Annotated in this window: 40 protein-coding genes and 4 tRNA genes; 32 read left to right on the top strand and 12 right to left on the bottom strand. The window is 60.1% G+C overall.

Annotated features, from left to right (window positions below; all coding sequences use genetic code 11):
* The first annotated feature begins 326 nt into the window (after positions 1-326).
* The 11 genes from KGB20_RS11955 (at position 327) to KGB20_RS11905 (ending at position 10,865) form a co-directional block, all read left to right on the top strand.
* Positions 327-1,223, top strand: coding sequence for a VOC family protein (locus KGB20_RS11955; RefSeq protein WP_223532327.1), 897 nt, complete (start codon positions 327-329; stop codon positions 1,221-1,223).
* 11 nt (positions 1,224-1,234) lie between these two features.
* Entirely contained in the window at positions 1,235-2,116 is an 882-nt protein-coding gene (locus KGB20_RS11950; RefSeq protein WP_223532325.1) for a CoA transferase subunit A, read from the top strand.
* 11 nt (positions 2,117-2,127) lie between these two features.
* The gene (locus KGB20_RS11945; RefSeq protein ID WP_223532323.1) at positions 2,128-2,916 is read left to right on the top strand and encodes a CoA-transferase subunit beta; all 789 of its coding nucleotides are present in this window, start codon (positions 2,128-2,130) and stop codon (positions 2,914-2,916) included.
* Between the two features lie 23 nt (positions 2,917-2,939).
* Positions 2,940-3,812 carry an enoyl-CoA hydratase gene (locus KGB20_RS11940; RefSeq protein WP_046043072.1) on the top strand — a complete coding sequence of 291 codons (873 nt, stop codon included), beginning with the start codon at positions 2,940-2,942 and terminating at the stop codon, positions 3,810-3,812.
* 2 nt (positions 3,813-3,814) lie between these two features.
* Positions 3,815-4,882 (top strand): NAD(P)H-dependent flavin oxidoreductase, encoded by a 1,068-nt coding sequence (locus tag KGB20_RS11935; RefSeq protein WP_057714076.1) that lies wholly within the window; start codon positions 3,815-3,817, stop codon positions 4,880-4,882.
* A gap of 9 nt (positions 4,883-4,891) precedes the next feature.
* Positions 4,892-5,647 carry an enoyl-CoA hydratase family protein gene (locus KGB20_RS11930; protein WP_090456721.1) on the top strand — a complete coding sequence of 252 codons (756 nt, stop codon included), beginning with the start codon at positions 4,892-4,894 and terminating at the stop codon, positions 5,645-5,647.
* A 10-nt stretch (positions 5,648-5,657) separates the two neighbouring features.
* Entirely contained in the window at positions 5,658-6,824 is a 1,167-nt protein-coding gene (locus tag KGB20_RS11925) for an acyl-CoA dehydrogenase family protein (protein ID WP_057714078.1), read from the top strand.
* Between the two features lie 10 nt (positions 6,825-6,834).
* Positions 6,835-7,890 carry an acyl-CoA dehydrogenase family protein gene (locus KGB20_RS11920; RefSeq protein ID WP_223532321.1) on the top strand — a complete coding sequence of 352 codons (1,056 nt, stop codon included), beginning with the start codon at positions 6,835-6,837 and terminating at the stop codon, positions 7,888-7,890.
* 79 nt (positions 7,891-7,969) lie between these two features.
* The gene (locus KGB20_RS11915) at positions 7,970-9,118 is read left to right on the top strand and encodes an acetyl-CoA C-acetyltransferase (RefSeq protein WP_223532319.1); all 1,149 of its coding nucleotides are present in this window, start codon (positions 7,970-7,972) and stop codon (positions 9,116-9,118) included.
* Positions 9,119-9,280: 162 nt separating this feature from the next.
* Positions 9,281-10,156 carry an SDR family oxidoreductase gene (locus KGB20_RS11910; RefSeq protein WP_223532317.1) on the top strand — a complete coding sequence of 292 codons (876 nt, stop codon included), beginning with the start codon at positions 9,281-9,283 and terminating at the stop codon, positions 10,154-10,156.
* A 199-nt stretch (positions 10,157-10,355) separates the two neighbouring features.
* Positions 10,356-10,865, top strand: a complete 510-nt coding sequence (locus KGB20_RS11905) for a DUF1993 family protein (protein ID WP_057714082.1) — start codon at positions 10,356-10,358, stop codon at positions 10,863-10,865.
* Positions 10,866-11,029: 164 nt separating this feature from the next.
* Here the strand turns inward: KGB20_RS11905 and sstT are convergent, their stop codons facing one another.
* Positions 11,030-12,262, bottom strand: coding sequence for a serine/threonine transporter SstT (sstT, locus tag KGB20_RS11900; RefSeq protein ID WP_223532315.1), 1,233 nt, complete (start codon positions 12,260-12,262; stop codon positions 11,030-11,032).
* Positions 12,263-12,714: 452 nt separating this feature from the next.
* On the opposite strand from sstT, the gene KGB20_RS11895 reads away from it, so the two are divergent.
* A complete protein-coding gene (locus tag KGB20_RS11895; RefSeq protein WP_057714084.1) occupies positions 12,715-13,869 on the top strand; it encodes an MFS transporter in 1,155 nt (384 codons plus the stop codon).
* A 5-nt stretch (positions 13,870-13,874) separates the two neighbouring features.
* Here the strand turns inward: KGB20_RS11895 and nhaR are convergent, their stop codons facing one another.
* Complete coding sequence (gene nhaR, locus KGB20_RS11890; protein ID WP_057714085.1) at positions 13,875-14,774, bottom strand: transcriptional activator NhaR; 900 nt, start codon at positions 14,772-14,774, stop codon at positions 13,875-13,877.
* A 135-nt stretch (positions 14,775-14,909) separates the two neighbouring features.
* On the opposite strand from nhaR, the gene KGB20_RS11885 reads away from it, so the two are divergent.
* Together KGB20_RS11885 and KGB20_RS11880 are read left to right on the top strand one after the other, a co-directional pair.
* Positions 14,910-15,152, top strand: coding sequence for a hypothetical protein (locus tag KGB20_RS11885; RefSeq protein ID WP_150812569.1), 243 nt, complete (start codon positions 14,910-14,912; stop codon positions 15,150-15,152).
* Between the two features lie 29 nt (positions 15,153-15,181).
* A complete protein-coding gene (locus KGB20_RS11880; protein ID WP_223532313.1) occupies positions 15,182-15,931 on the top strand; it encodes a TerC family protein in 750 nt (249 codons plus the stop codon).
* 78 nt (positions 15,932-16,009) lie between these two features.
* On the opposite strand, the gene KGB20_RS11875 is transcribed toward KGB20_RS11880, so the two are convergent.
* Complete coding sequence (locus KGB20_RS11875) at positions 16,010-16,177, bottom strand: hypothetical protein (RefSeq protein WP_167362872.1); 168 nt, start codon at positions 16,175-16,177, stop codon at positions 16,010-16,012.
* Between the two features lie 179 nt (positions 16,178-16,356).
* Between KGB20_RS11875 and KGB20_RS11870 the strand changes: the two genes are divergently transcribed.
* The 3 genes from KGB20_RS11870 (at position 16,357) to KGB20_RS11860 (ending at position 17,618) form a co-directional block, all read left to right on the top strand.
* The gene (locus KGB20_RS11870; RefSeq protein WP_223532311.1) at positions 16,357-17,085 is read left to right on the top strand and encodes a peptidase C39 family protein; all 729 of its coding nucleotides are present in this window, start codon (positions 16,357-16,359) and stop codon (positions 17,083-17,085) included.
* A gap of 93 nt (positions 17,086-17,178) precedes the next feature.
* Positions 17,179-17,385, top strand: coding sequence for a DUF6021 family protein (locus KGB20_RS11865; protein ID WP_057714089.1), 207 nt, complete (start codon positions 17,179-17,181; stop codon positions 17,383-17,385).
* 17 nt (positions 17,386-17,402) lie between these two features.
* A complete protein-coding gene (locus tag KGB20_RS11860; protein ID WP_007977127.1) occupies positions 17,403-17,618 on the top strand; it encodes a hypothetical protein in 216 nt (71 codons plus the stop codon).
* A 58-nt stretch (positions 17,619-17,676) separates the two neighbouring features.
* On the opposite strand, the gene pbpG is transcribed toward KGB20_RS11860, so the two are convergent.
* Positions 17,677-18,615: a D-alanyl-D-alanine endopeptidase gene (gene pbpG, locus KGB20_RS11855; RefSeq protein WP_223532309.1), complete on the bottom strand. Its 939-nt coding sequence runs from the start codon at positions 18,613-18,615 to the stop codon at positions 17,677-17,679.
* Positions 18,616-18,850: 235 nt separating this feature from the next.
* Positions 18,851-19,705 carry a bifunctional methylenetetrahydrofolate dehydrogenase/methenyltetrahydrofolate cyclohydrolase FolD gene (gene folD / locus KGB20_RS11850; protein ID WP_046043051.1) on the bottom strand — a complete coding sequence of 285 codons (855 nt, stop codon included), beginning with the start codon at positions 19,703-19,705 and terminating at the stop codon, positions 18,851-18,853.
* Between the two features lie 274 nt (positions 19,706-19,979).
* Here folD and KGB20_RS11845 point away from each other — a divergent pair.
* From KGB20_RS11845 to KGB20_RS11795, 11 genes are all read left to right on the top strand, one after another.
* Positions 19,980-20,056: transfer RNA gene (locus tag KGB20_RS11845), tRNA-Arg, on the top strand.
* 32 nt (positions 20,057-20,088) lie between these two features.
* A tRNA-His gene (locus KGB20_RS11840) sits at positions 20,089-20,164 on the top strand.
* Between the two features lie 56 nt (positions 20,165-20,220).
* Positions 20,221-20,305: transfer RNA gene (locus KGB20_RS11835), tRNA-Leu, on the top strand.
* A 77-nt stretch (positions 20,306-20,382) separates the two neighbouring features.
* Positions 20,383-20,458: transfer RNA gene (locus KGB20_RS11830), tRNA-His, on the top strand.
* Between the two features lie 385 nt (positions 20,459-20,843).
* The gene (gene tig / locus KGB20_RS11825) at positions 20,844-22,154 is read left to right on the top strand and encodes a trigger factor (RefSeq protein WP_057714092.1); all 1,311 of its coding nucleotides are present in this window, start codon (positions 20,844-20,846) and stop codon (positions 22,152-22,154) included.
* Between the two features lie 93 nt (positions 22,155-22,247).
* Positions 22,248-22,883 (top strand): ATP-dependent Clp endopeptidase proteolytic subunit ClpP, encoded by a 636-nt coding sequence (gene clpP, locus KGB20_RS11820; protein WP_223532307.1) that lies wholly within the window; start codon positions 22,248-22,250, stop codon positions 22,881-22,883.
* A 112-nt stretch (positions 22,884-22,995) separates the two neighbouring features.
* Entirely contained in the window at positions 22,996-24,279 is a 1,284-nt protein-coding gene (gene clpX / locus KGB20_RS11815) for an ATP-dependent Clp protease ATP-binding subunit ClpX (protein WP_008048848.1), read from the top strand.
* 250 nt (positions 24,280-24,529) lie between these two features.
* A complete protein-coding gene (gene lon, locus KGB20_RS11810) occupies positions 24,530-26,926 on the top strand; it encodes an endopeptidase La (protein WP_056722330.1) in 2,397 nt (798 codons plus the stop codon).
* Positions 26,927-27,075: 149 nt separating this feature from the next.
* A complete protein-coding gene (locus KGB20_RS11805) occupies positions 27,076-27,348 on the top strand; it encodes an HU family DNA-binding protein (RefSeq protein WP_002552737.1) in 273 nt (90 codons plus the stop codon).
* A gap of 235 nt (positions 27,349-27,583) precedes the next feature.
* Complete coding sequence (locus KGB20_RS11800; RefSeq protein ID WP_223504057.1) at positions 27,584-29,455, top strand: SurA N-terminal domain-containing protein; 1,872 nt, start codon at positions 27,584-27,586, stop codon at positions 29,453-29,455.
* A 203-nt stretch (positions 29,456-29,658) separates the two neighbouring features.
* Positions 29,659-30,516, top strand: a complete 858-nt coding sequence (locus KGB20_RS11795) for a DUF2242 domain-containing protein (protein ID WP_223532305.1) — start codon at positions 29,659-29,661, stop codon at positions 30,514-30,516.
* A gap of 344 nt (positions 30,517-30,860) precedes the next feature.
* Here KGB20_RS11795 and KGB20_RS11790 read toward each other — a convergent pair whose 3' ends face one another.
* The 5 genes from KGB20_RS11790 to KGB20_RS11770 form a co-directional block, all read right to left on the bottom strand.
* Positions 30,861-31,901, bottom strand: a complete 1,041-nt coding sequence (locus KGB20_RS11790) for an AraC family transcriptional regulator (protein ID WP_159390272.1) — start codon at positions 31,899-31,901, stop codon at positions 30,861-30,863.
* A 2-nt stretch (positions 31,902-31,903) separates the two neighbouring features.
* On the bottom strand, positions 31,904-33,034 hold the full coding sequence (locus tag KGB20_RS11785) for a carbon-nitrogen hydrolase family protein (protein ID WP_223532303.1): 1,131 nt from the start codon (positions 33,032-33,034) through the stop codon (positions 31,904-31,906).
* Between the two features lie 201 nt (positions 33,035-33,235).
* The gene (locus KGB20_RS11780; protein WP_223532301.1) at positions 33,236-34,564 is read right to left on the bottom strand and encodes a TolC family outer membrane protein; all 1,329 of its coding nucleotides are present in this window, start codon (positions 34,562-34,564) and stop codon (positions 33,236-33,238) included.
* A 1-nt stretch (position 34,565) separates the two neighbouring features.
* On the bottom strand, positions 34,566-35,906 hold the full coding sequence (locus tag KGB20_RS11775) for an HlyD family type I secretion periplasmic adaptor subunit (RefSeq protein ID WP_159390269.1): 1,341 nt from the start codon (positions 35,904-35,906) through the stop codon (positions 34,566-34,568).
* A gap of 6 nt (positions 35,907-35,912) precedes the next feature.
* Entirely contained in the window at positions 35,913-37,649 is a 1,737-nt protein-coding gene (locus KGB20_RS11770) for a type I secretion system permease/ATPase (protein WP_159390268.1), read from the bottom strand.
* Between the two features lie 670 nt (positions 37,650-38,319).
* On the opposite strand from KGB20_RS11770, the gene KGB20_RS11765 reads away from it, so the two are divergent.
* A complete protein-coding gene (locus KGB20_RS11765; RefSeq protein WP_223532300.1) occupies positions 38,320-49,002 on the top strand; it encodes a peroxidase family protein in 10,683 nt (3,560 codons plus the stop codon).
* A gap of 50 nt (positions 49,003-49,052) precedes the next feature.
* Positions 49,053-49,763, top strand: coding sequence for a hypothetical protein (locus KGB20_RS11760; RefSeq protein WP_317850882.1), 711 nt, complete (start codon positions 49,053-49,055; stop codon positions 49,761-49,763).
* Between the two features lie 456 nt (positions 49,764-50,219).
* Here the strand turns inward: KGB20_RS11760 and KGB20_RS11755 are convergent, their stop codons facing one another.
* Positions 50,220-52,889 carry an autotransporter outer membrane beta-barrel domain-containing protein gene (locus tag KGB20_RS11755; protein WP_223532299.1) on the bottom strand — a complete coding sequence of 890 codons (2,670 nt, stop codon included), beginning with the start codon at positions 52,887-52,889 and terminating at the stop codon, positions 50,220-50,222.
* Between the two features lie 835 nt (positions 52,890-53,724).
* Here KGB20_RS11755 and KGB20_RS11750 point away from each other — a divergent pair.
* Together KGB20_RS11750 and KGB20_RS11745 are read left to right on the top strand one after the other, a co-directional pair.
* Positions 53,725-55,764, top strand: coding sequence for an FAD-dependent oxidoreductase (locus tag KGB20_RS11750; RefSeq protein WP_223532298.1), 2,040 nt, complete (start codon positions 53,725-53,727; stop codon positions 55,762-55,764).
* Positions 55,765-55,940: 176 nt separating this feature from the next.
* Positions 55,941-56,867, top strand: a complete 927-nt coding sequence (locus KGB20_RS11745; protein ID WP_223532296.1) for a 1-aminocyclopropane-1-carboxylate deaminase/D-cysteine desulfhydrase — start codon at positions 55,941-55,943, stop codon at positions 56,865-56,867.
* Between the two features lie 34 nt (positions 56,868-56,901).
* On the opposite strand, the gene KGB20_RS11740 is transcribed toward KGB20_RS11745, so the two are convergent.
* The gene (locus KGB20_RS11740; protein WP_218496167.1) at positions 56,902-57,462 is read right to left on the bottom strand and encodes a cytochrome b; all 561 of its coding nucleotides are present in this window, start codon (positions 57,460-57,462) and stop codon (positions 56,902-56,904) included.
* Between the last annotated feature and the right edge of the window lie 209 nt (positions 57,463-57,671).

The raw sequence follows: 57,671 nt of genomic DNA, 5'->3' as shown, positions 1-57,671 counted from the left end.
ACGTCAGGCCAACTTTCCAACGGGTCCCCAAGGCCCGTTTTTTTATGCCTGCCGAATAAGATTGAACACCGCATACCCCCTGTAGGAGCGAGCCTGCTCGCGATAAACCGGAGAGCGCCGCGGGGTGCCAGGCTTGCAGCGTTATCGTTGGCGACCATCGCGAGCAGGCTCGCTCCCACAGGTTTTTCATGTTCCGCGCCATCAATTCCGCTAGTCCCATTGGACGATGTTGCCCCTGCCCGAACCCGTTTGAATAGGCCCACATAAAGTCTCCCCCGGCAGTCGCCGAAGGGCGGCACCGCCTGAGAAAAACGAGGAGTGCATCCATGGATATCCGCGGTCTGGGTTACGTCACCCTGTTGTCCAGCGACCTGGCGCAATGGCGCCACTACGCAAGCCAGGTGCTGGGCATGATGGTCATCGGATCTGATGACGACGCGCACCTGTACCTGAAGATGGACGAGCGCCACTACCGCATCCTGGTGCAGAAGAACGTCGAGAACGGCTTCGGTGCCTGCGGCTGGGAGGTGGCCGGCAAGGCGGCGCTGGAACGGGCGGTCAGCGAGTTGCAACAGGCCGATGTGCAAGTGACCCGTGGTACCGCGGCCGAGGCCGAGCTGCGCAAGGTCCAGGAGCTGGTGCACTTCAGCGACCCGGATGGCAACCGTCACGAAATCTTCTGGGGCCCGTTGCAGGACTTCGCCCGTTTCGTCTCGCCGGTGGGCGTCAAAGGGTTCGTTACCAACGAACTGGGCATGGGCCACGTAGTGCTGCCGGCACCTGCCTTCGAGCGCTGCCGCGACTTCTACGAGCAGGTGCTGGGTTTTGGACTGTCGGACCTGATGAAAGTCCGCTTCACCCCGGACCCGGCCGAGCCGCAAAAACGTATTCACTTCCTGCACTGCAACAACGGCCGCCACCACTCGCTGGCGATTTTCGAGTGCCCGATGCCCCACGGCTGCGTGCACATGATGGTCGAGGTCAACACGCTGGACGAAGTCGGCCGCGCCCTGGACCGCGTCCACGCCAATGGCGTGAAACTGTCGGCCACCCTCGGTCAGCACACCAACGACCAGATGATTTCTTTCTATATCAAGACCCCGTCCGGGTTTGACCTGGAGTACGGCTGTGATGGCCTGGTGGTCGACTGGGACCGCCACACGCCATTCGAAAGCACCGTGGTCAGCCACTGGGGCCACGACTTCAGTGTCGGTCGCCAATGAGGAACATGACGATGGACAAGCAAATGACCCCCTTCGAGATCGTCGGCCAACTGCGTGACGGCATGACCATCGGTATCGGTGGCTGGGGCCCGCGGCGCAAACCGATGGCGCTGGTGCGCGAGATCCTGCGCTCGGACCTCAAGGACCTGACCGTGGTTGCCTACGGCGGTGCCGATGTCGGCATGCTCTGCGCGGCCGGCAAGATCAAGAAACTGGTGTTCGCCTTCGTTTCCCTGGACTTTATTCCGCTGGAACCGTACTTCCGCAAGGCGCGCCAGGAAGCGGCGCTGGAGGTGATGGAGATCGACGAAGGCATGCTGCTGCTCGGTCTGCGCGCGGCGGCGATGAATGTGCCGTTCATTCCGACGGCGGTGGGCCTGGGCACCGATGTGCTGCACCACAACCGCCAGATCAAGTTGATCGCCTCGCCCTATGCCGATGGCAAGGACTGGGTGGCGATGCCGGCGCTCAAGCTCGACGCGGCGCTGGTGCACGTCGACCGTGCCGATAAACGCGGGGTGTGCCAGATCAGCGGTCCGGATCACTACATGGACGACCTGTTCGTACGGGCCGCGACTCACAGCTACGTGACCTGCGATGAGCTGGTCGACAGCGAGTATTTCCATCAGGACAGCAGCCACGCGCATCAAGTGTTCTGGGAACGCAACCTGACCACCGCCGTGGCCCATGTGCCGGGCGGGGCGCATCCGTCTTCGTGCGCGCCGCTGTACGGTTTCGACGTCGCGCACTTCAAGGCCTACAACGCCACGGTCCAGGCGGCCGATGGCTGGCAGGGCTACGTGCGCGACTACGTCGACTGCACCCACGAACAGTATCTGGAAAAGGTCGGCGGCCTGGCTGCGATCCGTGAACTGCCGTTGCCGATTTTCTAAGGAGCCTTTCAATGAGCACTACTGATTTCAGCCTCGCTGAATTGATGATCTGCGCGGCCTCCGAAGCCTGGCGCGAAGACGGCGAAGTATTGGCCTCCGGCATCGGCGTGATTCCGCGTCTGGCCGCTTCGCTGGCCATGCTGACCAGCAACCCGCAACTGCTGATGACCGACTCCGAAGCCTACATGGTTGCCGAGCCGGTGCCGTTGGGCGCGCGCAAAGGCTATGAACCCAAGCGTGACAGCTGGATGGGTTTCTCGCGGATTTTCGACAACGTCTGGGGCGGAAAGCGCCATGCCCTGGTGGGCCCGACCCAGATCGACCGCTTTGGTCAGGCCAACATTTCCTGCATCGGCGACTACGCCAAACCCAAGGCGCAGATGCTCGGTGTACGCGGTTTCCCCGGCAACTCGATCAGCCACGCCAACTCGTTTTGCGTGCCGAGCCACAACCGCCGGGTATTCGTCGAAGGCGAGGTCGATATGGTCGCCTCGGTCGGCTACAACCCGGCCCGACTGGCACGGGGCTGGTCGCTGAACGACATCGACATCCGCCTGATCATCACCGACCTCTGCGTGCTGGATTTCCAAGGCCCGCAACGGCAGATGCGCATCCTTTCGCTGCACCCCGGCGTGACAGCGGCGCAAGTCCAGGACAACACCGGCTTCGAGCTGCACGTGCCGGACGATTGCCCGACCACTGCCGCGCCGACGGCCGAGCAGTTGCAGCTGATCCAGCGTCTGGACCCGCACAACCTGCGCGCCCTGCAACTCAAAGACAACCCGCCAGGCCAACGCTGAGCAACGCGTTGCGGAGAAAAGTGATGGCTGAACATAACGATAACAATCAGGCCGAGGTGGTGCTGTACGAGGTGCGTGGCGCGGTGGCCCTGGTCACCATGAACCGCCCCGAGTTCCACAACGCGCAGAACTCGCAGATGACCTATGCGCTGGACGCGGCGTTTCGCCGGGCCTGCGATGACGATGAAGTGAAGGTCATTGTGTTGCGTGGCGCCGGCAAGCATTTCTCCGCCGGGCATGACATCGGCACCCCGGGCCGCGACGTCGACAAGACGTTCGACCGCGCCAGCCTGTGGTACGACCATGTGAACAAACCGGGCGGCGAGTTTTTGTATGCCCGTGAGCAGGAAGTCTATCTGGGCATGTGCCGCCGTTGGCGCGAGATGCCCAAGCCGACCATCGCCATGGTCCAGGGCGCGTGCATTGCCGGTGGGTTGATGCTGGCCTGGGTCTGCGACCTGATCGTGGCCAGCGAGGATGCTTACTTCGCCGATCCGGTGGTGCGCATGGGCATTCCCGGGGTCGAGTATTTCGCCCACGTGCATGAACTCAATCCGCGCATCGCCAAGGAGTTCCTGTTCCTCGGCGAGCGCATGCCGGCACCGCGTGCCTATCAGATGGGCATGCTCAATCGGGTGGTTGCTCGCGACGAGCTGGAACAACAGACCCTCGACATCGCCGGGCGCATCGCACAGATGCCGCGCCTGGGCCTGCAGCTGAGCAAGCAGGCGGTGAACAACGCCGAAGACCTGATGGGCAAGCGCGCGACCATGGACATGGTGTTTGGCCTGCATCACTTCGCTCATGCCCACAACGAACTGGTGTCCGGCGACCGCCTCGGCGGCTACGACGCCAAGGCCATGGCCAGTTCCCAGCGTAAAACGGGCGAGGCGTGAGCATGGCGATCTCGTTGAATACCCGATTGACACAACTGCTCGGTTGCCGTTATCCGATCATCCAGACCGCCATGGGCTGGGTCGCCGACCCGAAACTGGTGGCGGCCACGGGCAATGCCGGTGGTTTCGGCTTTCTCGCCGGGGCGACCATCGAACCGCAGCAGATGGAAGCGGCGATTATCGAAACCCGGCGCCTGACCGATCAGCCGTTCGGGGTGAACTTCCACATGTACCAGGCCAATGCCGGCGAGATCGTCGAACTGGTGTTGCGCCATAAAGTCCGGGCGGTGAGCTACAGCCGTTCGCCGGGCAAGCAGATGATCAGCCGCCTGAAGGACGCCGGCGTGGTGTGCATTCCCACGGTGGGCGCGCTCAAACATGCACAGAAAGCCGTGGAAATGGGCGCCGATGCGGTGACCGTGCAAGGCGGCGAGGGCGGTGGGCATACCGGCTCCGTGCCGACCTCGATGCTGCTGGATCAAGTGGTCAATGCGGTGTCGGTGCCCGTGGTGGCGGCCGGCGGTTTCAAGGACGGCAGGGGCCTGGTTTCGGCCCTGGCCTACGGCGCCGAAGGCATCGCCATGGGTACGCGCTTCCTGATGTGCGCCGACAGCCCGGTGCCCCAGGCGACGCTTGCGCGTTACCTGGCGGTCAAGGACCCGGCGGCGATCATCATCAGCCGCGCCATCGACGGCATGCCGCAACGGATGATCCGCAACGAATTGCTTAACCAACTGGAAAACAGCGGCGGCCTCAAGCGCCTGTTGCTGGCATTGCGCAGTGGCCTGGCCTACCGCCGCCACACCGGCATGAGCCTGACCCAGTTGCTCGGCAGTGCCTTGAAGATGCGCGGCGCCGGGGAGCTGACCGCCGCGCAAAGCATCATGGCCGCCAACGCGCCGATGGTGATCCAGAAAGCCATGGTCGACGGGCAACCGGCCGCGGGCGTATTGCCCGCCGGGCAGATCGCCGCCTCCATCGACAGCTTGCCCAGCTGCGCCCAATTGATTGAACAGATCGTCCGCGACGCCGAAGTGCGCCTGGGCGAGCTGTGCCGCCGTGTGTCGTAAGGGGAAAGCATGAAACCATTTAGCGTGAGTATCGATAACGGCATCGCGGAACTGGTGTTCGACCGGCCACCGGTCAACGCCTTCAACTGCCAGGGCTGGGCCGATATCGCCAGCGAAATCGAAAGCCTGGGGCGCAATGCCGAGGTGCGGGTGATCCTGATCCGTGCCGAAGGGCGTGGCTTCTGCGCCGGGGTCGATATCAAGGAACTGGCCGCCGACGGCAACCTGATCGTCGCGGTGAACAAGGGCAACTACGACAGCTTCAAGGCGATCCACCGCAATCCGAAACCGGTGATCGTCGCCGTGCACGGTTTCGTGCTCGGTGGCGGCATCGGTATCTGCGGCGCCGCCGACATCATCGTCGCGTCCGAGTGCGCCACCTTCGGCGTGCCGGAAGTGGATCGCGGGGCCATGGGCGGCGGTGCGCATTTGCAGCGGTTGTTCCCGGTGCAGAAAGTCCGCCACATGTACTTCACCGGCGAGGCCATCGACGCCGCCGAAGCTTACCGCCTGGGCGCGGTGGAGCGGGTGGTCAAGCGCGAAGACTTGCGCGAAGCCGCGTTGCAGATCGCCCGCACCATCGCCGCCAAGAGCCCGGGCATGATCAGCCTGGCCAAGGAAGCGCTGAGCGGCATCGAAGACGGCAATCTGGAAGACAAATACCGCTGGGAGCAGGGCTTCACCCTCGAAGCCTACCGCTCACTGGACTCTCAGGAAGCACGCGACTCGTTCGTCGAGAAACGCGATGCCCGATTCAACGGCTGAAGGCATATCCATGGACCTGACCTATACCCCGGCCCAGCAGGCCTTTCGCTTTGATGCGCGGACCTGGCTGGCGGCCAATGTACCGAGTGAACCGCTGCAATCGTTCGACACCGAACAAGGTTTTGCCGAGCACCGCGCCTGGGAAGCAAAACTCAACGAAGGCCGTTGGGGCATGGTCACCTGGCCGACCGAACTCGGCGGCCGTGGTTGCGACCTGATCGAGTGGCTGATTTTCGAAGAGGAATACTACCGTTCCGGGGCGCCGGCACGGGTCAACCAGAACGGCATCTTCCTGCTCGGCCCGACCCTGATGGAGTACGGCAGCGAAGAGCAGAAAGCGCGATTCCTGCCGCGCATGGCCACCGGTGAAGACATCTGGGCCCAGGCTTGGTCCGAGCCGGGTGCCGGCTCCGATATGGCGGCGATCCGCTCCAAGGCTGAGCGTGTGGGCGACCACTACGTGATCAACGGCCAGAAAACCTGGTCGACCCGCGCGGTGTGGGCTGACTGGGCGTTCGGTATTTTCCGCACCGACCCGCAGTCTCAGCGCCATCACGGCCTGACGTTCATCCTGCTGCCGCTGAACACGCCGGGGATCACCGTGCGGCCGATTCCGCAGCTAAACGGCTTGCCGGGTTTCGCCGAGATTTTCTTCGACGACGTCAAGGTGCCGGTGGAGAACGCCCTCGGTGGTGAAGGCATGGGCTGGCACGTGGCGATGTCCACCGCAGGTTTCGAGCGCGGCTTGTTGCTGCGCTCGCCTGCGCGCTTCCAGGAAACCGCCAAGCGCCTGGTGCAGTTGTACCTGGCCAACCGCGAGCAGGCCGACCGCGACCCGGCCATTGGCGAAGCAGTGATGCGCGCCTGGCTCGATGCCGAGGCCTACACCCTGGGCACCTACATGACCGCCTCGCAACTGGTGCAGGGCGGCAAGATCGGGCCGGAATCGTCGACCAACAAGATCTTCTGGTCCGAACTCGACCAGCGCATGCACGACACTGCCATGAGCATTCTCGGTTTGCGTGGCGAGCTGCTGCCCCAAGCTCCGGCCGCTGGTGACGTCGGCCATTGGCTGGAAGGTTTCCTGTTTGCCCAGGCCGGGCCGATCTACGCCGGCACCAACGAGATCCAGCGCAACATCATTGCCGAACGCATGCTCGGCATGCCGCGTGCCTGAGGAATAGACCATGGACTTTAGTTTCAGCCGCGACCAACTGCTGTTTCAGGACAACGTCCGCAGCTTCCTGATCAACGAAGTCACCCCGGAACGCATTCGCGAACTGTGGCAGAGCGACAGCGGGCGCAGTGAGCAACTCTGGGCGCAATTGGTGGAACTGGGCCTGACCGCCCTGACCGTGCCCGAGGCACAGGACGGCATGGGCATGAATGAGCTGGACTTCATTCTTATCGCTCAGGAGTGCGGTTACGCCGGTCTGCCCGAACCGCTGGTGGACACCATGCTGGTCGGCGTGCCGTTGCTCGCCGCCCTGGATGAGCAACACGCCCCGCTCAAACAAAAATGGTTGTCGCGAGTGGCCGAGGGCCGTGCACGTCTCGCGGTTTCCGAGCCAGGTAATCCGCTGGTCAGCGATGCCCATGTCGCCGATCTGCTGTTGCTGGCCCATGGCGATGAAGTGCATGCGCTGGAGCGTGATGCCGTGCGCCTGACCCGCAACGAGTCGGTCGACCCGAGCCGTCAGTTGTTCCAGGTCGAGTGGGCGCCAACACCGGACACCTGTGTTGCCAGCGGTGAACAGGGCCGACGTTTGTGGGCCGCTGCCTTCAACCGTGGCGCCCTCGCCAGTGCCGCGCAATTGCTCGGGCTGGCCAAGCGCATGGTCGACCTGGCGGTGGACTACACCTTCGAGCGCAAGCAGTTCGGCAAACCGGTGGGGTCGTTCCAGGCGGTCAAGCATCTGATGGCTAACGTCGCGGTGCAGATCGAGTTCGCTAAAGGCCCGCTGTATCGCGCCGCCTATGCGCTCGCAGAGCAGCAGGCAGATCAGGACGTATTCGTCTCCCACGCCAAGTTGGCAACGGCGGAAGCGGCCATGCTTGCGGCGAAGAACACCATCCAGGCCCACGGCGCCATGGGGTACACCTGGGAAGTCGATTTGCATCTGTTCATGAAGCGCGCCTGGGCCCTGGACAAGGTCTGGGGCGATCGCGGCCATCACAAAGGGCGGATTCGCGCTGTGTTGCTGGACGGCAAGCCTGCGCTGGGTGCGGGCAGTACGTTCTAACCCGTCAGTAAGGGTGACGAAATCCCACAGGTTTTCGGCGCTCTCAATGCCTGAATTCAACTTTTTACCGAGGTAGACCATGCCTGAAGCCTACATAGTCGACGCCCTGCGTACGCCCACCGGGCGGCGCAAGGGTGGTCTGAGCCAGATCCACGCCGCCGACCTGGGCGCCCACGTATTGCGCGCGCTGGTCGAGCGCAATGCCATTCCCGACGAGGATTACGACGACGTGATCTTCGGCTGTGTCGACACCATCGGCCCGTTGGCCGGTGACATCGCCCGCACCAGTTGGCTGGCGGCCGGTCTGTCGCAATCGGTGCCGGGTACCACCATCGATCGCCAGTGCGGTTCGTCCCAGCAAGCGGTGCACTTCGCCGCCCAGGCGGTGATGAGCGGCACTCAGGACGTGGTCATCGCCGGTGGCGTGCAGACCATGACCCAGATCCCGATTTCCTCGGCGATGATCGCCGCCGAACCCTTGGGCTTCACCGATCCGTTCAGCGGTTCCGAAGGCTGGGTGCGGCGCTATGGCGCGCAACCACCGACGCAGTTCCGTTCGGCGCAGATGATCGCCGAAAAGTGGGACCTGTCCCGGGCGCAACTTGAAGCCTATTCGCTTGAGTCCCATCGACGTGCCTTGCAGGCCATCGAGCAAGGCCGCTTCAACCGCGAGATCGTGCCGCTGGCCGGTGTGCTGCATGACGAAACCCCGCGCCAGACCAGCCTGGAGAAAATGGCCGAGCTGGAATTCCTGTTTGGCTGTGACCGGGTCACCGCCGCGGTGTCGAGCCAGACCTGCGACGCGGCCAGTGCGATGCTGATCGTCTCGGAGGTGGCGCTCAAGCGTTACGGCCTGACGCCACGGGCACGCATCCATCACCTGAGCGTGCGCGCCGAAGACCCGATCTGGATGCTCACCGCGCCGATCCCGGCCACCGCTTACGCACTCAAGCGCGCCGGCATGAAGCTCGAAGACATCGACCGGGTGGAGATCAACGAAGCCTTCGCCTCAGTGGCCATGGCCTGGTTGAAAGAGACTGGCTACCCCCACGAACAGACCAACGTCAATGGCGGCGCGATTGCCCTCGGACATCCATTGGGCGCCACCGGCACCCGCTTGATGTGCACCTTGCTGCATGAACTGGAGCGCAGCGGCGGACGCTTCGGCATGCAGACCATGTGCGAAGGCGGCGGTCAGGCCAACGTGACGATCATCGAACGCTTGTAAACCAGGATGTACACCGATCCTGTAGGAGCGAGCCTGCTCGCGATGGACTCAAGAGCGACGCGGTTATTCAGATACCCCGCGCATTCGTTAACGACCTTCGCGAGCAGGCTCGCTCCTACAGGGGATTGTGTCGACCCGTGATGAATTTGAAGGATGAGCAACATGAAGATCTGTGAAAACCGCGTCGTGATCATCACCGGTGCCGGCGGTGGTCTGGGCCGTGCCTACGCGTTGGCCTTCGCCGCCGAAGGTGCAAAAGTGGTGGTCAACGACATCAATCGTGAAGCGGCGTTGGCCGTGGTCGGCGAAATCCTCGGGCAGGGCGGCAGTGCCGTGGCCAACAGCGATGACATTACCCGCTATGACTCGGCGGGCTTGATCGTGCGCCAGGCCATCGAAACCTTCGGCGACCTGAACGTGGTGGTCAACAACGCCGGCATCTGCCGCGACCGCATGTTCGCCAGCCTCAGTGAAGCCGATTGGGATGCCGTGGTGGCCGTGCACCTCAAGGGCCATTTCTGCATTTCCAGCCACGCCGTGAAGTACTGGCGTGAGCAGGCCAAGGGCGGCGCCAGGGTCGATGCGCGGATCATCAATACCAGCTCCGGCGCCGGTTTGCAGGGCTCCATCGGTCAGTCCAACTACGCGGCGGCCAAGGGCGGTATTGCTTCGCTGACGCTGGTGCAGGCGGCTGAACTGCGCCGCTACGGGATCACCGCCAACGCCCTGGCGCCGGCCGCGCGCACCGGGATGACCGAGCAAGTGTTCGCCGACACCATGAAAAAGCCTGAAGAGGGCTTCGATTACTTCGCCCCGGAAAACGTCGCACCGCTGGTGGTGTGGCTCGGGTCGGAGGCTTCCGCCGAGGTGACCGGGCAGATGTTCGAAGTCGAGGGCGGCAAGTTGTCGATCGCCGACGGCTGGCGCCGTGGTCCGCAACTGGATCGCCAGGGCCGCTGGGCGGTCGACGAGATGGGCGATGCCGTCGCTCAACTGATGACGCAAGCGGTTCCTGCGGCCAAAGTTTACGGCAGCTGAAAAAGACCGGTTTCGGGAGGCGTGTGCATGGCTATAATCGGCCCCTGATACCGATCACCTGTAGGAGCGAGCTCGCTCGCGATGGACTCCAGCGCTACGCGTTTATTCAGACAGAACGCGTTTTCGTTAACGTCCATCGCGAGCAAGCTCGCTCCTACAGATTGCCCATGACCCACGTTCCCTCCACACGAGACCTGCCATGACCATTTCCCTGTACGACGCTTCCGTGCCTGTTTTCCAGCAAATGCTCAACGCCCTGAGCGATGTACTGAAAAAGGCCGAGGCTCACGCCACCGAAAAAAACATCGACCCTAACGCGTTCCTGCAAGCGCGCCTGTTCCCGGACATGTTCCCTCTGGTGCGTCAGGTGCAGATCGCCGTTGATTTCAGCAAGGGTGTTACCGGTCGTCTGGCTGAAGTCGAGCTGCCGAAGTACGACGACAGCGAAACCACCTTCGCCGAACTGCAAGCGTTGATTGCCAAGGCACTGGCCTTCATCGGCTCGATCAAGCCGGAGCAGATCAACGGCAAGGAAGGCATCGAGATCGTGACCCGTCCGGGCACGCCTAAAGAGAAGCGCTTCAGCGGTCAGTCCTACCTGCTGACCTACGGCCTGCCTCAGTTCTTCTTCCACATCACCACCACTTACGCACTGCTGCGCCATAACGGCGTGGAAGTGGGCAAGCGGGACTACATGGGCGCGTTCTAAACCGTCCGGGTACAAAAAAGCCCGCCAAGGTTTGCGCCTTGGCGGGCTTTTTTTGTAGGAGCGAGCTTGCTTGCGATGAACCCGAGTACAACGCGTTTATCCAGAAAGTACGCGTTATCGTTGACGTCCATCGCGAGCAAGCTCGCTCCTACAGGGGGAGGGTGTCAGGCCAGGCGTTCTGCTTTTGCCTCTTCACCCAGGCAAGCCGCCGCGGTGAACAGCACATCGGTGGACGAGTTGAGCGCGGTTTCCGCCGAGTCCTGCAACACGCCGATGATGAAACCGACCGCCACCACCTGCATGGCGATTTCGCTCGGGATGCCGAACAGGCTGCACGCCAGTGGAATCAGCAACAGCGAACCACCGGCTACACCGGAAGCACCGCAGGCGCAGATCGCCGCGACGACGCTCAGCAGGATCGCCGTCGGAACGTCCACGGTGATGCCGAGGGTGTGCACGGCCGCCAGGGTCAGTACGGTGATGGTGATCGCAGCACCCGCCATGTTGATGGTCGCGCCCAGCGGGATCGATACCGAGTAGGTGTCTTCGTGCAGGCCCAGACGCTTGCTCAACTCCAGGTTGACCGGAATGTTCGCCGCCGAGCTGCGGGTGAAGAACGCCGTGATGCCGCTCTCGCGCAGGCAGGTCAGCACCAGCGGGTACGGGTTGGTGCGCAGTTTCCAGAACACGATGAGCGGGTTCATCACCAGCGCCACGAACAGCATGCAGCCCAGCAGCACGGCCAGCAGCTGCGCGTAGCCGATCAAGGCACCGAAGCCGGAAGTGGCGAGGGTCGAGGCCACCAGGCCGAAGATGCCCAGCGGGGCGAAGCTGATCACCAGGCGCACGATCACCGTCACGCCGTTGGACAGGTCGCCCAGCACTTCACGGGTGGTGTCGCCGGCGTGGCGGATGGCAATACCCATACCGATGGCCCACGCCAGGATGCCGATGAAATTGGCATTCATCAGGGCGCTGACCGGATTATCGACCACGCTCAGCAACAGGCTTTGCAACACTTCGCCAATCCCGCCAGGCGCTGTGACCGCGACGTCCTGGGTCGACAGCACCAGGCTCGACGGGAACGTCATGCTGGCAACCACCGCCACGACGGCCGCGGCGAAAGTGCCCAGCAGATACAGGAACAGAATCGGCCGGATATGGGTTTCCTGGCCGTGCTTGTGGTTGGCAATCGACGCCATGACCAGCACGAATACCAGAATCGGCGCGACGGCTTTCAGTGCCGAGACAAACACTTTGCCGATGAACGCCGTGGACTTCGCCATGTCGGGGGCAAACAGCGCCAGGGCAATACCGGCGATCAGGCCGATCACGATCTGTGTGACCAGGCTCAGGCGTTTAAGGCGTTGCAATAGAGAAGGGGATGAAGCTGTCATAAAACGGCATCTCTGAATTTTTATAAGTGCATGGTTTCGTCGCAGTTGCAGCAACAAGCAGGGCAGGCCGCAGACCGGAAACCGGGAGGGGAATACAGGGTGTAGAACACCGCATTCCTTGTGGGAGCGAGCTTGCTCGCGATGACGCTGGCACAGTCGACACTTGCGTTGTCTGACAGTCCGCCATCGCGAGCAAGCTCGCTCCCACAGGTTTTGCCCCTTAAATGATCGGCATTGATCACAGGGTGTACGTTTTTCAGGGCGCGGACTTTATCACAGCGCAGGAACGATCTTTCAGACCTGTGACGAACTGCCACCCTGGTCTTCAACGCGAATTGCAGGTTCGTGCAACCGCATCCGAAAACACTCTGTTAAGATTCGCCATCCTCATTTTCATGTCTGCCAGTGGGCCTTCGGGCTATCGCTGGTGTTTTCGTTTTCTGGAGTTTTGCATGCTGTTGCCCATTCTTCTGTTGTCCGCCGCCGGCTTCACGGTGCTGACCACGGAATTCATCATTGTTGGCCTGTTGCCAGCTATCGCCAGGGACCTGGAGGTCAGCATCCCGCAGGCCGGTTTGCTGGTGACCCTGTTCGCCTTCACCGTGGCCGCGTTCGGGCCGTTCCTGACGGCGTATTTCGCCCGCTTCGAGCGTCGCAAGTTATTCATCTCGGTGCTGATCATGTTTGGCCTGGCCAACACGGTCGCGGCGCTGGCGCCGAACATCTGGGTGATGGCGTTTGCCCGCTTGATCCCGGCGCTGGGGTTGCCAGTGTTCTGGGCCTTGGCCAGCGAAACGGCGGTGGACATCGTCGGGCCGGATTACGCCGGTCGCGCCATCGCCAAGATCGGCTTCGGCATCGTTTGTGCCACGGTGTTCGGCATTCCCGTGGGCACGCTGATTTCCGATGCGTTCGGCTGGCGCAGTGCCTTCGCGATTCTGGCGGTCATCGCCTTTGCCAAGGCGTTGCTGCTGTTTATCTATCTGCCGAAGACCAACCTGCACCAGCATCAGGTGAGCTTGCGGTCGCAGTTCAAGATCCTGCGCAGCCCGCTGATGCTCGGTCACGTGCTGCTGTCTGTGATTGTGTTCAGCGGCATGTTCACCGCGTACACCTATCTGGCGGACATCCTTGAGCGACTGGCCGGCTTCAACGGCACCGTGGTCGGCTGGTGCCTGATGGGCTTTGGTGCGGTCGGACTGATCGGCAACTCCCTGGGTGGCCGTGCGGTGGATCGTCACCCGCTGATGGCGTCGATGATGTTCTGCGCGTTCATGATTGCCGGCCTGGTGGCGCTGGTGCCGAACATCCACTCGCCGCTGGGTCTGGCAGCAGCGATGGGCATCTGGGGCGTGACCCAGGCAGCGTTGTTCCTGGTCAGCCATGTGCGCCTGATGAAAGCTGCGCCCGAAGCGCCAGCGTTCGCCGCGTCGCTGAACATCGCCGGTGCCAACCTCGGTATCGGTCTGGGCGCGATGATCGGTGGCCGGGTAATCGACAGCGTCGGCCTGCAAGGCCTTGGCTTCGCCGCGGCGGCGTTCATCCTCGCCTCGATCCTGCTGGCCATTGCGCTGATGACCTTCAAGCCCCGGGAAGTCTGCGCCTGAGTGTCCTAAAACTCGGTAAACAGCTCGCGTCGGGCACCTTCGGTAATGGCGACAATGCCGGGGTGCTTGACCTTGCGTTCAACTGAGATGGCATAGAACGACTCGCTCACCGCGTCGGTCTGGCCGATCACTTGCACGCCATATTGGCGTCGCACCTCATCGGCAATCACGCTCGGGCCGATGAAGATCCCGCTGCCGGATTGGCCGAAGGCCTGCATCAGGGCGCTGTCGTCGAACTCGCCGACAATTTGCGGCTGGATCTGCTGCTCGGCAAACCACCGTTGCAAACGGCTGCGCACCACGGTTTCCGGCCCGGGAATCAGTAGCGGCGCACCGTGCAGGTTGCGCGGAAAGTCGTGACCGTAACGGGCCGCCAGCTCTGGGGTGGCGAAGAAGCTGATCCCGCACTCACCGAGTTTCTGGCTGTAGCCCTTGATGTCCAGGTGCGATGGCATGGGGCTGTCGGATATCACCAGGTCCAGGCGCTGGATCGCCAGGTCGGCCAACAAACGTTCAAGCTTGTCTTCGCGACAAGTGATGCGCAGCGGTTCGCTCAGCTCCATGGTCGGTGCAATCAGGCGATAGACGATGGACTTGGGCACCACGTCGGCCACGCCGACGCGAAACAGGATCTGCTGCTCATTGGGTTGTGCCCGCAGCATCAGTTCCAGTTCGCCACCCAGCTGGAACATTTGTTCGGCGTAGGGCAGTGCCTGCCGGCCGGCCTCGGTAAGTTCGAGTTGCCGTCCGACACGCCGGAACAACTCGATGCCAAAGGTCTGTTCCAGTAATGAAATCTGCCCGCTGATGGTTTGTGGCGTGAGATTGAGCTGCTCACAGGCGCGCACGATGCTGCCGGTCTTGGCCACCACCCAGAAGTAATGCAATTGCCGATAGTTGAGCATGGCGATCTACAGTTCGTAAAAACCGAAGTATAACCGCTGAAAATACGAATTTTCCTGAAGTATTCACTTCCCTAGAATGCATCGCTATCAACGGGCCATCGTTTAGGTCCCGTTCGTTCTATCGAGGAAAGCATCATGAAGCTTAAAGCCACGGCATTGCTGATCACGTCTTTACTGGTACTGGCCGGTTGCGACCAGGCCGAGAAAAGCGCGCAACAATTGATGGGCAAGGCTGCCGAAAGCGCCAAACAGGCGATTGACGATACCCACAAGGCGGCCGAGCAAGCACTCAATGACGCCACCAGCGGGTTGATCAGCAAAAAAGAATCATCGGAAAAAGACTCGGAAAAAACCGAATCTTCCTCCCAGGAAATCTAAACCGTATTACAACGAGTCAGGACTGACCCATGGACTACCTTTTACAACTTGCCGCCAGCCCCACCGCCTGGGTCGCCCTCGCCACCCTGATCGTGATGGAGATCGTGCTCGGCATCGATAACCTGATCTTCATCTCGATCCTGACCAACAAGCTGCCCTTGCACAATCGACAGCGGGCACGACGCATCGGTATCGGCATGGCGTTGATCCTGCGTCTGGGCTTGCTGAGCACCATCGCGTTCATCGTCCAGTTGACCAATCCGGTGATCGAGATCCTCGGCCACGCGTTTTCCTGGAAAGACATGATCCTGATTGCCGGTGGCCTGTTCCTGTTGTGGAAGGCGACCACCGAGATCCATCACAGCATGGACCCGGCACCGGAAGATCCGAAGTCGGCGACCTCGACCGTGACCCTGGGCTTCGCTGCCGCGATCGGTCAGATCCTGATGCTGGATATGGTGTTCTCCATCGACAGCATCATTACCGCTGTCGGCATGACCGAGCATTTGCCGATCATGGTCATCGCGGTGGTGGTGTCGGTACTGGTGATGTTGCTGGCGGCTGATCCGCTGGCCAAGTTCATCAACGACAACCCGACAGTGGTGATGCTGGCCCTGGGCTTCCTGATCATGATCGGCATGACGCTGATTGCCGAAGGCTTTGGCGCCCATGTACCGAAAGGCTACGTCTATGCGGCCATGGCATTCTCGGCTTCGATCGAGGTGTTGAACATGATGTCCCGTCGGTCCAGGCAGAAGCGGGTTGCCACTGAAGTCTGACCGCCGCTAAAAGAAACGGCCGCCTGAACTCGAAGGAGTGCAGGCGGCCGTTTTTGTTGGTCTCGGATAAAGGTGGTGTCAGTGAGCGTTGGCGTGCTGGCTCGGTGCCTTGTCCGCTTCTTGCGCAGGCGCCGGCTGGACAGGGTGATGGTGGCGGCGAGTAATGCGCAGCACGCCCCACAGCATGGCGGCGGCTACCGCCAGCCAGCCGCAAACCAACATTACAATGATCATGGTCAGGCTCATCGGTGCCTCCTCTTTGCCCTTCAATGGGCACTCACGCTTCGCTGTCGTCTCTTCAGGGAACAGTCTAGCCGTTGCTGCATTTCAGGCTATTGACCGAAAGTCGGCAGTCACCAACCAGTTCGCTCTATCGGATGCAAACAACTACCGGTTAAGGCTATACCGCTGTCGCGCGGCGTCCTATGATCAACGGCCTTGCCGGGAATATTGTTGCCTGGCGCCTGAACAAGAGAGTGATGATGGTGCGGGTATTTTCTCGAATGCTGTCGGCGGCGCTGATGGCGGGATGTGTGGCGGCGCTGGCGGGTTGCGCCGGGAGTGTTGCACCTGAGATCAAGCGTCTGCCGGAGCGGGTCGAACTCAGTGGCCGCTTCTACAAAGGCGTGGCCAATCAAAGCGGACCGCAGGTGCTGGCCAGCATGCTGTCCCAGCAGAACATCGTGATTACGCCGGGCTTGCTCGACAAACCGCTGCATTTACCGGGCGCCGAAGCCCAGCTGCAACAGAACATGGTGAACCTCGCGCGTGAGTACGGGATGGTGGTCTATCCCCTTGACGCGACCTTGCCAGCCTTGTTGACCCAGGTCGCGGCCGGTTATCCGGTGATGGTGCGCTTCACCGAAGGCTCGGCGATGTGGGCCGAACCGCGTTATGCGATTCTCACCGGGTACAACCGTCAGAAGCAGACCGTGCTGCTGCGCGCAGGCATGAGTCAGCGGACGTTGATGAGCTTCAGTTCTTTTGAATCGGCGTTCAAGGATGCCGGCGGTTGGGCAGTGTTGATCCAGAGTCCGACGCAGATTCCCGCCCAGGTCGATCAGCAACGCTGGCTCAAGGCAGCCAATGATCTGGCGCAGGCGGGCCAGGAGCCGGCGGCAGCAAAAGCTAAAAAAGCCTTGGCCGCACAGTAAGTCCGTTCGTCACCCTCCGGGCACCAGCGCCCGATGCCAGCCTCTAACCTGCAAAGGCCCGGATCTTTCCGGGCCTTGATACAGGAGGCGCCCATGGCTCATTCAACTACGCCCGTCGGTCCACACTCATCCGAGCATTCGTCTGGCAATGAGCTGGGTTTCGATCCCGATTCCCCGGACCTTGCCGATCCTCAGGTCGACCCGATCGGGCCCGCCAAGGCACCGAGGGACGTGAAACCGGGTGACAACCCCAAGGCTCCGGCCAAGCCCTATGATCCACTGGGTGATCTGAAGCCTTAGGTCCAATGGAGGTGCGTATGTCTACCGATTCCAGTTTCGACGACAAACGTCCGGAAACTGTCCCCACAACCCCCGAGCAAAGCACCGATCCGGTGATGGATCCCGACAGCCCGTTGAGGGATCCCCTGGCACGGCCAACGGTGGTGCCCACTGAAAAGCCGAAGGGTTGGAGAGATCCAAGTACCGGCGACGGCATCCCGGATGACGACCAGATGCCGCTGCCTAACGACTAACTTTGCGACGAAAAAAAGCCCCGGATGTCCGGGGCTTTTTCATGTGTTTGCAGCAAGGTTACTTCGACGCTTCCACCACGCCGCTCTGCCGCTGCTTGAGGTTCTTGTCCGCTTTGTACTGCAAGGCTACGGAAGGCACGTCCGCGCTCTTTCCGCTCTCTACCCAATTACGCATGCGCGTGGCATCGGCAAAATGGGTGTACTTGCCATAGGCGTCAAGGATCACCAAGGCCACCGGGCGGTTAGCCATTCGGGTCACCAGCACCAGGCAGTGACCGGCTTCGTTGGTGAAGCCGGTTTTTGTCAGCTGGATGTCCCAATCCGGCTTGCGGACCAAATGGTCGGTGTTGCGGAAACCCAGGCTGTAGTTCGGTTTGCGAAACGAAACGGTCTTTTCCTTGGTTGTACTCAGCTCGGTCAGCAGCGGGTACTTGTGCGCGGCGATCAACAGTTTGCTTAAATCGCGAGCGGTCGAAACGTTGCGCGGCGAGAGACCGGTCGGCTCGACGAAATGGGTATTGGTCATGCCCAAGGCCCGGGCCTTGGCGTTCATTGCAGCAATGAACGCGGCATAGCCACCCGGATAGTGGTGGGCCAGGCTTGCAGCGGCTCGGTTTTCAGATGACATCAGGGCAATCAGCAGCATTTCCCGGCGCGGCAGTTCGCTCTTGAGCTTGACCCGGGAGTACACACCTTTCATTTCCGGTGTGTCGCTGATGTTGATGTTGATGTATTCGTCCATGTTCTGCCGAGACTCAACCACGACCAGACCAGTCATCAACTTGCTGACGGAAGCGATCGGCACCACCACGTCAGGATTGCTGGCGTAGATGACTTTGTTGGTCTGCATGTCCAGCAGCAAGGAGCTGCCGGAAGCGAGCTTGAGCGTCTTCGTATCTCGCGGTGCTGCGGTGGTTTCGCCAGCGCTGGCGAAGGGCGTGATGAAAGTCCCTGCAACTGCAAAAAATAGGCTCAGGATGGAAAGACGGATTTTCACGCTGGCAGACTCATAAAGTGTTGATAAGCCGTTCTGTAACGGACTGTTTCCTAAAAAGCGCGTCATTCTGGAGTATGGCTGAATAACTGTCGATGGTTGTTCAAGTAACAGGTGAAAGTCCTGAGAAACATGAAAAAAAAGTCATTTTCCGGCGGGCGGTCGGTGTTTCTCGCGGGCAAAAAAAAACCCCGCCAGGGCGGGGTTCCTTTCACGCTGACAGCGTGCGCGTTGAAACTCAGCTGTGCAGGGTTTCGGCGGCGTACAGGGTGTTTTCCAGCAGGCAGGCACGGGTCATCGGGCCTACGCCGCCCGGTACCGGGGTGATCCAGCCGGCGCGGGGCAGGGCGGTTTCGTAGATCACGTCACCGACCAGCTTGCCGTCGTCCTGACGGTTGATGCCGACATCGATCACGATCGCGCCTTCCTTGATCCATTCGCCCTTGACCAGGCCCGGCTTGCCAGCGGCGACGACGACCAGATCCGCACGGCCGACATGGCCGGCCAGGTCCTTGGTAAAGCGGTGGGTGACCGTCACGGTGCAGCCGGCCAGCAGCAATTCCATCGCCATCGGGCGGCCAACGATATTGGACGCGCCGACGACCACGGCATCCATCCCGTAAAGGTCGACACCGGTGCTTTCCAGCAGGGTCATGATGCCTTTGGGGGTGCATGGGCGCAGCAGTGGAATGCGCTGGGCCAGGCGACCGACGTTATAAGGATGGAAGCCGTCGACGTCTTTATCCGGACGAATGCGCTCCAGCAGCCTGGAGGCGTCCAGGTGTTCGGGAAGCGGAAGTTGAAGCAGAACGCCGTCGATTGCAGGGTCGTCGTTCAGGCGATCGATCAGCTCGGTCAGCGCTTCTTGAGTGGTTTCGGAAGGCAGGTCATAGGCTTGGGATAGAAAGCCGACCTCTTCACAGTCTTTACGCTTGTGCGAGACATAAACCTGAGAGGCAGGATCGCTGCCGACCAGGATCACCGCAAGGCCGGGCGTGCGCAGGCCTTGCTGGCGACGCTCGGTGACACGTTGGGCGATCTGCTGGCGCAGGCTGGCGGCGATCGATTTGCCGTCGATAAGTTGTGCAGTCATTGCGCGTGATTAACCATCGAGAGGGGAAAAAAAGAGAACGCATTCTCGCATGTCATGCGGTGAGGGCAAAGGCGCTTGGTCTGCAAATTCCCCTAACTCCTTTAATTAAATGAATTTTTTTTAAAAAGGATTTGACGACCTTCGGGGGGCTCTATACTATTCGTCGCACTTGTCGGGCACAGCCTAGCACTGGTTAGGAAGGTTGAGCAGGATTACGATTCTGCAAGGCTGGAAAGCACTTAGTTTGTAGTCCTCCAAGGTTACAGCTAACAAGGCGCCCGTAGCTCAGCTGGATAGAGCATCCGCCTTCTAAGCGGATGGTCGCAGGTTCGAGTCCTGCCGGGTGCGCCATTAGGCAGCTTTGGCACAAGTAGCGCGATATGGTGGGCGTAGCTCAGTTGGTAGAGCACGGGATTGTGACTCCCGTTGTCGTGGGTTCGATCCCCATCGTCCACCCCATATTTCGAAAGGCGCCAGATTAACAGTCTGGCGCCTTTGCTTTAAAGGCTTCATCCGCGGATGTGGTGGAATTGGTAGACACACTGGATTTAGGTTCCAGCGCCGCGAGGCGTAAGAGTTCGAGTCTCTTCATCCGCACCAAATAAAGCTTCATTCAGGCACTTGGCCTGGCTGGAGCTTGATAAAGAAGTTGTTTGGCTTCTTTAACAGGCAATATGGTGGGCGTAGCTCAGTTGGTAGAGCACGGGATTGTGACTCCCGTTGTCGTGGGTTCGATCCCCATCGTCCACCCCATATTTCGAAAGGCGCCAGATTGAAAAGTCTGGCGCCTTTTTTGTTTCGGCGGCCGCAGGTTCCGGGTCGCAGGGGCGGGCGTTTCGTCGTATTTATGTTTCTCGATGATGCTGTCCTGCCCGCCGGCCTTGCTTGCGAGATCGGCTGTCAGGGAGATGATTGGCGACCTTCTCTATATAGGGAAAGGTTGGCGCAGAGCCCTGGCGTGATTGGTTGTATTTGCCATCGGGGCGAGGTGCATTCGTGCATTCGCACCTATAAATTGCCTGCTGCGTTTTTACCCGTTTTCAGTAGGGTGACTTCTTGAGTTTGACCCACTAGAATGCATGCCCTTGATTCTGGGGTCGGAAACGGCCGGCTAACGTCTGTGCAACGAGGAATATCCATGCAAGTTTCTGTTGAAAATACTACTGCTCTTGAGCGCCGCATGAGCGTCACCGTGCCGGCTGAGCGCATCGAGAGCCAGGTCAACAAGCGTCTGCAGCAGACCGCCCAAAAGGCCAAGATTGCTGGCTTCCGTCCAGGCAAAGTGCCAATGAGCGAAATCAAGCGCCGTTTCGGTGCTGACGCTCGCCAGGAAGCTGTAGGCGACGTGATCCAGTCTTCCTTCTACGAAGCTGTGGTTGAGCAGAAGCTGAACCCGGCTGGTCAGCCTTCGATCGAGCCAAAATCCCTGGAAGCGGGCAAGGACCTGGAATACGTAGCCGTATTCGAAGTGTTCCCTGAGTTCACCGTTGCCGGTTTCGAAGGTATCACCGTAGAGCGCCTGAGCGCTGACGTGTCTGATGCCGATCTGGACAAGATGCTGGACATCCTGCGCAAGCAGAACACCCGTTTCGAAGTGGCCGATCGCGCTGCTCAAAACGAAGACCAGCTGAACATCGATTTCGTCGGCAAGGTCGACGGTGAAGTGTTCGCTGGCGGTTCCGCCAAGGGTACCCAGCTGGTTCTGGGTTCCGGCCGCATGATCCCTGGTTTCGAAGATGGCCTGGTTGGCGCCAAAGCCGGTGAAGAACGCGTTCTGAACCTGACTTTCCCAGAGGACTATCAGAACCTGGACCTGGCTGGCAAAACCGCCGAGTTCACCGTGACCGTCAACACCGTTTCCGAGCCAAAGCTGCCAGAGCTGACCGAAGAATTCTTCGCTCAATTCGGCATCAAGGAAACCGGTCTGGAAGGCTTCCGCGCCGAAGTTCGCAAGAACATGGAGCGTGAACTGCGTCAGGCGATCAAATCCAAGGTCAAGAATCAGGTAATGGACGGTCTGCTGGCCACCAACCCGATCGAAGTGCCAAAGGCTCTGCTGTCCAACGAAGTTGACCGTCTGCGCGTGCAGGCTGTTCAGCAGTTCGGCGGCAACATCAAGCCTGACCAACTGCCGGCCGAGCTGTTCGAAGAGCAAGCCAAGCGCCGCGTAGTACTGGGTCTGATCGTGGCTGAAGTGGTCAAGCAATTCGATCTCAAGCCTGACGAAACCCGCGTTCGCGAGATGATTCAGGAAATGGCTTCGGCCTACCAGGAACCTGAGCAAGTTGTGTCCTGGTACTACAAGAACGACCAGCAACTGAACGAAGTTCGCTCGGTTGTGCTGGAAGAGCAAGTTGTGGATACTGTTCTGCAGAAAGCTAGCGTGACCGACAAATCGGTCTCTTACGAAGAAGCAGTCAAGCCGGTAGAAGCACCACAAGCCGACTGATCACTTTTGCGGTAAGAAGCAAACACCATAAGCCAGCCTTCGAGCTGGCTTATGCGTATTCAAGACATAACTATTTGGGAGTGACTGCAGAGCATGTTCCGTAATTCGTATATTCAGCAGAACTCTGATATCCAGGCCGCTGGCGGCCTGGTCCCGATGGTTGTCGAGCAGTCCGCTCGTGGCGAGCGCGCCTACGACATCTACTCGCGTCTCCTCAAGGAGCGGGTGATCTTTCTGGTGGGTCCCGTAGAGGACTACATGGCCAACCTGATCTGTGCGCAATTGCTGTTCCTTGAAGCGGAAAACCCGGACAAGGACATCCATCTCTATATCAACTCCCCGGGCGGTTCGGTGACGGCGGGCATGTCGATCTACGACACCATGCAGTTCATCAAACCCAACGTGTCGACCACCTGTATCGGTCAGGCGTGCAGCATGGGCGCGTTCCTGCTGACGGCCGGTGCACAAGGCAAGCGTTACTGCCTGCCGAACTCGCGTGTGATGATTCACCAGCCACTGGGCGGTTTCCAGGGCCAGGCGTCGGATATCGAAATCCATGCCAAGGAAATCCTCTTCATTCGCGAGCGTCTCAACACGCTGATGGCCCTGCATAGCGGGCGTACTCTCGAAGAAATCGAGCGCGATACCAACCGCGACAATTTCATGAGTGCAGAAGCCGCGCGTGAGTACGGGTTGATCGATGAAGTGATCAGCCAGCGCCCTGCTTAAAATAAGCAGCTCAAAATAAGGTTGGTCGGCGGGTCCGATCACCGGCGGGCTTGAAAAAGCCCGCAATAGCCTTCATCTTGTGTTGCAAGCCTATCGGATTTGGATCGAACGAATGACTGACACCCGCAACGGCGAGGACAACGGCAAGCTGCTCTATTGCTCCTTCTGTGGCAAAAGCCAGCATGAAGTACGCAAATTGATTGCCGGCCCCTCGGTCTTTATTTGCGACGAGTGCGTCGACCTGTGCAACGACATCATCCGCGAGGAGGTGCAGGAAGCACAGGCCGAAAGCAGCGCGCATAAATTGCCTTCGCCTAAAGAAATCAGCGGCATCCTTGATCAGTATGTGATTGGTCAGGAGCGTGCGAAAAAGGTTCTGGCCGTAGCGGTGTACAACCACTACAAGCGCCTGAACCAGCGTGACAAAAAGAATGACGACGTCGAACTCGGCAAGAGCAACATCCTGCTGATCGGCCCGACAGGCTCGGGTAAGACCCTGCTTGCCGAAACACTGGCCCGCTTGCTGAACGTTCCGTTCACCATCGCCGACGCAACCACCCTCACCGAGGCGGGTTACGTGGGTGAAGATGTCGAGAACATCATTCAGAAGCTGCTGCAGAAATGCGATTACGACGTGGAAAAGGCCCAGATGGGCATTGTCTACATCGATGAAATCGACAAGATTTCGCGCAAGTCTGACAACCCGTCGATCACCCGGGACGTTTCCGGTGAAGGCGTGCAGCAGGCCCTGCTCAAGTTGATCGAAGGCACGGTCGCTTCCGTTCCGCCTCAAGGTGGTCGCAAGCATCCGCAGCAGGAATTCCTGCAGGTCGACACCCGTAACATCCTGTTCATCTGCGGTGGCGCGTTCTCTGGTCTTGAGAAGGTCATTCAAAACCGTTCCACCAAGGGTGGCATCGGTTTCAACGCAGAAGTGCGCAGCAAGGAAGAAGGCAAGAAAGTCGGTGAGTCCCTGCGTGAAGTCGAGCCTGACGATCTGGTCAAGTTCGGTCTGATCCCGGAATTCGTCGGTCGTCTGCCGGTACTTGCCACGCTGGACGAGCTCGACGAGGCCGCATTGATGCAGATCCTCACCGAGCCGAAAAATGCTCTGACCAAGCAGTATGCCAAGCTGTTCGAGATGGAGGGCGTGGATCTGGAATTCCGGACCGACGCTCTGAAATCGGTCGCCAAGCGTGCCCTGGAGCGTAAAACCGGTGCCCGTGGCCTGCGTTCGATTCTCGAAGGTGTATTGCTCGACACTATGTATGAAATCCCCTCGCAATCGGAGGTGAGCAAAGTAGTGATCGATGAAAGCGTGATAGAAGGCAAGTCCAAGCCACTGTATATCTATGAAAACAGTGAGCCGACCGCCAAGGCTGCGCCAGACGCATAAGCGTCACGCAGCTTGAATAAAGAAGGGGCCTTCGGGCCCCTTTGCTATTTCGGGATCTGGCCTGCAGGAGCCGGCTTGCCAGCGAAGGCGGTCTTTGAAGGCGTATCCGGCCCGTCACAGCAGCTTCCGTATGCTGCAATCTTTCAAGTGGTTCTTTTATCCGCTTGTTTTTTTCCTGGGCAGCCCCCATCTTGGTTTCAAGCTTACTTCCATCTGTTTACGGCCTTATGGCCGCCGTAGAGGCGAAATCATGAAGACAACCATCGAATTGCCTCTCCTGCCATTGCGTGATGTCGTGGTTTATCCGCACATGGTTATCCCGCTGTTCGTGGGGCGCGAGAAATCCATCGAAGCCCTCGAGGCTGCGATGACGGGTGACAAGCAGATCCTTCTGCTGGCCCAGAGAAACCCGGCTGACGACGATCCCGGTGAAGATGCCCTGTATCGCGTTGGTACGATTGCCACCGTTCTGCAGCTGCTCAAGCTGCCTGACGGAACGGTCAAGGTTCTGGTCGAAGGCGAGCAGCGGGGCGCTGTCGAGCGCTTCAGCGAAGTGGACGGCCACTGCCGTGCCGAAGTCTCCCTGATCGACGAAGTTGAAGCACCAGAGCGCGAATCGGAAGTGTTCGTTCGCAGCTTGCTGTCCCAGTTCGAGCAATACGTGCAGTTGGGCAAGAAAGTCCCGGCTGAAGTCCTGTCGTCGCTCAACAGCATCGATGAGCCAGGCCGCCTGGTGGACACCATGGCCGCGCACATGGCGCTGAAGATCGAACAGAAGCAGGAAATCCTCGAAATCATCGATTTGTCGGCCCGGGTCGAGCACGTTCTGGCGTTGCTGGATGCCGAGATCGATCTGCTGCAAGTCGAAAAACGCATTCGCGGCCGCGTCAAGAAACAAATGGAGCGCAGTCAGCGCGAGTACTACCTGAATGAGCAGATGAAGGCCATTCAGAAAGAGCTCGGCGACAGTGACGAAGGCCACAACGAAGTCGAAGAGCTGAAAAAGCGTATCGATGCCGCCGGCCTGCCGAAAGACGCGCTGGCCAAGGCGACGGCCGAGCTGAACAAGCTCAAGCAGATGTCGCCGATGTCCGCGGAAGCGACCGTGGTGCGTTCGTACATCGACTGGCTGGTTCAAGTGCCGTGGAAGGCCCAGAGCAAGGTGCGCCTGGACCTGGCGCGCGCGGAAGACATTCTGGATGCCGACCACTATGGCCTCGAAGAGGTCAAGGAACGCATCCTCGAATACCTCGCCGTGCAAAAGCGCGTGAAGAAAATTCGTGGACCGGTGCTGTGCCTGGTCGGTCCTCCCGGGGTGGGTAAAACGTCCCTGGCGGAGTCGATTGCTCACGCCACCAACCGCAAATTCGTGCGCATGGCCCTCGGTGGCGTGCGTGACGAGGCGGAAATTCGTGGCCATCGCCGTACTTACATCGGTTCGATGCCAGGAAGATTGATTCAAAAGATGACAAAAGTGGGTGTCCGCAACCCGCTGTTCCTGCTCGATGAAATCGACAAGATGGGCAGCGACATGCGTGGCGATCCGGCATCGGCGTTGCTGGAAGTGCTCGATCCCGAGCAGAACCACAACTTCAACGATCACTATCTGGAAGTCGATTACGACCTGTCCGATGTGATGTTCCTGTGCACTTCGAACTCGATGAACATCCCGCCGGCGTTGCTGGACCGGATGGAAGTGATCCGTCTGCCGGGCTACACCGAAGACGAGAAGATCAACATCGCCGTCAAATACCTTTCGCCTAAGCAGATTACGGCCAACGGCCTGAAGAAAGGCGAGCTGGAGTTTGACGCAGAAGCGATCCGCGACATCATCCGCTACTACACCCGTGAAGCCGGTGTGCGTGGGCTGGAGCGCCAGATTGCCAAGGTCTGCCGCAAGGCCGTCAAGGAACATGCGCTGGAGAAACGCTTCTCGGTGAAAGTCACCGCAGACATGCTGGAGCACTTCCTGGGCGTGCGTAAATTCCGCTACGGCCTGGCCGAGCAGCAGGATCAGATTGGCCAGGTGACCGGGTTGGCGTGGACTCAGGTGGGCGGCGAACTGCTGACCATCGAAGCGGCCGTCGTACCGGGCAAGGGCCAGTTGATCAAGACCGGTTCCCTGGGTGACGTGATGGTCGAATCGATCACCGCGGCCTTGACCGTTGTCCGCAGCAGGGCGAAGAGCCTGGGGATCCCTCTGGACTTCCATGAGAAGCGCGACACACACATCCATATGCCGGAAGGGGCGACTCCAAAGGATGGCCCTAGCGCCGGTGTAGGCATGTGCACGGCCCTGGTATCGGCATTGACCGGCATTCCGGTACGCGCGGATGTCGCCATGACCGGCGAGATCACGTTGCGTGGCCAGGTCTTGGCCATTGGCGGCTTGAAAGAAAAACTGCTGGCTGCCCACCGTGGCGGAATCAAGACTGTGATCATTCCTGAAGAGAATGTGCGCGATCTCAAAGAGATTCCGGACAATATCAAGCAGGATCTACAGATTAAACCGGTTAAATGGATTGACGAGGTCCTGCAAATTGCGTTGCAATACGCGCCGGAGCCCTTGCCGGACGTGGCTCCGGAGATAGTCGCGAAGGATGAGAAACGCGACGCAGATTCTAAGGAAAGAATTAGCACGCATTAGTACGTATTTGCCTGGGGGGCTTTCTTGACAGCTTTTTAGAGCCCTTGTTATAAAGCGGCTCTTAAGTGTCTGTAGGCCATTCAGCACTCGTTTTTGCTTTCACCAAAAAAACTTAGAATCATACTCAAATAGATATAAGGGGACTTAGAGTGAACAAGTCGGAACTGATTGATGCTATCGCTGCATCCGCTGATATCCCGAAAGCTGCTGCTGGCCGTGCGCTGGACGCTGTAATCGAATCCGTCACTGGCGCTCTCAAGGCTGGCGACTCTGTTGTTCTGGTTGGTTTCGGTACCTTCTCCGTAACTGATCGTCCGGCTCGCATTGGTCGTAACCCACAGACCGGTAAGACGCTGGAAATCGCAGCAGCCAAAAAACCAGGTTTCAAAGCCGGTAAAGCACTGAAAGAAGCTGTCAACTAAGTTCGATTCAGGTTTTTACCCATCCGGGTCGGGGTCATGCCTGACTTGGCAGCGGAGCGGCAGTCCTGACTGCAGGTCGCCGGTTCAAGACACCGAGGGTCGCCAGTTCGAGCCCCTCGATCCGCTCCGCCAGTTACGAGAAGGCGCATCCTCGGATGCGCCTTTCTTCTATCCGGATTCTACCCACGCTCCACGGTTGCCTAATTTTTGAAGTTCAACCGTTTCTGGGGGACGCATGCTGCAGAATATCAGGGACAATTCACAAGGCTGGATTGCCAAGACTATTATCGGGGTCATCGTTGCACTGATGGCTTTGACCGGTTTCGACGCCATTTTTCAGGCCACGACGAACACGAATGAAGCGGCGAAGGTCAATGGCGAAGAAATCAGCCAGAACGAACTGAGCCAGGCGGTCGATATGCAACGCCGTCAGCTCATGCAACAGCTGGGCAAGGATTTCGATGCTTCCTTGCTCGATGAAAAAATGCTGCGCGAGTCGGCTCTCAAGGGCCTGATCGATCGCAAACTGCTGCTGCAAGGCGCAGAAAACTCGAAATTCGCCTTTTCCGAAGCAGCTCTGGATCAGGTCATCCTGCAAACGCCTGAGTTTCAGGTGGATGGCAAGTTCAGCTCCGAGCGTTTCGACCAGGTGATTCGCCAACTCGGCTATACCCGTATGCAATTCCGCCAGATGCTGGCTCAGGAAATGCTGATTGGTCAGCTGCGTGCCGGTCTCGCCGGTAGCGGTTTCGTAACCGATGCACAGGTACTGGCGTTTGCCCGTCTGGAAAAACAGACCCGCGATTTCGCCTCGTTGAACATCAAGGCCGACCCGGCAGCGGTGAAGCTGACCGACGATGAGGTCAAGGCCTACTACGACGAGCACGCCAAGGAATTCATGACGCCGGATCAGGTGGTCATCGATTACCTTGAGCTGAAGAAGGCTTCCTTCTTCGATCAGGTCAGCGTCAATGACGAAGACCTGCAGGCGGCCTATCAGAAAGAAATCGCGAACCTGTCCGAGCAACGCCAGGCGGCGCACATTCTGATTGAAGTGAATGACAAGACCACCGAGGCGCAAGCCAAGGCGAAGATCGAAGAGATCCAGGCTCGTCTGGCCAAGGGCGAGAAATTCGAGGCGCTGGCCAAGGAGTTCTCCCAGGATCCGGGTTCGGCGAACAACGGCGGTGACCTGGGTTATGCCGGTCCTGGCGTCTACGACCCGGCGTTCGAGAAAGCTCTGTATTCGTTGGCCAAGGACCAGGTTTCCGCGCCGGTTCGCACCGATTTCGGGTTCCACCTGATCAAGCTGTTGGGCGTGGAAGCGCCTGAAGTTCCGACATTCGCCAGCCTGAAAGACAAGCTGACCCGCGAATTGAAGGCCCAGCAGGTCGAACAGCGTTTTGTCGAGGCGACCAAGCAACTGGAAGACGCTTCATTCGAAGCGTCGGACCTGGCGCAACCGGCACAAGACCTGAAACTGAACGTCCACACGTCCAAGCCGTTCGGCCGTGAAGGCGGTGAGGGTATTGCAGCCAACCGTGCCGTGATCACTGCCGCGTTCAGCCCGGAGGTCCTGGATGAGGGTGCGAACAGCACTGCCATCGAGCTCGATCCGGAAACCGTGGTCGTGTTGCGTGCCAAGGAGCACCTGAAGCCTTCGCAATTGCCGCTGGAAAGCGTCTCTGCTGCGATCCGTGTGCAATTGGCCAAGGAACACGCCAGCGCCGATGCCAAGACCAAGGCTGACGCCCTGATTGCCAGCCTGCGCGATGGCAAGACCCCGCTGGATCAGGCGGTCGACGGCCAGGCCTGGAAAGTCACGGAAGCGGCGACTCGTGCTCAGGAAGGGGTCGACCCTGCGGTGCTGCAAGCGCTGTTCCGCATGGCGAAGCCTGCGTCCAAGGACAAGCCGACCTTCACCAGCGTGACACTGGGTGATGGCAACCTGATGATCGTGCGCCTCAATGGCGTGAACGAAGCAGCGGCGCCGACCGAAGAAGAGAAAGCACAGTATCGTCGCTACCTCGCTTCGCGCATCGGCCAGCAAGACTTCGCGGCTTACCGCAAGCAGCTGGAAAGCCAGGCGGAGATCAAGCGTTACTGATGCCTGATCAGGTTTAGCGCTGCACAAAAGACCCCGGCCGGAAGGCCGGGGTCTTTTTGTTTGGCCGTACGTCACTTGCCGCGGTGACTTTTGCGCAAAACCGGGGTCAATCAGCCTGTAACCGTTTTAAGACACGATCGATGCTCCGCTAAGCATCGATCTGTTGCACAATATGCCCCGAACCGTTTTCCTCAGGATGTTCAATGTTTAAATCACTTCCCATGCGGGTTGTCGGGCTGGCAGCCGTGCTTGCCACTGCGGCCGGTTGTTCATCGAACAAGACCGCCATCTATGAGCATGAGAATTTCGACGACTCCGGTACCTTTTCCCGAAACTATCCGGTCACCGATATCCAGAGCTGTGAAGCCGCTCGTCGTGCCTTGCTCAGCCAGGGTTACATCATCACCAGCAACGATTCGAAGCTGGTCAGCGGTCACAAGAGCTTCCAGCAGACCGGCGAGAACCACATGGAGATCAGCTTCAGCGTGGTCTGTACCGATGACGGCAGCGAAGGGCACCACGCGACCGTATTCGCCAACGCCCTGCAGGATCGTTATGCGCTGAAGAAGACCAACAACTCCGCCAGTCTCGGTGTGGGTGTGTTGGGCTCGGTGTCGATGCCGATCGGCTCCTCCGATGACTCGATGGTCAAGGTCGCCAGTGAAACCGTATCGTCTGCCAAGTTCTACGAGCGTTTCTTCGCACTGGTCGAACTGTTCCTGCCGCCGGAAGCGAAAAAGGCTGCGCACATCCCCGAAAAGCCGAAAACGGACCTGGGCATGCCTGAAGCCCAGGCAGCGCCGGCACCACTGGCACCTGCCCCGGCAGCGGCTCCCGCTGTAGAGCCTGCTGCACCAGCGCCTGCACCTGCACCTGCATCCATTGAAACGGCTCCAGCGGCCTCCGAGCCGGTTGCCCCGCCTCCTGAAGCGGCGCCGATCACGCCGACCGAGCGTGTAGAGCCTGCATCGTTCCAGGAAATCGTCACGCCACCGTCGAACCCGAGTGACTTGCCTGCGCCGAGCGAACCCATCCCGGCGATGCCTGCCTCAGGCCAGTGATGGATATGCCACGGGATCGGGTCGGATGACCCGATCCCGTGGCCAGCCAAAAGATTGACCCTCGTCAACCAAGACCACTGTTCTGTGGCCTCCCGCGAAAAAATCCGATGATAAATTCCTGACCAGCTGCTACGTTTTATTCAGTAGCGACAGAGTGTCGTTTCCGCGTCATTTTTCTTTCACGCGGGCACTTTATGCTCAGGGAATTGGTCATTTATTCAGACGTTTTTCAGCATGGGTTGGGGGATTCAAAAATGGACGAATATCAAGAAGAGCTGCTCGAGTACCAGGCTTTCGAACTGGACCCACTGGAGCCGGCGGAAGACGCTACCGAGTTGTAGGCATCAGGCGGATTGGCGATGACTTCGGCGAAATTCGCCGGGGGTCTGTCCGTTCCAGCGTTTGTATGCGCGTTGAAACGCTTCGGCTGAGGCAAAACCCAGCAGGTAGGCGATCTCTCCGAACGCCAGTTCGGTGTCGCGTATGTAGGTCATGGCCAGGTCGCGACGGGTGTCGTTGAGAATTGCACGAAACTGCGTGCCTTCTTCGGCGAGCTTGCGGCGCAGGGTCCAGGTGGGCAGCTTCAGGCGTGCCGCCACCTCTTGCAGGTCGGGTTCCCGGCCACCATTGAGCAAGGGGCCCAGTAGCGCGATGATACGTTCGCGCAGGCTGCGGGTGCGTGTCAGTTGTTCCAGTTCTCGCTCACACAGTTGCAGCAAATGCCGCCAGGTACTCGGGCAATGCTCGGGGTTGCGCTGGGCGAGACTTTCCAGGCTCAAGCGCAGTTGATTGCGCTCGCCGCCAAACTGAATCGGACAGTCACCCAACACGTCATAGGCCGCGCGGTAGCCGGGCTCCTCGAATTCGATCTCGATGCGTTCGGCGCGCAGCGGGGCAGGGCTGACACTGGACAATTGCTGCAACCAGCCGGCGATGATCGAATCCACCACAAAGCGGTTGTAGGCGTTATAGGGGCTGATCGAATAGAAGCGCAGCCAGGCGCCCTGGGCGTCTTCGTGAAAGCTTGATTGACCCCGATAATTGGAGCCGTACAAGGTTTCGAATCGAATCAGGCAGCGTGCGGCTTCTCGTACGGTCGGCGCCTGGGCCGCAGTGACGCCAGCAAGGCCAGCCTGGCTCAGGCGACTGAGCTGGCCCATGCGCAAGCCAAGGGCCGGGTTGCCGGTCAGTTGAATGGCGCTGTGGCCCAGGCGCATGTAGCGCGGTATCGACAGTCGGGCACCGGCTTCGCTCAGGCGCCCGGCGTCGAGGCCGTATTGATCGAGCAGTGGCTGAGGATCGATGCCATGACTGCGCACGGCATCGGCCAGGCTATGAACAAAGCCCACCGACAGATCGCCCAGGCGCATCGGCTGCGGCTTCATGGCTACAACCAGAGGTTCAGCAAACGCGCACCATGGGCATTGCCGTCGGCAAAATGCTGGCCGTTGCTGCTGAGGAAACTGTGTCCGGCGCTGCCCTGATCCCAGAACTGACCCCGCAGGAACACACTCATGCCAGCGACGGCTTGACTGGCAGGTGTCCGGGTCGTGAGATTCAGGCGCTGCCAGGCCTGGCCTTCACTGACTTCTCCAGGCTTCAAGATGACCGATGTCGGCGCTGACGAGCCCCTGTAGCCACGCCACGGTTGATCCCAGGTGCCACGGCCGGCAACAAAGGCCGGTACCGCGACCAGTTGCACGCTTTGGTCGTTGAGCTTGAGGTAGTTTTCCGGGTACCAGCTGTCGTGACCGATCAATACGCCCAGCCTTCCCGCGGGGGTATCAACGACATTGAGCGAGTGCTCGCCGTTCGCCTTGATCCCGTTCTGTTCTGCGAAGAACGGGTGTATCTGGCGCTGGGGCTGGCCGATCGGCAGGCCCTCGCTGTTGAACACCACGCTGCTGTTGTACAGCGCGCCGCGGCCGATTCTCAAGGTGCCGTCGATGATGCTCGGTTCGGGCAGTACGATGGAACCCGCCACCAGCGTCACGTGGAATTCCCTGGCCAGCCCTCCGAATAATGCCTGGTAGTCTCTGGCCATCGCCTTGGCTTTCATGCGCAGGTGGGCATCGTCCAGACGGTTGCCGCCCTCGGCGCTGATCAACGCCTTGGCGAACTTCAGGGGATTGCTCACCGCCAGCCAGTTCATGGCCTCCTTGAGAGTGCTGGCCTGATACAGCTCATCCTTCTCGCCGCTGACCATCAGCCAGGTACCGACGTGCTCCGGCAACACGACGACGGTCTTGCCGTTCAACAGACCCTGGTCCCGGGCTGCTTGCAGATAGGCCGCGAGCTTGCGGTGCAAACGCTCGGGGCTTTGATAATCGGTGGGAAACAGTTCGGGCTGAATGCCCAACAGATTGCCGCGGTCCGCAGGTGTGCCCTGGTCGACAGCCAGGTTGATCCGCAGATCCGAAAGGTAATGACCCACCGGCCGGTCTGCGGCCCACATCGCGTAGGTCGTGAGGGTGGCGAGCAACGCCATGGAAAATGTCAGGTACAAAAGTTTGCGCATGGGGAAACAGTTTACAGCCTGGAACTGGTTCGAGCATAAAGGGAATCAAGGCCTTAGTGGGCAAATTTCAAGCGTTGGCTGTTTTTTTCGCTGGCGGCTGCCTTTCTGCGCCGCGCCGCGGCCATGAATGGCTGGATGGGGATCATGGGAGGAGGGGCGCCGGTCAGCCATCATTCGGCTTGACCGGCAGGCAGGTGAGCGTCAGTTGGTGACCAGCAGTTCCGGGCCGAGGTAGTCGTTGATCTGGTCGATATCGTCGTCGCCCAGGCTGCCCACCGAAGAGGCCAGGCGCAGGCGCGACATCAAATAACGCAACTTGGCATCGAACAGATCGTGGCGTGCGACGAAGAGCAGTTCTTCGGCATTGAGAACGTCCGAGTTGGTGCTGGTGCCGCCCTCCTTGAAACCCTTGCGTGACGATGCCAGTGAGCGTTCGTTGGACGCTACGGCCTTCTCCAGCGCGCGAATGCGTTTGGCGCCGCTCAGGATGCCTTGATACTCACGGGTGGTTCCAGTGATGACTTCCTGTCGTGCGGCGTCCAGTTCATCCGAGGCCTTGTCGCTATTGGCACTGGCCTGGCGTGTCAGTGCGCTGACGCCGCCACCGCTGAACAGCGGGAAATTGACTTCCAGTCCGACCGAACTGTAGCGGTTGCGTTGATTCAGCTCGGAGAGTGATTGGCTCTCACCCGCTGTGTAGCCGGCAACGAAATCCAGGGTTGGCCAGTGGCCGGCCCTGGCGCGCTTCACTTCCTCTTCGGCGAGTTCGCGGCTATAGCGGCGCGCATGGAGCAGCGGGCTATCGGTCTGGGCTTTGACCAGCCAATCCTGCAGGTTGCTCGGCTGCAGCGGTGGTGTATCGAAACTCGGACGCAAGGTGGTCAGCGATTCGGGGGGTTCACCGATGTATTCCTCGAGCTTGCGGCGCGCGTTGACCAGGTTGTCTTGCGCTTCGATCAGTTCCGCTTCGGCGAGGTCGCGACGGGCGGCCGACTCGTCGATGTCGGTGACGGTGCCGGCCCCCAGTTCCATGCGCCGTTTCGCCGAGGCGAGTTGTTCGTCGAAGGCGTTCAGCTTGGACTTGGCCAGGGTGATGGTTTCGCTGGCCAGGAGCACATCGAAATAGCTTTCGGCCAGGCGCACCGCGGCGTCCTGGCTCTTGGCATCGAATACCGCGTTGCTATAGTCGGCACGCTGCTGACCCTGGCGGTATTCGGCCATTTTCTGTTTGTTGAACAGTGGTTGGCGCAGGCGCAGGTTTGCGCCCTTGGAGTCGTAGTCGAGATCCCTTTCGATACCGCTCTGGCGTTGTGTGCCATTGACCTTGTTGTCGTAGGCCGAGGCATTGATCTGCGGTAGCAGGCCGGCCTTGCCGATAGCGCGGTTTTCCCCGCCGGCCTTTTTTTCATGCACGGCGGCCTGATAGATAGGGCCCTGGAACTGCAACAGATCCCAGGCTTGCTTGAGGTCCATGGCGTCGGCCGGCAAGGCCAACCCCAGCAGGCAGAAGAGCAGGCAATGACGGTCCATTTCATTGTTCCTTGAATGAGCTGTCCACACGTTCGAGCATTGGTTTAAGAAGATAGCTCAACATATTGCGTTCGCCGGTCTTAATGGTGACGCTGGCGGGCATGCCAGGGCGAATGTGATTGGTGCCAAGCAGGCTCATGCCATCGGGGGTGACTTCCACCTGGGCCAGATAGAACGGCTCCTTGCTTTCCTCGTCCATCAGGCGGTCGGCGGAAATGGTCATCACGCGGCCGGGGATGTTTGGCGTCTGGGCATGGTTGAAGGCCGGGAAGGAAATGTCCACGGGCAGGCCGGGGAACATCTTGTCGATGGCCTGCACGGGAATCATCGCGTCGACCTGCAACGGTTCGTTGAGCGGAACGATTTCCATGATCTTGAAGCCGGGCTGAATGATCCCGCCGACGGTGGCTATGCTCAGGGCCTGGACCATGCCGTCGATCGGCGAACGAATCACCGTGTGGGTCACTTCGTAGTCGAGGGCGCGCAAGCGGTCGGCCAGGGTGGTGTTTTCCTTGGCGGTTTCCGTCAGCTGCGACTCGACTTCCTTCAGGTAATCGTGCTGGCGCTGCAGGATGCGCAGCTTGATTTCGGTGGTCTGGCTACGCACGCGGGCGATGTTGTTGAGGTTCTCGGCCTGGCCGGCGGAGAGGTCGGCATTGCTGCGTTCCAACTCAAGCAGGCGGTTGCGTGGCACATAGCCTTCGGCCGCCAGTACGCGGGTGCCTTGCAGTTCCTGGTTGAGGAAGCTGATCTGCGAGGCGCGGGCGCCATAGACCTGCTGCAGGCCCTTGAGTTGTACTGCCGACGCCGCCAGGTTTTCCTGCAGGATGCTGATTTCGCCAGCGAGACCGGCGCGCCGGGTATCGAGCAGGCGCTGTTGCAGGTCCATGGCGGCTTCCAGGCGATGGTCACCCTTGAAGCGCTTGAGCAGTTCGGGATCGAAGTTCACCACGTCGCGGCCGTCACGTTCCGCTTCCAGACGGTTTTCCACCGTCTTGCTGACGATGTACTGGGCGCTGACCGCACCCTGTTCGGCAGCGGCACGCAATGAGTCGAGGCGGACCACCTCCTGGCCTTTTGTCACCAGATCGCCTTCGCGAACGAGAATGGCCTCCACGGTACCGCCGCTCAGATGCTGCACGGCTTTGCGATTGCTGGTGACCTTGACCGTGCCTGTCGCTACCACGCCGGCATCCAGTGGCGCCAGCCAGGACCACAGGAGGAAGCCGCCGAAGCCGGCAAGCACCAGCCACACGCCCCACCGCGCGGGTTTGCCGACGTCCAGGTCTACCACGCTCCTGGGATCGGCTGTAATCATCTCGGTATGTTGGCTCATTTGCATGATCGGTCACTCCCGTGCTTTGACGGAGGCCAGCGGAGTTGATGCGCCTGCAGGGATCACACTGGCCTTGCGCAGCGCTGCGAATACTTCATCGCGCGTACCTAGCATCTGCACGCCGCCGTCGCGCAGCATCAGCACCTTATCGACGGCACAGAGTACGTTGGGACGGTGAGAAATCAGAATGACGGTGGCGCCACGGCCCTTGAGTTCGGCCAGAGCATCGACCAAGGCCTTTTCGCCGACGTCGTCGAGGTTGGCGTTCGGCTCGTCCAGCACGATCAGATTGGGCTCGCCATACAGCGCGCGGGCCAAGGCGATGCGCTGCTTCTGGCCGCCGGATAGCGGGCTGCCATCGGTGCCCAGGCGGGTGTCATAACCCTGCGGAAAACGCAGGATCATCTCGTGCACGCCAGTGATCTTGGCGGCGCGGATGACCGCTTCGCTGTCCACTTCGCCAAAGCGCGCAATGTTGTCGGCGATGGTCCCCTCGAACAGCTCCACGTCCTGTGGCAGGTAGCCGAGCCAGGGGCCAAGTTCGCCCTTGTTCCAGTTGAAGATGTCCGCGCCGTCCAGGCGCACCTTGCCGGCCTGCGTCGGCCAGACGCCAACCAGCAGGCGGGCGAGGGTGGATTTGCCCGAGGCGGACGGACCGATAATGCCAAGGCTTTCGCCGGGGACAAGGCTGAAGCTCACACCGCGCAGAATCGTGTTGGTGGTCCCCGGGGCACCGGCATACACATTCTCCACCGCCAGCATGCCCATTGGCCGCTGCAGCGACATGCTCGGTGGCCGGCGCGGAAAGTCTTGCAGCATCTCGTTGAGCCGGCCCCAGGCCGAACGGCAGCCGAGCAATTGCTTCCACGACGCGATGACCTGTTCCACCGGACCCAGTGCGCGGCCGGTGAGGATCGAGCAGGCAATCATCATCCCCGGGGTGATCTTGCCTTCGATCGCCAGCAGCGCGCCAGCGCCGAGGATCAGCGACTGCAAAGTGATCCGCACGAAGCGCCCGGTGCTGCTGATCAAGGCGGCACGATCGGAGGCCAGGGTCTGCATTTCCAGAATGCGCAAATGGCTTTGGAACCAGCGCTTGCTGATCGACGGCAGCATGCCCATTGCCTCGATGACCTCGGCGTTGCGCAGGTTGTTGTTGGCGTACTGGGAGGAGGAGAGGGCGGCCTGATTGGCTTCGGCCAGCGGTTTCTGCGTCGCCTTCTCGGTGAGCCAGGCCAGGGCCACCAGAATCAGTGAGCCGATCAGCGTGATCAGTCCGAGTATTGGGTGGATCAGATAGGCGACCAGCAGGTAGATCGGCGTCCACGGTGCATCGAAGAAAGCGTACAGGGAGTTGCCGGTGACGAACTGACGAACCTGGGCAAGGTCTTGCAGGGCCTGGGCCGGATTACCTCCGGCGCGGTTCAGGTTGCGCTCGAATGCAGCGGTGAAAATGCGTCGGTTCAGGTCCATGTCGAGGCAGTTGCCGACCCGGATCAGTACGCGGGTGCGGACCATTTCCAGCGTGGACATCAGCAAGAACAGACCTACTACCAGGACAGTCAGCATCGTCAGCGTCGTGACGTTGCGACTGACCAGGGCTCGATCGTAAACCTGCAGCATATAAATAGCTGGCGTCAACATCATGACGTTTATGACGCCGCTGAACCCTGCCAGCAAATAAAAGCTGCGGCGCAGACGAAAGAGCGCGTCGGCCAGTTCTGAACGGATGCTCGACTGCTTGGGCATTTTGATCCTCCCACTGCGAAAAGCCGATTGCCCTTGGAGCGCAACAGCTAACAGTAAATGTAGTCCTGTAAACAGCTTATGGACACGCAGGCTGGTCGCTCTATAGATGGCGAGTCTTCCGAAATCGCTGCGTTGCTCCCTTATGCAGCAGCGTAGGTGGCGCTGAATCACTCCGAAATAACATTTCGCTCTATACCAGCACACAACTTTCTATATGTCCTTAAAAAACAGATAGTTGTGATGCCTGCCACCAGTCGTCTGTTTTAACGACGTAATATTGACAAAGTTTTGCTATGGAACTTTAGTCTTAGTTATCGGGGGGGCCGCCCGCCTGAAGCCTGTCATCGTTTTGGCAACGCAGGGCGCAGTGATTTCCCGGGAGGAGCAGAACCATGTCGATCATTTCGTTGTTTTGCAGAGGGAAGGGGCTGTCCAGGACGTTCGCCTTCACTTCCAGATTCCATGGCCCGCCCAGGGCTCGAATCCGCTCTGCCTGATCGCCCGGCGAGCAATTCATATCGCGAATTCCAGGCGCGAATCCCGGGTCCCGGGTAACGCCAGCTCTCGCAAAAAAACATAACCAACAAACTGCGCAAGCCATCACTTGACTTGGCGCGGGAGGATTTTCTCGTCCCGCGCCTTTAACCAGACAGATCGAGGGCAATCCAAAATGGCCAATTTCAACAAGTCGGACCTGGAATTCATCCTCAAGCAAATCTTTATCGCCGAGGCGAATGCCGCCGGCACCAGCCTCATTGATTTGCTTCCCAATACCCAGGTGCCGTTCGGCCTGCGTACCGTCGATGGCAGCTTTAATAACCTGGTCACCGGCCAGACTGATTTTGGCGCCGCGGACGCTGACTTCCCGCGCCTGCTTGATCCTTCCTTTCTATCGGCGCAGTACGCCGGAACAGGGACGGTGATCGACCCGCAACCACGGATTATCAGTAACCTGGTCGTCGACCAGACCGCCAACAACCCGGCGGCCTATGCCTCAGCGTTCGACCCGGGCCTGGACGGTGTGCTCAACTTCGGCACGGTGGGTAATGATGACGTACTCAAGGATGGCGTACAGATAGTCACCAGCCCCGGGCTGGATGGCGTGTTCGGCACGGCCGATGACAAGGACGTGTTCTTCATGCCCAACGTGTCGCCGGACGTCGGCCTGACCGCCAGCTTCAACTCGTGGATGACCTTCTTCGGCCAGTTCTTCGACCACGGTCTCGACCTGGTCACCAAGAGCACTACCGACTTCGTGTTCATTCCGCTGCAGGCGGACGATCCGTTGTTCGTCCCGGGCAGCCAGACCAACTTCATGGTGCTGTCGCGCGCAGTGCATACCGCCGGCGCGGACGGAGTAGTCGGCACGGCCGATGATGGCCAGACCAATACCACCTCGCCGTTCGTCGACCAGAGCCAGACCTACGCCTCTCACCCGTCGCATCAGGTGTTCCTGCGCGAGTACGTCATCAACGCGGCGGGCGATCCTGTTGCAACGGGGCGCTTGATTACCAATCGCGACCTCGGCCCGGACGGCCTGTTTGGCACGGCCGATGATGGCGACGGTGAAAATGGCGGCATGGCGACCTGGGCCGTGGTCAAGGCCCAGGCCCGTGACATTCTGGGCATCAACCTGACCGACGCCGATGTGCACAACGTGCCATTGCTGGCAACCGATGCGTACGGCAACTTCATCCGCGGGCCGAACGGCATGCCGCAGGTGGTGATTCGCATCAGTAACGGTGCTGACGGCATCGCCGGGACGGCTGATGACGTTACTCAACTGGTCGAAGGCAACCGGGCTGCTCCCATCAGTCTGACCAGTGCCGTGAGTACCGGGCATGGTTTCCTCGACGACATCGCCCACAATGCCGCGCCAGTAGTCGTCGGCGGGGTTCTGCAGGCGGATGCCGACATCGCTGTCGGCAATGCGCAGCCCGTTGGCCCTGGCGGCAACAACCTGACCTATGACAATGAACTGCTCGACGCCCACTTTATTGCCGGTGATGGCCGGGTGAACGAGAACATTGGCTTGACCGCCGTGCACCATGTGTTCCACTCCGAGCACAACCGCCTGGTCCAGCAATCCAAGGACACCATCCTGGCTTCCGGCGACCTGGCCTTCCTCAATGAGTGGCTGGCGGACGATGTGACCGCGATACCGACTACACCTGCCGAGATTGCGGCATTGGTGTGGGATGGCGAACGCCTGTTCCAGGCCGCCAAGTTCGGCACCGAAATGCAGTACCAACACCTGGTGTTCGAAGAGTTCGGGCGGACCATTCAGCCGCAGATCGACGAATTCCTTGCACCCAGCGGGTATGACACCTCGATCAACCCGGCAATCCTCGCCGAGTTCGCCCACGTGGTGTATCGCTTCGGTCACTCGATGTTGACCGAAACTGTCGATCGCTTCGACCCCGCGTTCAATCCGCTGCTCACTGACCCCACCAACCCGGACTCGCAACTGGGTCTGATCGCGGCCTTCCTCAACCCGCTGGCGTTCGCCAGCAGCGGGGTGACTGCGGACCAGGCGGCAGGGGCGATCATTCGCGGTGTGACCCGCCAGGTCGGCAACGAGATCGATGAGTTCGTCACCGAAGCGTTGCGCAACAACCTGCTCGGTCTGCCGCTCGATTTGCCGAGTCTGAACCTGGCACGTGGTCGCGACACGGGCATCCCCACCTTGAATGAGGCGCGTCGCGAGTTTTACGCATCCACCGGCGACAGCCAACTCAAGCCGTACATCAGTTGGGCTGACCTGGCAGACAGCCTCAAGCACCCCGAGTCGCTGGTCAACTTCATCGCGGCCTATGGCACGCATAGCACGATCACGGCGGCGACCACGCTGGCAGACAAACGCGCTGCAGCCTTTGCGCTGGTATTCAACGGTGCGGGTTCGCCGGCTGACCGCCTGGACTTCCTCAACAGCACCGGTGCCTATGCCAACGTAACGCTGGCCGGCGCGGATGGGGTACTGGGTACTGCAGATGACCTGACCGGTGTGACGGTCACGGGCGTCGACGACATCGACTTCTGGGTCGGTGGCCTCGCCGAACAGAAGATGCCGTTCGGCGGCATGCTCGGTTCGACGTTCAACTTCGTGTTTGAAACCCAGATGGAGGCGTTGCAGAACGGCGACCGCTTCTACTACCTGGCGCGTGTCGCGGGCCTGAACTTTGGCGCCGAGTTGGAAAACAACTCCTTTGCCAAGCTGATCATGCTCAACACCGATGTCACCCACCTGTCGAACACCGTGTTCCTGACGCCGACGTTCACCCTTGAGGTGGATCAGACCGCCCAGTTCACTGGCCTTGGCGTGGATGGCCGCGCCGATCCGACCGGCGGTATCATGATCAACGGCGTGGAAGTCGTGTCGCTGGTGATTCGCGACAACCCTGACACCGTGGGTCCGGACACCAATTATCTGCAGTACACCGGTGAAGACCATATCGTCATGGGCGGCACCGCCGGCAATGACATCATCATTTCCGGTGAGGGCGATGACACCCTTTTCGGCGACGCCGGCAACGACCGCCTCGAAGGCGGCGCCGGTAACGATGCGGTACTGGGCGGCGCGGGCGATGACATCATCAGCGATTCGTTCGGTGACAACCGTCTGGAAGGCAATGACGGTAACGATGTGATCGTGGCTGGCAGCATGCTTGCCGGAGGCAACCTGATCCTGGGTGGCGACGGCCAGGACTTCATCATCACCACTGAAGACATCTCCATTTCCTTCGGCGGACAGGGTGACGACTTCATCCTCGGTGCCAAGACCAACCTGCCGGCTACCGGTGGCGAAGGTGATGACTGGATCGAGAAGGGCACCCAGGACGGTGCACCTGGCGATAACGCCTCGCCGTTGCTCGATGACGATGTGATCGGCAACGACATCTTTACTGGTGGTGGCGGTTTCGACGAAATGATCGGCGAGGGTGGCGATGACATCTTCGTTGGCAGCGATGCCCAGGACAAGATGGACGGCATGTCCGGCTTCGACTGGGTGACCTACAAGAACGACAGGGTCGGCGTGACCGCTGACCTGACCATGGCCGCGCTGGCGCAGCCCCATGGCAATACACCAAGCCAGAATGCCGGCATATTCAATCCGGTCGGTGCCTCACCAGCCTCGATTCTCGACCGTTTTGCCGAGGTTGAAGGCTTGTCCGGTTCGAGTTTTGGCGATGTGCTCAAAGGCGATAATGTCGACGCGGACACCATCATCAACCACGGCGGCACCACGGGCAGTGCGCTGACCAATGTCGCATTGATCCGCGGACTGGACCAGTTCCTGGCGGATGCCGGATTGCCGACCACCGGCTTTGCCACTGGCAACATCATCCTCGGTGGCGATGGCAGCGACCTGATCGAGGGCCGCGGTGGCGATGACCTGATCGACGGCGACAAATGGATCAACGTCAGGATTGCCGTTTATGACCCGGCAGACGTCAACCATACCGGCCCTGAGATCGCCAGCTTCGACAGCATGGTCGATATGATCCCGTTGATGCTGGATGGCACCATCAACCCTGGTCAGCTCAAGGCCGTGCGGGAAATCATGCCCGGCACCTCGACGGGCGGGGCGGCCTTCGATACCGCCATTTTCTCCGGGCTTGAAGCCGAGTATGCGGTGACGGTCGACGACCGTGGCACGGACGATGTGACGGACGATGTCTGGACAGTGGCCGATAGCGTAGCGGGTCGCGACGGCACCGATACCTTGCTGAATATCGAACGCCTGCAGTTCGCCGATAACCAGCAAGTGCTGGTGGCGGGGGAGAATGCCCAACCGGATGGCAGTCCGACTGTCTCGGATGGCAACGGCGGCGCGATCACCGTGGGCGATTTACTGACTGTCAGCGTGGCCGGGGTGAGCGATGACGACAACGTCGCGGCGGGTAATCCGCAGGGGTTGATCACCAACTCCTCGGTGTCCTACATCTGGCAATTCGAGGCCGAACCAGGCACTGGCATATTTGAGGACATCATTCTGTTGCCGGCTGGCGACCTGGCGTTCCAAAGCGCCGATGGTACCGCGTTCAAGGTCTCTCCTGATCTCGCCGGGTTGTCGTTGCGGGTCAAGGCGATCTATCAGGACGGTCACGGCACCACGGAGATCCTGTTCTCCACGCCGACGGCTGCCGTTGTTGCCGGTGCACCGGTTACGCCAACGGCGCAGGTACCTGTAGTCGATGCCACTGCGGGTGGCGCGGGCCTGAACATGGTCCGCTCCGACCTCAACTTCATCCTTGACCAGATCAAGATTGCCGAGGCAGACGCAGCCGGTCAGGACATCCTCTCGCTGATCCCGAATATCCGCGCGCCGCTGGGCCTGCGTACGGTCGATGGGTCGAGCAACAATCTGATGAACCTCAACGGCATTGACAACACCGAGTTTGGTGCCGCCGATAACCTCTTTCCGCGTGTGACCGATCCGGTCTTCAATCCGGCGGAAGGGGGAACGTCGTATGCGCAGAACAACGGCATTGTGATTGACTCGCAGCCACGCACCATCAGTAACCTGATCGTCGACCAGACGGCGAACAACCCGGCGGCTTATGCCACGGCTTTCGACCCGGGCCTGGACGGTGTGCTCAACTTCGGCTTGGCGGGTAATGACGACGTGTTGAAGGATGGCGTACAGATAGTCGCCAGCCCTGGCCTGGACGGTCAGTTCGGCACTGCCGACGACCGCGAAGTGTTCCTGTTCGAGAACACTACGGCGGATGCGGGGCTGTCCGCGCCGTTCAACGCCTGGATGACCTTCTTCGGGCAGTTCTTCGATCATGGCCTGGACCTGGTGACCAAAGGCGGTTCGGGCACTGTCTTCATCCCGCTGCAACCGGATGATCCGCTGTTTGTTCCAGGTAGCCTGACGAACTTCATGGTCCTGACCCGCGCGACCAACCAGCCAGGGGCGGATGGCGTTCTTGGCACGGCCGACGACATCCATGAGCACACCAACACCACCTCGCCGTTCGTGGACCAGAACCAGACCTATAGCTCGCACCCGTCGCACCAGGTGTTCCTGCGCGCTTATCAGATGACCGACAACGGCCCCATAGCGACCGGCAGGCTGATCACCAACCGTGATCTGGGTGTGGATGGCACGTTTGGTACCGCGGACGACGTCGAAATTGGTGGCATGGCGACCTGGAAGGTGGTCAAGGCGCAAGCCCGCGACATCCTGGGTATCAACCTTACCGATGCCGATGTCGACAGTGCCCCGCTGTTGGCGACTGACGCCTATGGCAACTTCATCAAGGGGCCGAACGGCTTCCCGATGGTGGTGATGACAGGGGATGACGGTATTGGTGGCACGCCTGATGACGTCCTTGTCGAAGGCAATCCGCTTGCTCCACTTGACCTGACCAATGCTGTGCGCACCGGTCACCAGTTCCTCGTCGACATCGCCCACAATGCCGTGCCGGTAGTCGTTGGTGGGGTTCTGCAGGCGGATGCCGACACTGCTGTCGGCAATGCGCAGCCCGTTGGCCCGGGGGGCAATAACCTCACCTATGACAACGAACTGCTCGACGCTCACTACATGGCTGGCGACGGCCGGGTCAACGAGAACATCGGCCTGACCGCGGTGCATGCGATCTTCCACTCCGAGCACAACCGGCTGGTTGCGCAGACCAAGGACACCGTGCTCGATTCGGGTGACGTGGCCTTCCTCAACGAGTGGCTGCTGACTCCGGTGAGCGCGTTGCCAACCAACCAGGCTGAGTTCGATGCGCTGGTGTGGAATGGCGAGCGCCTGTTCCAGGCGGCCAAGTTCGGTACCGAGATGCAGTACCAGCACCTTGTGTTCGAGGAGTTTGCGCGGACCATCCAGCCTAACGTCGACGCGTTTTTCGCACCGACCCAGGTCTATGACGTCGACCTCGATGCCTCGATCGTCGCCGAGTTCGCCCACACCGTGTACCGGTTTGGCCACTCGATGCTGACCGAGACCGTCGATCGCTACGATATCGACTTCAACGTGGTGAGCGATCCGAACAGCGCTGATCCCACTCAGCAGCTCGGCCTGATCGCGGCGTTCCTCAACCCGTTGGCGTTCGCCGCCAGTGGCGTGTCGCCAGAGGATGCGACCAGTGCGATCATACGTGGGGTGACCCGGCAAGCCGGTAACGAAATCGACGAGTTCGTCACCGAGGCGCTGCGCAATAACCTGCTCGGCCTGCCGCTCGATCTGCCGGCGATCAACATCGCCCGTGGCCGCGACGTGGGGATTCCCTCACTCAACGCGATCCGCCGCGACATCTACAGCCAGACCGGTGATACCCAACTCAAGCCGTACACCAGCTGGGTCGATCTGGTGCAGTACCTCAAACATCCGGAGTCGTTGATCAACTTCATCGCGGCCTATGGCACGCATGACACGATCACGGCGGCGACCACGCTGGAAGGCAAGCGCGCTGCAGCCCTGGCGCTGGTCTTCGGTGGTGTGGGTGCGCCGGCTGACCGCCTGGACTTCCTCAACAGCTCCGGTGCCTTTGCCAACGTAACGCTGGCCGGCAGCGATGGGGTACTGGGTACTGCCGACGACCTGAGGAACGTGACGATCACGGGCGTCGATGCCATCGACCTGTGGATCGGCGGCCTGGCCGAACAGAAAACCCCGTTCGGCGGCATGCTCGGCTCGACCTTCAACTTCGTGTTCGAAAACCAGATGGAAAAACTGCAGGACGGCGACCGCTTCTACTATCTGGAGCGTACCGCTGGCCTGACGATGAATGCGGAACTTGAAAACAACTCGTTCGCCAAGATGATCATGGCCAACACCTCGGCCACGCACTTGCCGGGCCTGGTGTTCTCGGATCCGGGGTTCTACCTGGAAGTGGACCAGGGCAGGCAATTCAACGAAGGCCTGGCTGCCGTCGATCCGCTCGGCCCGAACGGCGAGCAGGTGGTGTTCCGCGACAACCCGCTGACCGCGGGACCGGACACCAACTACATCCGCTACAGTGGTGACGAGCACATCGTGCTGGGTGGCACCGACAACGCAGACATCCTTATCGCCAGTGAAGGCGATGACACGGTCTGGGGCGATGGCGGCAACGATCGCATCGAAGGCGGTGACGGCAACGACCAGTTGCGCGGTGGCGCCGGCGACGACATCATCACCGACACCGGCGGCGACGATAACGTCCAGGGTGGCGACGGCAACGACGTGCTGCACGGCGGCAACGGCGTCAACCTGATCATTGGCGGGTTCGGCAACGACTTCATCGTGACCGGTGAGGACGCCTCCGAGGCCATTGGTGGCCAGGGCAATGACTTCATCCTGGGCAGCAAAGCCAACGAACAGGACATGGGTAACGAAGGCGACGACTGGATCGAGAAGGGCACCTCGGACGGTGCGCCTGGCGACAACTTCGATCCGCTCGGCAATGACCGGGTGATCGGCCACGATGTATACATCGGCGCCAGCGAGAACGATAAGTTCAACGGCGAAGGCGGTGACGACATCATGGTCGGCAGTCTCGGCTTTGGTGACCGCTATATCGGTGGTTCCGGCTATGACTGGGCGACCTTCAAGGGACTCGCCCAGGGGGTGAGCATCGATTTCAGCGACCGCTTCTTCGATGTGCCACCGCAACCAGGTTCGGGGGCCTCGGCGCTGGTGCGTTTCGACGCCATGGAAGGTCTGTCCGGTTCGTCACACGGTGACTACCTGCGCGGTGATAGCGAAGATGCGGCATCGCTACCCACCTCGGGTGCAACCGGCAGTGTGCTGACCAACATCAGCCTGATCAACGGTCTGGCGGGTCTGCTGCCAGCCGGAGCGACGTTCTTCGACGGCGGCAACATCATCCTCGGTGGTAGCGGCAGCGACCTCATTGAAGGTCGCGGTGGTGACGACATCATCGACGGTGACAAGTGGCTGAACGTGCGCATCAGCGTACGGGCAAACGCTGATGGCACCGGCGCGGAAATCGCCACGTTCGACAGCATGGAGCCGATGGTCCAGGCGATGTTGAACGGTACTTACAACCCGGGCCAACTGGTCATCGTGCGGGAGATTCTGACCGGCACTGACAACTTCGACACCGCGCTGTACTCAGGCAATGCGTCGGAGTACACAGTCGCTGTCGATGGCAACGCTGTCATTGTGACCGACCTGGTTGCAGGGCGTGATGGCGTCGATCGCCTGACGGGCATCGAGCGCCTGCAGTTCGCTGACCAGGCGCAGGCCTCCGGTGTTGGCACCGTCTCGAACAGCGCTCCTGTGGGGCGTCTGGCGATCCTCGATGCTACCACCGGTGCGCGTGTCGATTCGCCTGTCGCCGGCCAGCTGCTGCGTGTCAGCAGCCAGTCGATACGCGACGCGAACAGCGTCAGTGCGGCCAATCCGACCGGCGCGGTTACCGGTCCCGTGTCTTACTACTGGCAGGCCGAAACCATTGCCGGTTCGGGCATCTTTGAAGACATCACCGTTCTCGCCGCCGGCGAGGCATCGCGGGTAACCGGCGCCACCTACCTGGTGGCGGACGATGTCGCCGGTCTGAACCTGCGCGTTCGGGCGGTGTATCAGGATGGCAGCAGTACGCTGGAGATCGTCGACTCGTCGGCGAACAACGCACCGACCGCAGGGCCGGGCATCCTCGGGTTTGCGTTTCTGAACCAGGTGTTGACCGCCGACCCGTCGACCATCGTCGACGTCGATGGCCTCAGCAATCCGCAGTTCACCTTCCAGTGGCAGGAGACCAATGGGGTCACCTTCGTCGACATCGTCGGAGCCACCGCTAGTACGTTAACGCTTGGTCAGGCTCAGGTCGGCGATCAAGTGCGCGTGGTGGTCAGTTACGTGGATGACTTCGGTGTGGCCGAAAGCATTGCGTCCGACGCCACGGCCCCGGTGGGCGTCGGTGTTGTGTTTGTCGGTACCCCCGGTGTCGACATTTTTATCGGCACGCCAGGCGACGACGTGGCCAGCGGAGGTGATGGCAACGACATCCTGAACGGCCTGGGCGGCAACGACATCCTCAATGGTGACGCGGGCAATGACGTTCTCATCGGCGGTGGTGGTGCCGACACGATGGCTGGCGGTGTTGGCGACGATGTCTACGAAGTCACCGACCTTGGGGACGTGGTGACCGAGCTCGTCGGTGGCGGCAGCGACACGGTCTGGACCTCGCTCGCCAGCTATACCCTGGGTGCCAACGTCGAAAATCTGTTTTTCGGCGGCAGCGGCAACTTTGTGGGCATCGGCAACGCGCTCGACAACACGCTCGTGGGTAGTGCAGGTATTGACGTCCTCATCGGTGGTGGCGGTGCCGACACGATGGTCGGCGGTGCCAGCAACGATGTCTACGAAGTCACCGACCTTGGGGACGTGGTGATCGAGCTCGCTGGCGCAGGCACGGATACGGTCTGGACCTCGCTTGCGAGCTACACCCTGGGTGCCAACGTCGAGAATCTGTTTTTCGGCGGCAGCGGCAACTTTGCGGGCACAGGCAACGCGCTCGACAACATAATCGTGGGAGGGGCGGGTAACGACGTCCTCATCGGTGGCGTAGGTAACGACACCATCATCGGTGGCGCAGGTGCCGACTCGATGGTCGGTGGCGTCGGCAACGATACCTATGAAGTCGCCGATCTTGGGGACGTGGTGACCGAGCTCGCCGGTGGCGGCAGCGACACGGTCTGGACCTCGCTCGCGAGCTACACCCTGGGTGCCGACGTCGAAAATCTGTTTTTCGGCGGCAGTGGCAACTTTGCGGGCAGCGGAAACGAGCTCGACAACGCGATCGTGGGAGGTGCAGGTAACGACGTCCTCATCGGCGGCGCAGGTAACGACGTTATCATGGGTCGCGCAGGTGCCGACACGATGGCCGGCGGTGTCGGCAGCGATGTCTACGAAGTCACCGACCTTGGGGATGTGGTGAGCGAGCTTGCCGGTGCCGGTAGCGACTCGGTCTGGACCTCGCTCTCGAGCTACACCCTGGGTGCCGACGTCGAAAATCTGTTTTTCGGCGGCAGCAGCAACTTCGCGGGCACCGGCAACGGGCTGGCCAACACGATCGTGGGTGGTGCAGGTAACGACGTTCTCACCGGCGGTGGTGGTAACGACGTGATGAGTGGCGGCGTCGCCGGTAACGATACGTTCGCGTTTGCTGCGGGTTTCGGCAGCGATACGATCCTGAACTTCGGAGCCAATCCGGCCGGGCAAGACTTGCTCAATATCACGGCGCTGGGGATCAACAGCGCGACGTTCGCTGCCAACGTGACCATTACGGCCAACGGGGCGGACACGGTGGTAGGGATCGGGGCGGACACGATTCACCTTGTGGGTGTCAACAGCGCAGCCGTTGATCAGACGGACTTCATTCTGGCCACTTGAGGTCCTGGTCAGTACTGTCGCAGGGAGCGTGGACAGCGGAGGGGAGGGCAATGGATGCCCTCCCTTTCTCCTTCCATTCAATTGCCCATCAGCTATCGGGGGTGCCAGCAGCGTACTGGAACTCATCAAAGCAGGTTGGAACCGAACTGCGAAATCAAAGAAACAATGAAAAAGGAAACCCGGCCTTGAACACTTCAGCCATCTGCCTCTTGAGCAGTCTATTGGTTTCGATCGCTGCTTCTGCTACCGGGGTTAATCCGGTGTTCGACCTGGATTTCACCAGGTCAGCCACGGAAACGCTGAAAAAACTGCACATCAACGACGCTTGTATTATCGCCATCTCAAGTCCTGCTGCGTTTACGTTCTGCCGAGAAGGGTCATCAACGCTCTGGAAGTATCAGGCGCTGGATCTGGAGCAACAGGCGCTGATCCAGATTGGCCAAAAGCGGTCTTCGACGGACTTTCAGCAAATAACCCTTGTGGAAGTCGACAGCGTTGCTTGCGAACAGGATCACCTTGTGGAATGGGTTAAACCAACTATCAGGCATGGACTTGTCCTTGGTCTGATTACCCTGTTTCTGTTGGCCGGCCTGCGATATACCTACCGGGCGATCATGCATTGCTGTTATGACGAGGCTGGCTTTTCGAAGTTCGGCTTACAGCGATTGGACGAATCCTGGTCAACGCACAATTCAACGGTAATGGCGTTGGTCGCATGGGGTATGGCGGCAGCTATGGCATTTGTTTACTTCGGGTTTTGAGCATGACCACAATTAGCGGATGTGCCGTTTCAAGATGTTCGCCATTCGATGTACTTTGACTCCGTGCAGTTCCATTCGCTGACGATTGATTGACTTGCTTGATATCCTGTTTGTTTCAGTTAATCCTGAGTTGCTGTCTACCTGAAAGGGTGGCTGGATCACCGTGAAATTCGCAATTGGAGTTTGCTCTGGATGAGAGTCGCTCGCTATTGCGCGAGTTGTGGGATGTACAACAGCCATTGATTCTGTTGATGGCTTATCCGTTGCTGATTGCGTTCGGGTTCCTGACGATGTTGGCGCTACTCCTTCCTGGATGCAGATGCTCCCTATCTTTCGATACAGAGCATCTTCGTTGAGCATCACCCCTTGTTGATCGGTTTTCAGACAGTCTGCAGGGCACCATTCTTTATTTACAGAACAGCCGTAATGGGGTGATAACCATACGAGCGGCCTCGCTTACCAACTCACCCTCACCCCCGCATTGCCACTCACGCCTTCCAGGGCATTGGTGTCCAGATTGGTGTTGTAATCCGCCGCCAGGTACACGCTGACCGTTGACGATAACCGCGCCACCACACCCACTCCGAGATCGGCAGAGGACGATTTGTGATCACTCTTGATCCGGTCCACGTCATCATAGGTCACGGTGTCACTGCCGCCAAAGGTGCGCCAGGCGTTCGCCCGGACGTAGGGCTCGATGGGCGTGTTCTGTACCAGGTAGCGCCCTTTCAGGCGTGCACCGAGGCGACCGGTCCAGTAGTCCTGGGAGTCGAACGAGACCTTGGAAATACCGTCGTTCTGGCTGTCCATATCGATCTGCTGGTTGATCACCTGGACCTGTGGCTCCACCACCCAGTGCTCGGAAATTGCAATCGGATAGCCGGCTTCGGCGGACAACGCCAATGCATGGCCCTTGCTGTCCATCTTCACCCCACGGTCGGATTTGTTATCGCCATCCAGGCGCGTGCCCATGGCCACGAGGTCAACGTACCAGCCCACGGTTGGATCGGTGAGGGTCCAATAGGCGCCGAAGTTGTCGCCGTCGAGTTCGACCCGCCCCGAACGACGGTCCTGGAAGCCCTCGGCGAAACCTTTGACATCGCCCTGCAAGCGGCTCTGGCCGACGAACAGGCCGAAGCGTTGGATCTGCCCGCCGCTGGTTTCGGAGGCATACAGGTCATGGCCCACTTGATAGCCCTTGGTAGAACCGTCGAAGCTGGGGGACACGGTGCCGGTCCAGCTCTTGTTGAAATCGCGGCCATAGGCACGACCCCAACCGGCCGGGACGGCGCCGGTTTCGCTCAACAGGCTTTGTTCGCCCTGGCGGTCGTGGAACGTGCCCAACGCTTGCAAAGTCATCAACTGCGCGGCTGGCACCACCACCGAATACACGGGCACCTCCAGGCGGTACAGTGGAATAGGATCGGCACCTGCCACCGCTGTCGGTAATGGCGGGGTACTGACAGCAGGTTCCGGAGAGGTTTCGGCCGGGATTTGGTTGAGCGGAGGTGCAGTGGGTTCGACCGGAGCAACGGGCCTTGAAGTTGGCGGCTCCACGGGCGGTTCATCGGGCGCGACCACCGGCGGTGTCGGTGGAATCGGTGGTACCGGCACCACTACCTGCGGCACCGGTGTCGGCGGTGGTACCACCGGCGGTTGTACCGCTGCCACTGACGAGCGCAGGTACCAGTTGTTTTCCGAGCCTGCCGTTACACCCCCCTTGAACAGATAGTACTCATAGGCCCCGGCAGAAACCGAGCCTTTCAGGGCAAAGGCATCGGTAGTGCTGACTGCGCCGTTGAGCGCCTGCACCACTTCGATCCCGTTGTTTTGCGTCAGGCCGCCCAGGCCACTGAGATTGGTCACCGCCAATTGGGTATTGCCGCTGATGCTGCCGTCGGAGACCACCAGTTTGTCAGTGGCGGAAGTGTCGTCGCCGAGCACGGTTTGCAGCCACAGCTGGCCGTTGTTGCCGACGTAGTTGCCGTACACCGTCAGCGAGTCCGCGGCGCTGTTGCTGCCGGTGGTCATGTCGATGGTGCCGGCGTTGATGAGGGTCGCCCGCTGGCCGGCGGTGTAGGGTCGGATGCTGCCTTGGGTCACCGCCAGCACGCTGGTGTTGTCGATGGAAACCGTGCCGGCATTACTGGCGCTGTCGCCGAGGAAAAAGTCGCCAGCCAGGTCAAAGTGCGAATTGTTGTTGAGGTTGACGGTTTCCCAACCGATGTAGCGGGAGGCCGTGTTGGAAGTGGTGTTGTCGAAGGTCAATTGATCATTGCCCAGGCCGCCGTCGATCGATGGGGTGGCGCTCAACAGGCTTTCGGTCAGGCCGCTGAGCAGCGCGGTATCGTTACCATCACCCATCAGCACGGCGGACTTGATCTGGCCGCCATTGAGCCAGTTGAAGGTGTCGTTGCCGACGCTGGCGCGGATCTCGCCGTTTATCACGCCGCCGCTGACAGTGATGCGGTCGTCGCCGCCGCTGACACTGATATTGCCGCCAATCGTACCCCCGGTGACGATAATCCGGTCGGTACCAAATCCGGTGACGAGATTGCCAAGGATCGAGCCGCCGGACATGTCATAGATGTTGTTGTCCAGTTTCATGTCGACGCGGCCGATGGTGCCGCTGGTTTGCTGTGCCACGTCGCCATCTTCAAAGGCGCCGACGATAGTGCCGCCGGTCATCAGGAAGGTGTCGCGGCCGTCGCCTTGGGCCAGAGACTGGATCTGCCCGCCACTCATCACAAAGTCATCGATGCCATTGCCTTGGGAAACCGCACCCGTGACCGCACCGGCACTGATACGGAAGCGATCGGCGCCATCACTCTGAGTGACGCTGCCGACAATTCGTCCGGAGTTCATGTCGACGAGGTCGGTGCCAGCCCCGGTAACAATGTTGCCGTTGATGGTACCGGTGCCGTCAATCGGGAGGGTCAGGATGTTGTTGCCCAGCAGGTCGGTAAGGCCGACAGGGCTGCTGCCACTGTCGCAGACATACGCATCGACGCCGGGGCCGGGAGTGAGTACGCAAGCCGCTTGCGCCTGTTGTACTGCCAGACTTAAAAGCGACAACGTCCCCACTTGAAGAAGTCCATTTTTTCCTGCACGCAGCGCAAGGTGCATAAGATCCCTCTTATTTGATGTCATTCTGATATTGTGTGAGGATTTGATTTTGTAGTTATATCTAGACCATCAATACGATATCTACAAGGAAATGGGCTTGTGGTCCTTTCGTCGATTGCCCAGGACCTCAGCAGGGTGTTGCAGGCGAATGGAAAGTTAAAGTTCACAACGCTGAGCTGGAAAAAAACGGATTAGTTCCGCTCTTCGATTTAGTACCTCTGCTGGGTATGAGTGAGACAAATCCTGTTTTTTCGCCATAAGTGGGTGGTTATATTGTCTTCCAGTTAGTTTAAATTGTTGTTTCTGGAATATATCGTGTCAAAGGTTGCGTTGTTTTTACTTTTTGGTTTTGTGTTGTCGGATTACGTGCTCGGGTCACCCAAAAAACAAATGCTTCTACAAGTGCGTCGTACATGAATCACGGTTCAGGTCTGGCCACGACCAAGCGTGTAGCCCAGCTGGAGGTGTGCTTCAGAGTGCCGCCATTCAGCGCCGCACCGCGAAAACTCCTCTGGCAATGGCCCGACATCACGACATAAAACATTTCACACACGGCGTCCATGCTGGCTTTTAATGTTCCCGCGACACGGCTGGCTATGGCTGGCTGATTCCATTCTTAATGCAAAGAATTCCAATCGAAGTGAAAACTCATGACCGCAAGGTCGTTTTTGTTTTGAGTCATTCCCGTCAGCCCAATGTCGCTGCTCATTTCGATCAATAAGTTGTCATTTACGGTCATTGAGGGATGGCGGCACGACTCTTAGTCTGTCGAACATGACTGATGGGGGCCGCAGAGCTCCCGCACTTTCCGTGATCGCTCGATGTGGAGTTACCGATGACCGCCGCTCAATACCCGCACCTGTTGGCTCCGCTGGACCTGGGGTTCACCACGCTGCGCAATCGCACCCTGATGGGGTCGATGCACACTGGCCTTGAAGAGAAACCGGGTGGCTTCGAGCGCATGGCGGCGTACTTTGCCGAGCGTGCCCGTGGCGGTGTCGGCCTGATGGTCACCGGCGGTATCGGCCCGAATGACGAGGGTGGCGTGTATTCCGGCGCGGCCAAGCTGACGACCGAAGAAGAGGCGCTCAAGCACCGTATCGTCACCCGTGCCGTGCATGACGCGGGCGGCAAGATCTGCATGCAGATCCTCCATGCCGGTCGTTATGCCTACAGCCCGAAACAGGTTGCGCCAAGTGCGATCCAGGCACCGATCAACCCGTTCAAGCCCAGGGAGCTGGACGAGGAAGGCATCGAGAAGCAGATCAGCGATTTCGTCACCTGCTCGGTACTGGCGCAAACCGCCGAGTACGACGGCGTGGAAATCATGGGTTCCGAAGGTTATTTCATTAACCAGTTCCTCGCCGCCCACACCAACCACCGTACCGACCGCTGGGGTGGCAGCTATGAAAACCGCATGCGCCTGCCGGTGGAGATCGTTCGTCGCGTGCGTGAAGCGGTAGGCCCGAACTTCATCATCATTTTCCGTCTGTCGATGCTCGACCTGGTTGAAGGCGGCAGCACCTGGGAAGAGATCGTTCAACTGGCCAAGGCCATCGAGCAGGCCGGCGCGACCATCATCAACACCGGTATCGGCTGGCACGAAGCGCGGATTCCGACCATTGCCACCAAAGTGCCGCGCGCGGCGTTCAGCAAGGTCACGGCCAAGTTGCGGGGTTCGGTCAATATTCCGCTGATCACCACCAACCGTATCAACACCCCGGAAGTCGCCGAGCAGATCCTGGCCGAGGGCGATGCCGACATGGTGTCCATGGCGCGGCCGTTCCTCGCCGACCCGGATTTCGTCAACAAAGCCGCTGAAGGTCGTGCCGATGAAATCAACACCTGCATCGGTTGCAACCAGGCCTGCCTCGACCACACGTTCGGCGGCAAGCTGACCAGTTGCCTGGTGAACCCGCGTGCCTGCCACGAAACCGAGCTCAACTATCTGCCCGTGCAGCAACTGAAGAAAATCGCCGTGGTCGGTGCCGGCCCTGCCGGTCTGTCCGCTGCAACCGTGGCCGCCGAGCGTGGCCATCAGGTGACGTTGTTCGATTCGGCCAGCGAAATCGGCGGGCAGTTCAACATTGCCAAGCGCGTTCCGGGCAAGGAAGAGTTCTACGAAACCATTCGCTACTTCAACCGCAAGTTGCAGACCACCAACGTCGAGGTGTGCCTGAACACCCGCGTCGACGTGGCCGGGCTGGTCGAGGGCGGCTACGACGAGATCATTCTGGCCACCGGCATTGCGCCGCGTGTGCCGGCCATTCCAGGGGTGGAAAACGCCAAGGTGCTGAGCTACCTGGACGTGATCCTGGCGCGCAAACCGGTCGGCAAGCGCGTCGCGGTGATTGGTGCCGGTGGTATCGGTTTCGACGTTTCCGAGTTCCTTGTACATGAAGGCGTCGCCACCAGTCAGGATCGCGCCGCGTTCTGGAAGGAATGGGGCATCGATACACACCTTGAAGCGCGCGGCGGTGTCGCCGGTATCAAGGCCGCGCCCCATGCGCCGGCCCGCGAGGTGTTCCTGCTGCAACGCAAGACGTCCAAGGTCGGCGACGGCCTGGGCAAGACCACCGGCTGGATTCATCGCACGGGCCTTAAGAACAAACAGGTGCAGATGCTCAACAGCGTTGAATACCTGAAGATCGACGACGAAGGCCTGCACATCCGCATCGGCGAAACCGGCGAAGCTCAGGTGCTGCCAGTGGACAACATCGTGATTTGCGCCGGGCAGGATCCGCTGCGCGAGTTGCATGACGGCCTGGCGGCGGCGGGGCAGAGCGTGCACCTGATCGGCGGCGCGGATGTCGCGGCAGAGCTGGATGCCAAGCGGGCGATCAATCAGGGGTCGCGGTTGGCGGCGCAGTTGTAATACGCGTAATCAGGCTGCTCACGAAACCTGTGGTGAGGGGGCTTGCCCCCGTTCGGCTGCGAAGCAGTCGTATTAGGGCCGCTTCGCACCCCAACGGGGCGGTGCGGCGTTCCGACAAGCCCCCTCGCCACAAGTCAGCTGTTAAGATGCTGGCTCTTCACCCAGAGCCGGCATTGATGCTTCTCCCGCCCTCCACCTGGGTACCCCAGGCCCCCCTCGACCCCCTTCACCTCGACTGGCTCACTCAAGCCGGCATCGAAGTGGCGGTGCTGCGTCTGGACCGGATCGACCCGCTGATCAGCGGCAACAAATGGTTCAAGCTCATCGAACACCTGAAAGCCGCCGACCGTCTGGGGGCCGAAGGCATCATCAGTCTCGGTGGCGCGCACTCCAATCATCTCCACGCGTTGGCGGCGGCGGGCAAGCGATTCGGCTTTTCCACTGTCGGCCTGTTGCGCGGGCATCCTCAGCAAACCCCGACGGTCAAGGACTTGCAGGCGTTCGGCATGGAGTTGCACTGGCTGGGCTATGCAGGCTATCGAGCGAGGCATGAAGCGGGTTTCTGGCAACCCTGGCAAACCCGCTATCCGACGTTGCATCCGGTGCCTGAAGGGGGAGGTGGATTACCCGGTGCTGAAGGTTGCATGCAATTTCGGGCCAGGGTTTGTACCCAATTGGCGGGCTTGGGCTGGAGTGACTATGACGGCTGGTGGCTGGCCTGCGGAACCGGCACGACCCTGGCCGGCCTGGTGCTGGCCGAAGCGGGGGATCATCCGGTATATGGTGCCCTGGCGGTTCCGGATGACCACGGGGTGGCGCAGCAGGTCGAGCGGATCATGCAGGAAGCGGGTGTGGTCGATGCGGTGTATGAACTGTTCGAGGCCAGTCGCGGCGGGTTTGCCAAGGTAGATCCACAGCTGCTCGACTTCATCGAAAAGACGGAGCAGGCGGGAAATATTCCACTGGAGCCGCTGTATACCGGCAAGGCACTGCTGGCACTCAAGCACCAAGTGGAAGCGGGCAAGTTCGCCCGGGGCACGCGGCTGATCTTCGTCCACACTGGCGGCTTGCAGGGGTGGCGGGGATTCAATTCACAAACCTGAAAGTCACCGAAAACCAATGTGGGAGCGGTCAAGTTCAGGCGTCGCGGTTTACCCGCTTGGGCATCATCCGCAGCAATGTGTTATCGCCCACCACATAATGGTGATACAGCCCGGCCACGGCATGCAGGCCGATCAGCCAATAGCCGATAGTGCCGCCGAGCTCATGCCAGCCCTGGAGCTGTTTGGCCAGGTCCTTGTTTTCCGCTACCAGCATCGGCAGGTCTACACCGTAGAACATCACCTGATTGCCTTTGGCGCTGGTGACCAGCCACCCGAGAATCGGCGTGACGATCATGAAAATGTACAGCGCCCAGTGCATCAGCCTGGCCAGTGTCGTTTGCCAGTGCGGCGAGGCCGGGAAGATCTGCGGCGCCGGGCCGAGGCTGCGTGCGAACAACCGCAGCCAGACCAGAACGAATACGGTCAGGCCGAGCATGAAGTGTGATTCGACGATCAGCGTGCGCGCGCCACTGCCCTTGGGAAAGAATCCGCGAAACTCGATACAGGCGTAAACCAGCACCAGCAGGACCAGCATCAGCCAATGCAGCGCGATCGATACGGTGCTGTAGCGCGACTCAGAGTTTTTCCACGGCATGGGGTGTTCCTCAGAGGTCCGGTTTAAAGCCACCGTTCTTGTCCGACGGTGTGCGTTAACTGTAATCCTGTTTCACCGGGTTTGCCTGAGGCGATTGGTCGCTGGGTGCTCTGGTTCGGGTAACAGACGGAAAAAACTGTAGGAGCGAGCCTGCTCGCGATGGTGTGTCAGTCGACATCAATGTATCTGACACACCATCGCGAGCAGGC

Source organism: Pseudomonas sp. BF-R-30 (assembly GCF_019956175.1).
In the GTDB taxonomy this organism is placed as follows: domain Bacteria; phylum Pseudomonadota; class Gammaproteobacteria; order Pseudomonadales; family Pseudomonadaceae; genus Aquipseudomonas; species Aquipseudomonas jessenii.
The sequence above is the reverse complement of the archived record's forward strand: the minus strand, read 5'-3'. Positions and strand labels throughout refer to the sequence as shown.

Excerpts from the sequence above, each read along its gene's own strand:
- KGB20_RS11955 (WP_223532327.1), top strand. The coding sequence starts at position 327 with ATGGATATCCGCGGTCTGGGTTACGTCACCCTGTTGTCCAGCGACCTG.
- KGB20_RS11950 (WP_223532325.1), top strand. The coding sequence starts at position 1,235 with ATGGACAAGCAAATGACCCCCTTCGAGATCGTCGGCCAACTGCGTGAC.
- KGB20_RS11945 (WP_223532323.1), top strand. The coding sequence starts at position 2,128 with ATGAGCACTACTGATTTCAGCCTCGCTGAATTGATGATCTGCGCGGCC.
- KGB20_RS11940 (WP_046043072.1), top strand. The coding sequence starts at position 2,940 with ATGGCTGAACATAACGATAACAATCAGGCCGAGGTGGTGCTGTACGAG.
- KGB20_RS11935 (WP_057714076.1), top strand. The coding sequence starts at position 3,815 with ATGGCGATCTCGTTGAATACCCGATTGACACAACTGCTCGGTTGCCGT.
- KGB20_RS11930 (WP_090456721.1), top strand. The coding sequence starts at position 4,892 with ATGAAACCATTTAGCGTGAGTATCGATAACGGCATCGCGGAACTGGTG.
- KGB20_RS11925 (WP_057714078.1), top strand. The coding sequence starts at position 5,658 with ATGGACCTGACCTATACCCCGGCCCAGCAGGCCTTTCGCTTTGATGCG.
- KGB20_RS11920 (WP_223532321.1), top strand. The coding sequence starts at position 6,835 with ATGGACTTTAGTTTCAGCCGCGACCAACTGCTGTTTCAGGACAACGTC.
- KGB20_RS11915 (WP_223532319.1), top strand. The coding sequence starts at position 7,970 with ATGCCTGAAGCCTACATAGTCGACGCCCTGCGTACGCCCACCGGGCGG.
- KGB20_RS11910 (WP_223532317.1), top strand. The coding sequence starts at position 9,281 with ATGAAGATCTGTGAAAACCGCGTCGTGATCATCACCGGTGCCGGCGGT.
- KGB20_RS11905 (WP_057714082.1), top strand. The coding sequence starts at position 10,356 with ATGACCATTTCCCTGTACGACGCTTCCGTGCCTGTTTTCCAGCAAATG.
- sstT (WP_223532315.1), bottom strand. The coding sequence starts at position 12,262 with ATGACAGCTTCATCCCCTTCTCTATTGCAACGCCTTAAACGCCTGAGC.
- KGB20_RS11895 (WP_057714084.1), top strand. The coding sequence starts at position 12,715 with ATGCTGTTGCCCATTCTTCTGTTGTCCGCCGCCGGCTTCACGGTGCTG.
- nhaR (WP_057714085.1), bottom strand. The coding sequence starts at position 14,774 with ATGCTCAACTATCGGCAATTGCATTACTTCTGGGTGGTGGCCAAGACC.
- KGB20_RS11885 (WP_150812569.1), top strand. The coding sequence starts at position 14,910 with ATGAAGCTTAAAGCCACGGCATTGCTGATCACGTCTTTACTGGTACTG.
- KGB20_RS11880 (WP_223532313.1), top strand. The coding sequence starts at position 15,182 with ATGGACTACCTTTTACAACTTGCCGCCAGCCCCACCGCCTGGGTCGCC.
- KGB20_RS11875 (WP_167362872.1), bottom strand. The coding sequence starts at position 16,177 with ATGAGCCTGACCATGATCATTGTAATGTTGGTTTGCGGCTGGCTGGCG.
- KGB20_RS11870 (WP_223532311.1), top strand. The coding sequence starts at position 16,357 with ATGATCAACGGCCTTGCCGGGAATATTGTTGCCTGGCGCCTGAACAAG.
- KGB20_RS11865 (WP_057714089.1), top strand. The coding sequence starts at position 17,179 with ATGGCTCATTCAACTACGCCCGTCGGTCCACACTCATCCGAGCATTCG.
- KGB20_RS11860 (WP_007977127.1), top strand. The coding sequence starts at position 17,403 with ATGTCTACCGATTCCAGTTTCGACGACAAACGTCCGGAAACTGTCCCC.
- folD (WP_046043051.1), bottom strand. The coding sequence starts at position 19,705 with ATGACTGCACAACTTATCGACGGCAAATCGATCGCCGCCAGCCTGCGC.
- tig (WP_057714092.1), top strand. The coding sequence starts at position 20,844 with ATGCAAGTTTCTGTTGAAAATACTACTGCTCTTGAGCGCCGCATGAGC.
- clpP (WP_223532307.1), top strand. The coding sequence starts at position 22,248 with ATGTTCCGTAATTCGTATATTCAGCAGAACTCTGATATCCAGGCCGCT.
- clpX (WP_008048848.1), top strand. The coding sequence starts at position 22,996 with ATGACTGACACCCGCAACGGCGAGGACAACGGCAAGCTGCTCTATTGC.
- lon (WP_056722330.1), top strand. The coding sequence starts at position 24,530 with ATGAAGACAACCATCGAATTGCCTCTCCTGCCATTGCGTGATGTCGTG.
- KGB20_RS11800 (WP_223504057.1), top strand. The coding sequence starts at position 27,584 with ATGCTGCAGAATATCAGGGACAATTCACAAGGCTGGATTGCCAAGACT.
- KGB20_RS11795 (WP_223532305.1), top strand. The coding sequence starts at position 29,659 with ATGTTTAAATCACTTCCCATGCGGGTTGTCGGGCTGGCAGCCGTGCTT.
- KGB20_RS11790 (WP_159390272.1), bottom strand. The coding sequence starts at position 31,901 with ATGAAGCCGCAGCCGATGCGCCTGGGCGATCTGTCGGTGGGCTTTGTT.
- KGB20_RS11785 (WP_223532303.1), bottom strand. The coding sequence starts at position 33,034 with ATGCGCAAACTTTTGTACCTGACATTTTCCATGGCGTTGCTCGCCACC.
- KGB20_RS11780 (WP_223532301.1), bottom strand. The coding sequence starts at position 34,564 with ATGGACCGTCATTGCCTGCTCTTCTGCCTGCTGGGGTTGGCCTTGCCG.
- KGB20_RS11775 (WP_159390269.1), bottom strand. The coding sequence starts at position 35,906 with ATGCAAATGAGCCAACATACCGAGATGATTACAGCCGATCCCAGGAGC.
- KGB20_RS11770 (WP_159390268.1), bottom strand. The coding sequence starts at position 37,649 with ATGCCCAAGCAGTCGAGCATCCGTTCAGAACTGGCCGACGCGCTCTTT.
- KGB20_RS11765 (WP_223532300.1), top strand. The coding sequence starts at position 38,320 with ATGGCCAATTTCAACAAGTCGGACCTGGAATTCATCCTCAAGCAAATC.
- KGB20_RS11760 (WP_317850882.1), top strand. The coding sequence starts at position 49,053 with ATGGATGCCCTCCCTTTCTCCTTCCATTCAATTGCCCATCAGCTATCG.
- KGB20_RS11755 (WP_223532299.1), bottom strand. The coding sequence starts at position 52,889 with ATGCACCTTGCGCTGCGTGCAGGAAAAAATGGACTTCTTCAAGTGGGG.
- KGB20_RS11750 (WP_223532298.1), top strand. The coding sequence starts at position 53,725 with ATGACCGCCGCTCAATACCCGCACCTGTTGGCTCCGCTGGACCTGGGG.
- KGB20_RS11745 (WP_223532296.1), top strand. The coding sequence starts at position 55,941 with ATGCTTCTCCCGCCCTCCACCTGGGTACCCCAGGCCCCCCTCGACCCC.
- KGB20_RS11740 (WP_218496167.1), bottom strand. The coding sequence starts at position 57,462 with ATGCCGTGGAAAAACTCTGAGTCGCGCTACAGCACCGTATCGATCGCG.